Here is a 40,906-nt window from a genome sequence, read left to right as displayed (position 1 = left end):
GGAGATCGCCTTCGACTTCGGGATGTTCTGGTTCAAGGGCCAGACCATGGGCACCGGCCAGTGCAACGTCAAGAACTACAACCGGCAGCTCTGCGCGCTCATCCACGAGGGAAAGGCCCGGCCGTCCTGGGTCGTCTCGCACGAACTGAACCTGGACCAGGCGCCCGACGGCTACGAGCACTTCGACCGGCGGGATCTCGGCTGGACCAAGGTCGTCATGCATCCCAGCGCGCTGAGCTGACTCCCGTCCGCGCAGATGACATGGGCGTCGTCGCCCGTGTCGAGAAACCCCGGCCAGAAATATCGGGAACCGGAAATATCGGGAAAAGGAACGCACATGAAACCACGGGACGTGCTGACCGGCCGTGGCCGGGGCGGCTGAGACCCGGAAATGGGCCTGCCGTGACAGCGCAGGCCGGAGTCGGCACGTCCGGAGGAACCTGTCGCGTGGCCCCGGCGAGAGCCCGCTTCCCGCTGCTGACGGTGGGCGTGGAGGAGGAGTTCCTCCTGCTCGACCCGGCGACGGGAGAGGTGGCGCCCGTCGCGGAGGAAGTCCGCAGGCGGGCAGGCGGGCCCATCGGCGCCCGGATGGTGCCGGAGCTCACCCGATTCCAGGTCGAGACCAACAGCGCCGTGCACACGGATCTGCGGCGGCTGCAGGGTGATCTGCGGGAGACGCGGGCCGTCGCGTCGGAGGCCGCGGCCGCCGTCGGCGTGGGGCTCGCCGCCTGCGGCACCGCGCTGAGCGGCAACCTCGGCATGCCGCCGCTGAGCCGCTCCGCGCGTTATGACCGCATGGCCGGCGAGTTTCGCGCGATCATGCGCGGGCAGGGGGTGTGCGGATGCCACGTCCACATCGGCATGGCCGACCGCGAGGAGGCGGTGCGGGTCAGCAACCACGTGCGCCCCTGGCTGCCGGTCCTGCAGGCGCTCGCGGGCAACTCGCCGATCGCCGACTCCATGGACACCGGATACGCGAGCTGGCGGTCGATCGTGATCGCGCGATGGCCCAGCGTGGAGCCTCCGCCGTACTTCGAGTCGGCCCGGCACTACGACAGCCTGATCGAGGGCCTGTACGCCACCGGGGCGATCATGGATTTCGGGATGGTGTACTGGCTCGTCCGGCTGTCGCACCACCTGCCGACGCTGGAGTTCCGCACGGCCGACGCCTGCGCGACGGCGGAGGAGGCCACGATGCTGGCCGCTCTGGTGCGGGCGCTGGCCGCCACCGCGCTGAGCGACGTGCGCGCCGGCGTTCCCGCCCCGGCCGTCGAGCAGACGGTGCTGCGGGCGGCCTCCTGGCGGGCGGCCCGCGACGGCCTGGAGGGCGAAGGGCTCGATCTCCTCACCGGGAACCGCGAGCCCGCCTGGGAGCTGGCCTGCCGACTGCTAGACCACGTGCGGCCGAGCCTCATGGATACCGGTGACCTGCCGTTCGTGACCTCCACCCTCAATCTCGTACGGCGCCGCGGCTCCGGGGCGGCGCGCCAGCGTGCCGCCTACGAGCGCCGCCGCCGCGTCACCGACGTCGCCAGGCTCCTGGTCGAGCAGACGGTCACCGGTCTCCCGTCTTAGACGGACGGCGGCTCCCCCGCTCGTGATCAAGGTTGCCTGACTGCTGAGGGCCCGTCAGGTGGCGGCCTGCGGCGAGCGCTGTTCGAAGTGCTCCAGTGGGGTCCTGGGGCTCCGCCCGGCGGGGCCCCGCCACTCGGCGATCAGCACGGTCGCGTCGTCCCGGAGATCGCCCTGGTGATAGTCGAGCACGGCATGCATGAGACGGCGCAGCGTCTCCGGGACGGGCAGCCCGTCGGCGTGGTGGCGAATCACGAAGTCGACGAAACGCTCCAGGCCGAACTCCCTCCCGGAGGCGTCGCGGGCCTCGGTGATGCCGTCGGTGTAGAGGATCAGACGGTCTCCGGGTTCGAGTTGCTCGTGGCAGACGATGGTCTCCAGGCCGAGATCGGTGCCGAGCGGATGGCCGGGCGGGCACTCCAGCTCGCAGTTCCAGCGGCCGCCGCGGATGAGGACCGGAGGATGATGCCCCCGGTTGATCAAGCTCAGCTCACCCGTGCGAAGGTCGAACTCCGCGATGATCGCGGTCGTGTAGCGGTTGCCGGCGAACTGCTCGATCAGCGCGCGCTCGATCTCCTCGGCCTTCTGGAGCAGCGTGCCGCCCTGGCGCCGCTGGTTCCGGCAGGTCGCGATCGCCAGGTTCGCGGTCAGACCGGCGGCGGTGTCGTGCCCCATCGCGTCGAAGACCGCCAGGTGCACGGTGTCCCCGTCGATCGCGTAGTCGAAGGCGTCCCCGCCCACCTCGTAGGCCGGCTCCAGCACGGCGCCGATCGCGATCTCCTCGCCGATGAACGTCAGCGGCGGCATCACCTGCCACTGCATCTCCGCCGCCACGGACATCGCCCGCGTGCGCACCAGGCGGGCGAAGGAGTCGCTGTAGTCGCGCTTGCTCGCCACCAGCATCGCGACCAGCGAGGCCAGGCTCCACATGCGGTCCCTGGCTTCGTCGTCGTCGAGCTCGGGGGTGATCCTCAGCACGCCCAGGCGCTCGGTGCCGTCGAGCAGCGGCACCCACCATCGGCCGGCGCCCTCGCCCGTCGACTCCGACACGCCTCGCGATCTCTGGAACGCCCGCCCGGCGAGCGTGCCCTCGATCCGGATCTCGGCCGGCGCGTCCTTGCGCCACGATTCGTCGCTCTCGCCCCGCGCCTCCTCGTCCTCCGGCTTGGCCGGGAGCAGGCGCAGGACGTTCTGCTGGAGATCGGTGAGATAGATGAGCGCCTCGTGCAGCCCCGCCCCCGTGGCGTGCTGTGCGACCAGAGCGGGCAGTTGCTCCATGGAGGCGTAGTGGCTTCCATCCAGGAGTCCGCTCAGCATGCGCTCCGCACCGGAAATGCCCATCGTGGTCCACCGCCCCGATCTGTCCGCCCACGCCCGGCCTGCCGTACGGCTCGGCCGGCTGCCGATGGCGTGGCCGCGGTGGAGCCCACTGGCGACGTGGTCGCGTGCGTTTTCCAATTTACGCCCGGCAGTTCGGCACGGGCAGCGCGACACCCGACGGTCAGGCCACGGCCGCGCCCTGAGCAGCCGGGCGGCGCGAGGACGAGCGGGAGGAACGAGAAAGGGTGCGACCCGACGGCCGCACCTGGGCGGGGTTTCCGTCTGCTTGGCGCGGTGGGAGACCATGCACAGTTGTCGCCTTCGCGACTAGGGACGCCGACCGCGTGATCAGTTACGTTCATGCCGATTTCTCCGTACACGGGAGGTTGCATGCGCCGTCTGGCCGCGCTCTTCTGCTTACTCGTCCCACTTCTCATCCCGATGCTCGTCACCGCACCGGCGAAGGCCGCCGTGACGCCGGTCCAGGTCTACGGGGCCTGGCACTGCGGCGACGACGCCTGCATCTGGGGCGCCGTCCGAGACCTGACCGAATTCGACCAGAAGAACCACTGGCTGATCGACCGCGGTGACGGGCGGCCCTCGGTCAACGTCGTGGTGCTCAGCTTCGTCCACCCGGTGAAACTCCTGCACAAGACGACCGACGCCCAGACCCTCGACGGCGTGCCGCGCGGCATGACCGCAGACATCGTCAACTACTTCAAGAGCCGTGGCATCCGGGTCATGCTGTCCATCGGCGGGATCACCTACACCGACGCGTGGAACTCGGCGCTGGCCGAGAACGCCGCGCAGTTCGGGCGCAACGCCGCCGAGGCGGCCCAGCGGCTCGGCGTCGGCATCGAGATCGACTATGAGGAGAACAGCGGCCCCAACCTGGCCGGTCTGCAGGCATTCATCGACGCCTACCGGGCCGTGCTTCCCTACGACCCGACCGGGGCGAACCAGGCCGCCCGCCTCACCATCGATCTGGCGGCCGGCGACCGGTGGCTGATCGACATCGGCAGGAAGGCCACCGCCGACTGGCTCCGGACGAGCACGCCCGTCCTGGACTACGCCAACGCGATGGTCCCGGCCCGCCAGCCGAGCACCTCGGGGGCGATCGCCAACTGGCAGGAGCACCTGGACGGCAAGCCGACCTACTCCCCGCCGATCCCGCCGCTGGCTCCGGCCAAGTTCACCGGCAGCCTCTACATCGCCGAGGGCAGCAAGGTCCGGCCCGAGTGCACCGACTACGCCACGTCGCTGCAGAAGTCCACGGGAAGCTTCGTCCAGACCGCCGCTCCCAACGGCGCGGGCACCAGCTCGGGACTTCTCGGCTACATGTTCTGGGCGGCCGAGCGCCCCTCGACCCGGGGCGTGACGACCGCCCCTCCGAACGGCTGCGAGGGCGGCGTGGGCGGTGGGGCCACCGCCTACGCCATCCCGATCCCGATGCCCGCGCTACGGCAGAGCTAGCTCCTGGCTAGAGGAGGCCCCTGGAGGTGAACGCGGCCCGCGCGGCGGCCGCGGCGGTGCTCCCGCCGTGCCGCTGCGCGGCCGCCACCGTCGCCTCGGCCGCCGCCCGGAAGGTGGTGTCCTTCGCGAAGTCGAACTGCGCGTCGATGATGGCCGTGCTCGCCAGCTTGTCACCGAGCTTGGCGCGGATCTCGTACAGAGCGGACGACCAGATCTCGCCGTCGGCGTGCACCTCGCCGATCACGTCCTCGGGGTAGTGCTTGGTCCCGTCCAGGCGGCGCAGGCAGTGCGGGACGGCGGAGGTGTAGGAGACCGAGTCCCAGTCGGCCACGCACGCCTCGGGGGTCTTCGTCGGCACGCCGGTCTTCCAGCTGCTCACCGCGACCGCGAGGTAGTCGCCGAAGGCCTCGCCGATCGCGCCGGACTCCAGGGTCGTGCCGAAGCCCGGCACCTGGCCGTCCTGCACCGAGTGGCCGTATTCGTGGACGATCACCTCGGCGTCCTCGGCGTCGTCCACGCCGCCCTTGCCGAGGGTGATGTTGGCCTTGTCGTCCCGGAAGAAGGAGTTGTCCCCGCCGTACTGGTTGATGCGCAGCTCGATCTGGCGCTGGTTGACCGGGCGCAGCCGGGAGCCGAACCCCAGCGACTGGATGTACTGCTGCGCGGTGGTGACCCAGTAGTAGCCCATCACCTGCTCGAACTGGTCGACGTCGCGATGCCAGGCGGGGAAGGCCCCGTTCACGGCCTGGGCGGCGTTTCCGGTCTCGCTCTTGACCCGGACGTATCGCCCGGTCAGAGTGCCGGAGCCGTCCAGGTCGGTCAGCGTGACCGTGTGGTACGCCGCGGCGAAGGCGGCGCCGTCGCGGTCCTTGTTGTCGGTGAGCGACTCGTCGCCCGTGCTCTGGACCGGGTTCGGATAGAAGACGGTGGCGGTGACGCCGGCCGCGCCCTGGGCGACGCCCGGCTGGATGAGCGCCGTGACAGTGCCGAGTGCCAGGAAGGCCGCGGTCATACGGCATCGGGGGGTTCTCACCGTAGATCCTCCTCATTTGGTGCGAATCCACGCGAATCTAGGCGTTTCCGATCGATATGACCAGTCTCCGCGCCGCGCAGGGAGCAGGGCCGTGACCGCGGCCCGGCTCCCTGTACCTTCTATCGGCCCTCTCGACGGCACACGGCCCTGTGGCTCTCCGGGCCACAGGCGACGAAGTAGACCGCGCCCGTCAGCGCGCCACGGTCGCGAGCGTCCAGGTAGGCCGCGGTCTGCTGGAAGAGCATGATGAGCGGTCCCAAGGCGACGGCCACCTTCGTCAGAGCTTCGGCGGCCTGCAGGGCGCGGGTGGCCTGGGCCGCGGCTCGCCGGAGCACGGGAATGGCCTTGATCGCGTCCTGTACGGCGACGACCAGGGCGTCCACCCTGTCCTGCTGAGCGGTGATGAAGGCGGTGATCCGGGCCAGCGCGGCCGAGTCGGCCGTCACCTGGTAGCGCTGGGCGACCGGTACCAGTGCCTGACGCGCCGCGTTGAGCGCGGTGACCAGATTCGCGCATCGGCCTGGACGGGTCTGCCGGCAGGTGGCCAGAGCCTTTTCGGCGTTGACGAAACGGGTGGCGACGGCGCGATCCTGACCTGCGGTCCTCAGGACCTCGCGGGCCTGCTGGAGGTCGGTGCGGGACTTGTCCAGGCTTTCCACACCGGCCTTCTCCGCGGTGTCGGCCGCCTCCGACAGGGCCTTGCTCGCCGCCTCCTGCTGCTTGAACGCCCCAAGGACGGCTTGGCCGTCGCCGATGTCGACGCCCAGGTCCCCGGAGACCACCCGGGCCGCGTACTTGGCGATGTCCGCGGGATTGAGCTGGCTGATCGCATCGTATGCCCTTCGCGTCTCCTCGGTGATGTACAGCCCGTTGGCGACGGTCGCCAGCTGGGACAGCAGGCGATCCCGCTGGGCGGGGTCGCTCACCAGCCGCGCCGCGCTCGGCAGCGCGCATATCACGTTCTCCGCCGTGGTCACCGAGACGGGGTTCCGGGTTAGGCAGTCCCACACTCGGCGCGCGTCGCCGCGGAGGCCCCGCTGGAAGGAGGCCAGGTTGCGGTAGTCGTACTGCAGGCCCGTCGTGGAGATCGTGCCCAGGCTGACGAGCTGGACGAAGTAGTCGAGGTACTGCGCGTTGAGCGCGAGGGGATCGAACACGTCGTAGGTCACGGTGATGACCTGGTCAGGTGCGGTGAAGCAGGCGTTGGGCCAGGTGAGCTTGCCGTAGCCCTGAGGTGCGAGGGCGGCCGTGCCGTTGGGGTCGACGGCCTTGGGCAAGGTCGCCTCGGGCCCCGGGGGCAGCGTGGCGCCGTCGCGCGGGACGGGCTTGAGCGCGTTCCAGACGGCCGAATCGTCCTTGATGCTCTCGACGGTGAGGGAGACCGGGCATGCCCCCGTGGCCGGGACGACGGTCCCCCGGATCATCTGGTGCGCGTCGGAGTGGTCGGCGACGATCCTCAGGCCGGCAACGGTGATGTCCTGGGTCGCCGTATCGGTGTCGGTTCCGTCGCCGACGGTCACCTTGGCGCGGTAGTCCCCGGCGGTCAGCAGGTCCACCGACCGCACCGCCTGGTCGCCGGAGCCGGTCAACGGCAGCGGGCTGCCCGTGGGCGACCCGGCGCTGTCGAGGCGGCGTACCTCGAAGGCGTAGGTCGTGGCGCCCCGGGACTCTCGGGCGTCCAGCCGTACGTTCCTCAGGGGAGCGGTGCCGCCGGCCGGGCTGAGGGTCAGCGCGGCCTTCAGCGTCACGAGGTCGAGTGTGAGGGCCTTCGTGACGGCGCAGTCACCGGATTTCGCCTCGAACTCCAGTGTGTACGTGCCTTGCCTCGAGAAGGCGGCGGTCGTGTTGACGTGGAGGGTGGACCCCACACGGGTCCCCACCTGGTTCGGGGCGAAGGTCACGCTTCCCGGGCCGGTGATCTTCCGCCAGGTGTAGGAGTAGGCGGCGGGGTCGGAGCCGGCGGGAAAGGTCGCCTTCGCCGTCAGTTCCACGTCCGACAGATGGTCGACGACGCCCTCGGGGCCCAGGTCGAGCGCGGGTTTGCCGCAGTCGGACGAGGGAGTCGGAGAGGGCGTGTCTCCGGGGCATCCATGGTTGGCCACGGGCCCCGGTTGGAGAAAGCAGGCGTCGGCGTTGTTCGGCACGCCGTCGCCGTCCAGGTCGCCGTCAGCCGGGTAAACGGCCCATCCGGTCCGCCAGGTGTCATAGGGGCAGGAGACCTCTTCGGTGCGACCGTCGTTCGTCGTCCCGCCAAAGGCGAAACAGGCCGAGGCGCCCTCGTCGCCGTTGAATGTATGGGAGACGCTGAAGGGTTTAACGGTGTAGACCGGTTCGTCCGCCGCGTTCTCGCAGGAGCCGATAGGCAGCGGGGTCGTCGCTCCGTCGCTCCAACGGATCTCCGCCTTGCTCCAGCCGATGAATCGTTCCACATCGAGGGTGACCGTGCCGGTGAACGGGGCCACGTGCGCGCTCCATGCCTCGGGCACCGGCTGGAAACCCCCGACGGGCAGCTCGAAGCAGCTCACCGCAGCGGCCGGGGAGACGAGGGCCTGCACGGTAATCAGCGGAAGGAGTAATGCCAAAACGACTGACCGTGCAATCCATACGCGCAATTTGCCCATTTTGTCCTCGTGCTCTGCGTCCGGGTACATCGAAGACGAAATCATCGAGGCCAGGGTTGCCGAAACCGCCGTAATCGTGATGAAGGCGTAACTATCTATTGCCAGATTTTTGGTCCCTTCAAAAAGCGGCCGGCAACTATGGGAACTCGTCTAGGTGTCGCCGATCGATATGACCAGTCCCTGCGCGCGATGGTCGGACATGCCCTCCGGGTCGAGGAGCCGGTAGCCGTGAACCCTGGCCGAGGAGGTGAAGGTCCAGTCGAGCTGCCACAGGGCCGGGCCGCCGGCGGGCCAAGAGGCGGGGTAGAGAGAGTGAGCCGCCCGGTTGGCGCTCGACAGCCGGTGGAACAGCCATCCCATGTCTCCCATGGCGTACGTGCTGTTGAAGTCGCCGGCCACGAGGAGCGGGTTGCGGTTGGCCCCGACGTCGGCCTCCAGGCCGTCGAACTGCGCCTTGCGGGCGGCGTTCCGGTCCTGCAGGAACGTGTAGAACGCCGGAGTGAGCGGATTCTCGTTCAGCATGTACTGCGTGGGGATGTGCACGTTGTACAGCGACAGGACGGACGTGCCGATCCGCAGGTCCGTCCGCAGCACCTTGCCCAGCGTGAACGCCGACAGCCACGGAGCGCCCGGCCCGAGAGCTCTGGCGGGTCCCACCGGCGGGCTGGCCACGATGGGAAAGCGCGACAGCGTGACCAGCTCTCCCTCGACCGCGATCCGGTAGCCGGGGAACTCCTGGCGCAGCCGGGCCAGGTCGTCGACCTGCCGGGGGGTGTCGTCCGTCCAGGACAGGTATTCCTGCAGGAGGTAGACGTCGGCGTGCTGGGCCTTCAGGAAGCCGTAGAAGTGCCCGGGGTCGTCGTCCTGGTGCCAGTACTCGGTGTTCCAGGACACCACGCGGAGAGCGCCGGGCGGAGCCGGTGACCCGGCACCCGTCACCGCGGCGGGGTTGAGGGCGCTTTGATCGGCGCCGAGGGCGAGGGACACGACCGCCAGGACCGCGCACCACCGCCGGAGCCGGCCCGCGAGGGGAGCGGCGGCCAGCAACAGGAGTGGACCGGCCAGGTAGACGATCGGCGGCACCAGGTCGGGCAGCAGCCACAGCCAGAACCGGCCGGACAGCAGGCGGTGCAGGACGACGAAGAGCAGCCACGCCGCCGTCACCGTGAAGACCAGGCGGCCCCGCCACCGGCGCGCGCGGCCCCTGGGCTCGGCGGCGGGGGCCGCCCTGGTCTCAAGGACGTTCGACAAGTGATCAGCCTCCGGCCGGTAGCGCGGCGGGGGCCGCCGCGTCGTAGATCCCACGGAACCTGCCGGAGAGGAACCACTGCGCCGCTCCCGCGGCCACCCCGGCGATGATGACCAGGTTCACCAGGAAGTGCACGCCGGCGAAGAACACGCCGAAGAGCGGGCACCGCCGGGAGAACACGAACCGGTACATCCCCGCGTCGCACGCTAGCGAGGCGGCCAGCAGCAGCGCCGGTACGGCTGCCGCCACGGGGCCGAAGACCAGCGGCACCGGCAGCGCGGCGACCGCGAGGAGCGCCGCCACGGAGCCCCAGGCCCGTGACGCCGTCTCGTACCCCTGGGCGAACCTCCGCCGTCGCGCGTACAGGGGGACGCGCAGGCGCCCCCGGTGGAAGAGCTTGCGCAGCAGCGTCCCGAGCTCGCGGTCATGGCCCATCCGGCCGTGGATGGCCGAGGTGATCAGCACGGTGTGCCGGCGGCTGAGCCGGTGGCCGTAGTCGACCTCCTCGGTGTGCCGCAGTCGCGGGTTGAACGGCCCGACCTCGGCGAAGACGGCGGCCCGGATCGCGAACATCGCCGACCACAGGAAGGAGACCTCGCCCTCTGACGCGATCGACCAGTAATGGTGCTGGAGGGCGCGGTAGTCCTCGACCCTGGTGGACCGGATCAGCGGCTCGGGATCCTCGATCCCGCACGCGGCCCCGAGGTTCGGGTCCTTCTCGAGGAGCGCCACGCCTACGGCGACCGCGTCGGGCGCGAGCGCGACGTCGGAATCCACGAAGAACAATATGTCGCCACTCGCCCAGGCCGCCCCCGTGTTGCGGGCGACCGCCGCGCCGCCGTTGGCCGGAGTCCGTATCACGTTCACCCCCATGGATTCCGCGATCCGCACCGATTCGTCGGTGCTGTGGTCGTCCACCACGACGATTTCCATGGGGGAGTACGTCTGTTCCTTGATGGCCTGCAGGCACAATGGCAGAAATCGCGCGTGATTGTAGTTGGGAACGATGACGGTGACCAGCGGGCGAAGCGGTTCCATGTGTTACCTCCCCTTTCCATCGGTGCCTACTGGGTGGCGAGCGATACGACCATGTCCTGAAGGTGGTGGCTCGACATGCCTTCCGGCGAGCGCAGGTCATAGCGATGGACGTTCACGTCGTGCGAGGTGAGGGTCCAGTCCATCTTCCATAGGCGCAGGCCGGCGAAGGTCAGCGTGGCCGGATAGGGCGAAGCCCCGGCCCGGCTCGCGTCCTTCAGGTGATCGAGCCGTCGCGCGAGTCCCATGCCGGGCAGGATGTTGAGATTTCCGGACGCCAGCACGGGATGGCGATTGGCGTCGATGTCGGCGACGAGCCGCTGAAGCTGGATCCGCCTTTCGGCGTCCAGCGTTTCGATGGCGCGGTAGAACTCCGGCGTCAGCGGGCTGGAGCTGAGATAGAGCATGTCGTAGAAATGCATGTTGTATATCGAGAGAACGCGCCCGGCCGTCCGCACGTCGGTGCGCATGGCGGCGTGCGTCCAGTTGGCCGCGTACGGGTTCGGATTCGCTCCCACCGGCGTCTGGCTCACGATAGGAAAGCGCGAGATGGTGAGAAGGCCCTCGGCCGTGGCGAAGTGATAACCGGGGAATTCGCGCCGCAGTTCTGCGCCGTCGTCGAGTGGCACCTGCGCCCCCGGCGCGCACTTCGCGTGCTCCTGCAGCAGGTAGACGTCGGCACGCCACCGCCGCAGATAGCGGAAGAAGCGGGCCGGGTCATCGGTGGTGTCCCAGCAGTAGGTGTCCCAGGAGACCACGTGCAGCGCACCGGCGGGAGCGGGCCCGTCCCCGCCCCCGTTCCACGGCGCGTTCAGCCCGGCCTGACCGAGGCCCAGGGCGGGGGTGAGAGTGAGGACGAGGGCCGCCGCGGTCGGCAGGACCGTCCACCACTGGGTCGCCCGGGTGACCTTGACCCGGGACAGCCGCAGCACCAGGAGGGTCATGAGCAGCGCCACCGGCAGCGCCGCGTACAGCAGGGGCGGCACCATCAGATCCGGGACGACCCACAGCCATGTGTGGCCCGAGAGCAGCGCACGCAGGACGGTGAGCGCTGTCAGCGCCACCGACAGGCTGATCAGCACCCGTTCCAGACGGGGCAGCGACGACCGGATGAGCACCAGCATCGGCACCGACCCGAGCACCACCACGGGCCCGGTGAAGAACAGCAGGAGCGGTACGGCTCCGCCCCACCACCAGAACCTGCCGGTCAGCCAGTTGACGAGCGCGAGGAGCACCCAGGCCAGCAGCACGCCGAGTGCGGCTCTCCCGGCCCAGCGCCGGACGCTCGCGCCTCGCCGAGCCGGCCCAGGCCCGCGTTCGTGGATCGCGCCCGCCGCCATCTCGCGCCGCCGGGGGCCGCTGTGCGCTCTCATGACGGCGACGTTCCTTGTGGGCCCGCGAGGGGCGAGGGACGGGGGCGCCGCCGGCCGGACCACGCCACCACTCCCAGGGCGATCCCCGTGCCGGCGATGTCGGCCACGGTGATCAGCACCCGGCTCAGGGCCACCAGCGTGATCAGGCCGGGTCCGGTGAGCAGGGTGGCGACCGTGAGCCCGAGCACGGCCTCGCGCGCCCCGAGGCCGGACGGCATGACGATGGTGAAGATGCCGGCCACGGTCGACAGGGCGAAGCCGCCGATCCCGATGGTCATCGCCCCGGCGGGAGGCGCGCCCAGCGCGACGGCGAGCACCGTGACGTGCAGGCCGCTGATCAGCCAGCCCACCGTCATCAGCCCGGTGACCCCGAGCAGGGTGCGCCGGCCGGGCAGGGCGGGAGCCGTGCCCTCGCCGCGCCGCAGGATCCGCTGTGCGACGCCGAGCAGCGAGGCCAGGAGCCGGGGCGCGGCCAGGGGCACGAGCGCGGCGGCCACGAGCGGCAGCAGCACCCACCAGATCGCGCTCGACGCGACGAGCCGGGGGAGGGCCACGAGCCCGACCACGAGCCCCGCGACCACTCCCAGCCCCTGGCTGGCCACGAAGGCCCCGGCCAGCCGGGCGGGCGGCTCGCCGAGCGGCCGGGCCAGCGCGGCGTGCGCCACCGCCGGCCAGACGCCGCCCGGAAGGTAGCGGGTGACACCCGCGAGGAAGAACACCCGGATCGCCGCCGGCAGCGGCAACCGGGTGCCGAGCCCGGCGAGCAGCATGCGCCAGCCGAAGAAGCCGGGCATCCCGCCGACGGCGGCGAGCGCCACCGCCAGCGACGCGTTGCCCCAGCCCACGAGCCGCAGGCTGTCGCCCAGCCCGTGGCGCACCCGCCAGAGCTGGTAGCCGAGCAGCCCGAGCACGAGCACGTAGGCGGTCAGGCGCAGCGCCGCGAACACCCTCTGACGGGTCGTGCGCCCCTCCGCCCGCTGGGCGTGCTCGACGGCGGTCATGCGGGCGCCTTCTCCCGGCCCGTGCCGTACAGGCGGCGGAAGGACCGCGAGGTGAGCCACTGCAGGATCCCGATGCCCGCGCCCAGCGCGATGGTCACGTTGACCAGGAAGTGCACGCCGATGAAGAACAGCCCGAAGGCGGCCGTACGGCTGGCGAACACGAACCGGTACATCCGCCAGTCGATGCCGAGATAGGCGGCGAACGCCAGCACCGGCAGCGCCGCCGCCCAGGCCGACCCGGTCAGCAACGGCACGGGCAGGGTCGCGACCGTCAGCGCGGCGGCCAGGCTCGCCTGCGACTCCGGCGAGGTGACCACGCCAGGCGCGTACCGGCGCTGGAGGAAGAACGGCACGTGCACCCGGGTGCGGGTGAAGACCTTGCGCAGGGCGACGCGGAGCGTGGCGTCGTCGTCGTGCCGGCCGCGCACGGCCGAGGTGAGCAGCACCTCCCACTTGCTGGCGAGCCGCTCGCCCACGTCGGTGCCCTCCGACTGGGTGAGCTCGGCCGTCCACGGGCCGACCTCGTCCCAGACCGCGCGCGGGAAGGCGATGATGGCGACGGGGAGGAAGCCCTTGATGGGGCCCTCGGCGACCAGGTACCAGTAGTGGCGGTAGAGCGTGCGGTACTCCTTGACGAGGCTGTCGCGCCGCAGCGGGATCGGCTCGTAGTTGCCGGAGACCGCGCCGATCTTCGGGTCCGACTGGAGCAGCCGGACCGCTTCGGCGACCGCGTCCGGGGCGAGCGCGACGTCGGAGTCGAGGAAGAAGAGCACGTCGCCACGCGCGTGCTCCACCCCGAGGTTGCGGGCGACGCACACCCCGCTGTTGCGCCCCGTGCTGAGGACCCGCACGCCCAGCGACCGGGCGACCTCCACGGAGTCGTCGGTGCTGCAGTCGTCCACGTAGATGATCTCGATGTTGGTGTACGTCTGTGCCAGGACGGACTCCAGGCACAGCTTGAGCACGTCCCCGTAGTTGTAGTTGGGGATGATGACCGACACGAGGGGTGCCGAGGTCGACGTCATGATTCACCGGCCTTTCGAGGGCGAGCGTGGAGGGCCGCCCGATGGGACGGCCCGAAGGAGGAGTCGAGGGTGGCGCGCACCCACCCCGTGGCGGCCCCGCAGAGCTGCGCCGCGTGCGAGAGGAAGTGCACGGCGGTGAAGTACGCGAGGAAGGCGGGGCCCTTCTCCCGCAGCACGAACCGCGACAGCGGCGGGTCCGAGACGGCGAACAGGGCGAGGAAGACGGCCGGGAGCGGCAGCGCCGGCGGCCACACGAGGGCGACCGGGACGGACGCCATGGTGAGCGCGGTCGTGAGGATGCCCGACATGCGATTGATCACCAGAGCGTCGCGGCGCAGCCGGTTCCGCGCGGAGAAGAGGAGGAACTGCGAGCGCCGATACTGCTCCCTGAGCAGGGGCAGGAGCCGGTCGGCCTCGTCGTGCCGGCCGGTGACCTCACCCGAGAGAAGGATGTTGTGCCGCACCAGCAGACGCTCGCTGTACTCGTCGTCCTCGGCGCTGCGCAGCCTGGTGTCGAACGGCCCGACCTCCTCGAACACCGCGCGGGGGACGGCGGCCAGGGCGAAGATGGCGGTCTTCGTAGGGCCGGCCCCCCTGACGAGGGCGTGGTGCATGCGCAGCGTCCGATAGATCTCGACGGGCCCGTCGTCGATGAGCGGCTCCTTGGCGTAGACGCCGTAGACGCAGCCCCACGTGCTCTCCGATGACCCGGGGTCGTCCGATCGTGGCGGCGGGCGGAGCAGTCGCACGGCGTTCTCCACCGCGTCCGGGGCCAGGCCGACGTCGGAGTCGAGGAAGAACAGGATCTCGCCGCTGCTCGCCGCCGCCCCGGCGTTGCGGGCCGCCGACACCCCCATGTTGTACGGCTGGGCGACCAGCGCGCACGGCAACTCCCCGGCGATGGCCCGGGAGTCGTCCGTGCTGGCGTCGTCGACGACGACCACCTCGATCCGGGGGTAGGTCTGCCCCAGCGCCGATCGGAGACACGCGCGCAGCGTCTTCTCGGCGTTGTGGACCGGGACGATGACCGACACCAGAGGCACCGAAACTGGAGGGGACGATCCGGACACGGCTGTCACCTTTCGCTCACGTTCATCGTCGTGTCGCTCACGTTCATGGTCGTGTCACTCATGTTCATCGTCGTGGCGCCTCATCGGAGGATCTCGGCGGCCAGCGCCGGGTGCCGGGCGAGCACGGTCGTCACGCCGAGGACGATCGCCAGCGCCACGCCCGTGGCGGCGATGCCACGGTCACGCAGCAGCCCCCGCACGGGATCGCCCCCGCCGCCGTCCACGAGCACCACCTTGAGATAGCGGAACAGGGCGAAGAGGGCCAGAGGAGTGGACAGCAGCATCGCCGCCTGGCCGTACGGGCCGAGGGGCGCCTCGGTGCGCACGTAGATCAGCCCGGCGATCGCGCTGAGCACGCAGGTGAGCTGGAGCAGGTGGTCGGCCAGCTCCACCGAGTAGCCGCGTAGTGCGGGCCGGTGGGCCGGCCCGCTCTCCACCAGCTCCTGGCGGCGCTTGCCGATGACCAGCAGCAGCGACAGCGAGAACACCGCGACGACCAGCCAGCCGGAGATCCGCTCGCCGATCGCGAGGTAGCCCTGGATGACGCGGAGCGCGAAGCCCAGGGCGACCGCGCCGACGTCGATCAGCGGGATGTGCTTGAGGACCCGGCTGTAGGCGACGTTGAGCACGAGGTAGGCCAGCACCGGCCAGTACGGCCTGCCCGGACCGAAGCCGATCACCCCGCAGAGCACGGCGAGCAGGAAGGCGAGGTAGACGAGCGCCACCCGCACCGGCACGTGGCCGGCGGCGATCGGCCGATGGCACTTGACGGGATGAAGACGGTCGCGGTGCCGGTCCACGATGTCGTTGCCGACGTAGACGCAGGCGCCGGCCAGGACGAACGCGGCGATGGCCCAGCCGATCCGGCCGAGCGCCGGGAGCGTCCAGCCGCCGGTGTCCACGAGCGCGATGGGGACGAGGAGCAGGCTCTTGGCCGAGTGGAGCGGCCGGATGAGGGCGACGAGGGCGGCGACCGTGCGCGGCCGGGCACTCGCCGGCTTCTCGACCGCGCTTTCCGCCGTGCTTTCCGGTTCCGCGTTGAAGGGAGGCTCGATGACCCGCATGTGCACCTCCGATCAGAAGAGGACTCTCACGAGCGACAGGGCGCCCTGCCGCCACGCGTCGCGGCTGGTCCGGCCGCCAGATGAGGGCGGCGCGGGGTTCTCCCGCCACCACTGGTAGGTGCGCAGGATCGCGTCCTGGTTCGACAGGCGCGGCTCGAAGCCGAGCCGGTCGCGCGCCTTGTCGATGCTGACGTAGGAGTCCGCGAGCAGCTTGAAGATCAGGCGCTCGTACACCGGTGAGAGACCCGTCTTCCCCAGCAGCCGCAGGACCGCCACGGTGGGCCTGGCCGGCAGCGGCACCACGCGCTTGCCGTGGCCGGCCGCGTCGAGGACCGCCTGGAAGTCGTCCCGCAGCGTGCCGAAGTCCGCCGCCCCGATGTTGTAGGTGTCGCCGGCCACGCTCTCCGGGGCGGTGAGCGCGCGCACGACGGCGTCGACCAGGTCGTCGATGGCGAGCATCTGGATGCGGACGTCGCCGCGCCCCAGCATCGGGAAGTTGCGGCCCTGTTCCGCCCACTCGAAGAGCATCGAGAACAGGCCCATGCGGCCCGGACCGAGGAAGGTCTTCGGCCGCAGGATCGGCACGCACATGCCCTCGGCGCGGTACTTCTCCGCCACCTCCTCGGCCGCCGCCTTGGCCCGGCTGTAGTGGTCGACCGGCTCCCGGGGATGGTCCTCAGGCGTGGGCACCAGCGTCGGCAGGCCGTACACGGCGGTGGAGGAGATGTGCACGGCGCGTGGCACGCCGGCCCGGTGCGCGGCCTGCAGGACGCTGCGCGTGCCGTCGACGATGACGGCGCGGATCTCGTCGGCCGGGTAGCTCGGCAGCGCCGCCGCGCAGTGCACCACGGCGTCGGCGCCGGTCATGAGGTCGGTCATCAGCGGGGTGTCGCGGATGTCGCCGGTGGCGTACCGCGCGTCGGGGCTCTGGCCGGGCCGGGGGCGCAGGTCCACGCCGAGGACGTCGTGCCCGTCCCCGGCGAGCCGCTGGACCAGGGTGGCCCCGAGCATCCCGGAGCTGCCGGTTACTACGATCCGGACGGCCATCGCGGCGCCACCTTCTCCCTGACGAACCTGGTCAGCAGTCGCGGCAGGCCCTGCGACAGGGTCTGGCCCAGGCTGTCGAGGAAGTACTCGACATCCGCCGGCTCGACGACCAGCGGCGGCGCGGCCACCAGCGGGTTGTCGCCGTTGAGCGTGTAGTAGGTGTAGATGCCGTGGTCGCGGTAGAGCGCGTCGATGACCGAGCAGGTGATCAGCTTGATCCGGAAGTGCGGATCGCGGGCCAGGCCCACGGGCGCGATCTTCGCGGCGAGGTCGAGGATCTTCGGCCCGCCGTCCAGGAAGATGCCGTACAGCGCGCCCGCGCCGCGCACGCCGGCCACCGTGTCGGAGTGCTCCTTGCGGATCCGCTCCAGGCCGGGCGCCATGATCCGTTCGATCTCCCGCGCGCGTCTCGGGTAGTCGTCCTCGACGGCGATGTTCACCGCCTCGATCGCGGTGGCGGTCTCCTCGCCGAAGCCGTAGTAGGTCGTGCTCGTGGCCTGCAGCAGGGAGTCGGTGAGGTTGTCGTAGGCCTTGCGGAAGACCGGCTCCCTGGCGATGAACGCCGAGATCGACGACTTGCCGCCGCCGAACGACTTCGACGTGGTGAGGATGTCCGGAACGAGACCGGGATAGCGCATGAAATAGAAGAGGCTCCCGGTCTTTCCCCACCCTGTGTAGATCTCGTCGAAGATCAGCACGATCCCTTCTGTGTCGCAGAGTTCGCGCAGCCCGCGGAGGAACTCCTCGGAGCAGAAGCGCATGGTCGACGCGCTGAACGGCTCGACGAGGATCGCGTACAGGTCACAGCCGCCGTCGCGGGTGCGGGCCCCGGCCACGGCGGCGCGCACGGCGTCGAGGTCGCCGTAGGGGTAGGTGACCACGCCGGGAATCCCCGGAAAGCTGAATCGCTCCTGCGTGCCGGTGAGGCTTCCGGAGCCGAGCAGCTTTCCGTGGAAGGCGATGTCGGAGCGCAGGATCCGCTGCCTGCGGCCGCCGTGGTATTTGTAGGCCATCTTGACGGCGCCCTCGACCGCCTCGGCGCCGGAATTGGGAAAGAACGACATGCTGAGGTCGCCGGGCAGGAGCTGGGCGAGGTTGTGGCCGAGCGTCGCCACGTAGGGCGAGAAATATGTCTTGTGCACCTCCATCCTTTTCTCGTCCTGAAACCTCTTTCGGGCGGCCAGAATTCGCGGATGGTTGTGGCCGTGATTCAGCACGCCGACCCCGCCGGTGAAGTCGAGGATTCGCCGGCCGTCGCGCGTCCACAGCCAGGCTCCCTCCGCGCGCTCCACGAGCTCCCGGCCGAACCCGAAGGACGTCATGAGCGAGACCTGGCTGCGACTGACATACTGGCGGTACAGATCGTGGACGTGTTTCGCGGTGAGCCGCTCGCATTCGTCGAGGCTGATCAGTTCGGACATGCGCACTCTCCCTTCCCTGCCATCGGACGATCGATTGGGTGGTGGGGGCTCTCGCCTCCTCCGTCACGATGCGGCCGGGTCGTCAAGTGCCGGTAAAGGCACGGCTTGACATGAACGCCGGGCCGTACGGACGACCGCGCATCGGGCGAGCTTCCATGGCGGACGGAGGCCGTCTCACCATCCGAGAGAGCGTCAACCGGGGGAAATGGAAGGCACGTTATGGCGGGCCGGCGCATCCTGGGATGCGTCCGCAAACCCTGGTTGCGGACGTTCCCAATCAATTAAGGAGAGGATTTCGGGTCACGTCGCCAATCGTTGGGGAGTCCTAAATGTGCACTACCCCGATATGCGAACAATGTGTGATATTTCCGGGCCATGCGGTTTCGTGTCCTTGGCACCCTTGAAGTCCGCTCCGACAGTCACCGCCTCGTCCGGCTGGGCGCGGCCAAACAGCGCGCTCTCCTGGCGGTGTTGCTCCTCAACGTCAACCGGCCCGTGAGCGCCGACCGCCTGGTCGACGCCCTGTGGCCGCAGCGGCCACCGCGTACGGCAGCGGTCGCGCTGCGGACGTACGTGTCCACGCTCCGGCAGGTCCTCGGACTCGCCGACCGAACCGACCCCCCACTCCTGTCCACCGTGCCCAGCGGCTACCAGCTGCGGGTCTCCCCGGCCGACCTCGATCTGCTGACCTTCGAGGAGCTCGCCGCTCAGGGACAGCAGGCCCTGACCGACGGCCAGCCGCTGCTGGCCGCCGAACGATTACGGCGGGCGCTCGCCCTGTGGCGCGGGCGGCCGTTCGAGGACGTCGCGCTGGACTCCCGGCTGGGCGTCGAGCTCATCCGCCTGGAGGAGCGCAGGCTCGCCGCGCAGGAGACCTGGATCGAGTCCCAGCTGGCGCTCGGCCACCACGGCGACGTGCTGGCCGAGCTGGGCGCGCTGGTGGCCGAGCAGCCGCTGCGGGAGCGGCTGCAGGCCCAGTGGATGCTCGCGCTGTACCGCTCCGGCCGTCAGGCGGAGGCACTGCGGGCGTACCGGGACCTGCGCCGCCACCTGGTGCAGGAGCTCGGCATCGAGCCCAGCCCGCCGTTGCAGCGGCTCCACCGCCAGATCCTCAACGGCCACGCCGACCTGGCCCCGCCCGCGGGCGTCGGTGGCGTCCATCCCGGTCCGCCGGTGGTGCCCAGGCAACTGCCCCGGGACATCGGCAGCTTCACCGGCAGGGTCGTGGAGCTGGCGTACCTACGCGCCCTCGCGGATCAGGCAGTGAAGGCGGAGCCGGCGGACCGGTCCGAGGCGCCGGTGATCAGCGCCATCGACGGCATGGCCGGAATCGGGAAGACCGCCCTCGCCGTGCACGCCGCGCATCGGCTGGCCGACCGGTTCGCCGACGGGCAGCTGTTCGTCGATCTGCACGGGTTCACGGAGGGGGTGTCGCCGGTCGATCCGGTCGACGCCCTCGACCAGTTGCTGCGCGCCCTCGGCGTGCCCGGCGAGCAGATCCCGCACGAGCTCGACGCTCGCGCCGCGCTGTACCGCAGCCGGCTGGCGGGCCGGCGGGTGCTCATCCTGCTCGACAACGCGGCCGAGGAGGCCCAGGTGAGACCCCTGCTGCCCGGCGCGCCCGGCTCACTGGTGCTGATCACCAGCCGGAGACGCCTGACCGGCCTGGAGGACGTCCGGCCGCTCTCGCTGGACGTCCTTCCGCGCGCCGACGCGCTCGACCTCTTCAGCCGCACGGCCGGCGAGCAGCGCCTCGCCGGCCAGCCGCCCGGACTGCTGACCGAGATCGTCGAACTCTGCGGCCGGCTGCCGCTGGCCATCCGCATCGCGGGGGCCCGCCTGAGGGCCCGGCCCGGCTGGACGCTCGCCCACCTCGCCCACCGGTTGCGCGACCACCGGCACCGGCTCGGCGAGCTGGAGGTCGGCCGGCTCAGCGTCACGGCCACCATGGACCTGTCCTACCACCACCTCAGCCCGGAGCGGCAGGACATGTACCGGCTGCTGGGCCTCCACCCGGGATCCGACTTCGAGCGGTACGCGGCCGCCGCGCTCGCCGGCACCACCCTTCAGCACGCCAGCCGCTTGCTCGACGATCTGGTCGACGCCCATCTGCTGCAGGAGCCCGTTCCCGGCCGCTACCGCTTCCATGACCTGCTGCGCACACACGCCACCGCGACCCTCGCCGACGAGGACACCGACGGCGACCGGCGGACGGCGCTGACCCGCCTGTTCGACCACTACATACAGACGGCCTCGGCCGCCATGGAGATCGCCCATCCCTACGAGGCGGCCGGCCATCCTCCCAGGGTCCGGCAGCCGGGCGGCCTCATCCCCCTCCTCGGCGACCAGGTCCGCGCGGTGGAATGGCTCGACGCCGAGCTGACCAACCTGCTTGCCACCGCCGTCCACGCCGCCAGGCACGGCTGGCCCGCGCACGCTCTGCATCTGTCGGCCACCCTGCACCGCCACCTGCACACCGGGGCCCACTACACCTACGTCCGCACCCTGCACAGCAACGCCCTGCACGCCGCCCGCGCCCTCGGCAACCGCGCCCGCGAAGTGGCCGCGCTGTGCGGCCTGGGTGACGTCCACATCACGCTCGGCCAGTTCTCCCCGGCGGCGCAGTATTTCGACCGGGCGCTGGACATCGCCCACGCCACCCTGGACCGCGAGGGCGAGATCACCGCGCTCTGCGGCCTCGGCCACGTCCGCCGGGCACAGGGCCATTTCGGCCGCGCCGCCGAGTATTTCCAGCGGGCGCTGCAGATCGCGCACGCCACCGGCAATCGTGACGGGGAGCTCAACGCGCTGTGCGGCCTGGGGCGCGTCCACCGCCACAAGAGGAGGTACGGCGAGGCGGCCGACCACTTCGAGCGGGCGCTGCGGATCGCCCGCGCCACCGGCAACAGCGTCGGGGAGCTCCGCGCGCTGACGGGCCTCGGCTTCACCCACCTCGTGCGGGGCGAGCACCGGCCGGCGACCGACTACTACCAGCGCACGCTGACGATCGCCCGGCAGATTGGCGACCGTAACTCACAGTTCGAGGGGCTGTACGGCCTGGGCCGAATCCACCAGGCCACCGGCCATCCCGATGAGGCGCTCACCCACCACCAGGCCGCCCTCGACATCGCCCGCGACCTCGGTCACCCCGCAGACCAGGCGCGCGCTCTGCACGGCCTGGCCCGCGCGCACCGCGACCTCGGCCGGCACGAGAAGGCCCGCAAGCAGTGGCAGCGAGCCCTGGACATCCTCACCGGACTCGGTGTCCCCGAAGCGGAGGACACCAGCGCCGAGGAGATCTACGCCCACCTCGACGACACCTACTCCGAGCAGCTCCAGTGACCGATGACGCGCCTCAGCGCTCGATGACGGCGATCGTGTGCAGTTCGCCGAGGGGCAGGGCCCACGCCGGGCGCGGCGGCGGCGCGTCCAGCGTGCCGATGACGTGCGCCGGGAAGCCGGAAACGACGCTGAGGGGCGGGATCTCCTGGCGTTGCACGACACACGTCCCGGCGCGCACGACGGATCCGGCGCCGACCGACGCGTTGTCGCAGACGATCGCGCCCGGCTCGACCACGGTGCCCGCGCCGAGGCGGCACCCGTGGATCATCGCGCCGGGCCCGATCGTGACGTCGTCGCCGACCAGCAGTTCGTTGTCCGGCAGCAGGTGGAGGACCGTGTTCTCCAGGATCTGCACGCGGGCGCCGATGCGGACCGGGCCGTGGGAGTCGCCGATGATCTTCACGCCCGCGCCGATGACGGTCTCCTCGCCGATGGTGACGTCACCGGTGACCTCCGCCGAGTCGAACAGCACGGCGCTGCCCGCGACCTGTGGCCGCTTGTCACGGTAGCTGTAGAGCGTGCCCATGGTGCCTCCTGCGCCGATTCGGCCGTGGACGTGGCTTAACGGGTGGTCGATCAGGTCGATTTCGTGGTCGCGCAGTGCGGCGATCCGGGCGCGGTCGGCGTCGGTCGCCGTGCGCAGCACGTGGGCCGGCCGGCCGACGAGCACGGTGTCGTCGGCCACGACGGTGCCGGGCGGCACCACCGTGCCCTCGGCGGTGATGACGCCGCTGCCCAGCCGGGCGCCCGGCATCAGGATGGTGCCGTTGCCGATCTCGCACAGGTCGCCCACGATCGCGCCGATGATCTGGCATCGGTGCCCGAAGGCGGTGCGCTGGCCGATCCGCACGGGCTGTCCGGGCCGGCCGACCACGGTGCTGTTCTCCAGGACGGCGGAGTGGTGGCCGATCTCGACGTCGCCCGCGCCGTGGGACCGTACGACGGCCCCCTGGGCCAGGATCGTGCCCGCGCCCAATGCCACCGGCCCGAGAATCCGGGCGGACGCCGCGACCTGGGGCGCCTCACCCGACGCCGGCTCGCTCAGGCTCATCACGGCACCTCCATCCCTGGTTGTTGGCGCATCAACAATAACTGGGCGGGAGATGTGCGGCATCCGGGCGAAATTTCTACGAGCCGTGTCGATCGGGCCGCCTATCGTTCGACGCGTTAGCAGAAGCCGGGGCCAGCCCGGCTGGAAGGAAGGATCACCCATGCGGTTTCTCATGATGACCACGGACGACGGCTCGGCGGCGGGCAACCCCCCGGACGAGAAGCTGTTCGCCGAGATGGGACGGTTCATCGAGGAGATGAGCAGGGCCGGGGTGCTGCTGGCCACCGGTGGTCTCGACCCCCGGGCCACCCACATCAGGTCCTCCGGCGGCAAGATCACCGTGACGGACGGTCCGTACACCGAGGCCAAGGAGGCCGTCGTCGGCTTCGCGCTGATCGAGGCGCGCAGCAAGGAGGAGGCGATCGAGCTGTCCAAGCGGTTCTGGCAGATCATCGGTGACGGCCAGGGTGTCATCCAGCAGGTGTTCGGCCCCGGGGAGCCGATGCCCGGCCAGTGACTCCGGCCCGCTCGCGGCCGGTACGGCTTGCGTCTGCGGTGCGGCGAGTGTTCTCATCGTCCGGGTGACGGCTTCACAGACCCACTCCGATACCCATCGGGCGATCGACGCGGTCTGGCGGATCGAGTCGGCCCGGATCATCGCCGGCGTCGCGCGGATGGTGAACGACATCGGCCTCGCCGAGGAGCTCGCGCAGGACGCCCTGGTGGCGGCGCTCGAACAGTGGCCGGAGTCAGGCGTGCCGGACAATCCGGGCGCCTGGCTCATGGCCATCGCCAAGCGCCGGGCCATCGACCGGCTGCGCCGCCGGCAGACGCTGGAGCGGAAGCTCGAAGAGATCGGGCACGGGCTGGAGACCGAGGACCCGGCGCCGGAGTTCGACGCGGCCCTCGAAGAGGAGCCCATCGAGGACGATCTCCTCCGGTTGGTGTTCACCGCCTGCCACCCCGTCCTGTCCACGCCGGCCCGCGTCGCGCTCACGCTGCGACTCCTCGGCGGCCTGACGACCGAGGAGATCGCGCGGGCGTTCCTGGTCGCGGAGCCGACGATCGCGCAGCGGATCGTCCGCGCCAAGCGCACGCTCGCCGAGGCGGGCGTGCCCTTCGAGGTGCCCGAGGGCGCCGAGCGCGCCGGACGGCTGGCCTCCGTCCTGGAGGTCATCTATCTGATCTTCAACGAGGGATATGCCGCGACGACCGGCACGGCCTGGATCCGCATGGACCTCTGCCAGGAGGCACTGCGTCTCGGCCGCATCCTGGCCGAGCTCGCCCCTCGGGAGCCCGAGGTCCACGGGCTCGTCGCGCTGATGGAGATCCAGGCTTCGCGCGCCCGGGCGCGCACCGGCCCGTCCGGCGAGCCCGTCCAGCTTCGCGACCAGAACCGCGCCCACTGGGACCAACTGCTGATCCGGCGCGGCTTCGCGGCGCTGCTGCGCGCGGAGAAGCTCGGCGCGCCGCCCGGCCCTTACGTGCTGCAGGCCGCGATCGCCGCCTGTCACGCACAGGCCCGCACCGCCGAGGAGACCGACTGGGCGCGCATCGCCGCCCTCTACGAGGTGCTCGTACGGCTCAGCCCCTCGCCGGTCGTCGAGCTCAACCGCGCGGTCGCGCTGGGGATGGCGTACGGCCCGCAGCGCGGGCTGGACCTCGTCGACGCGCTCATCGAGGAGCCGTCGTTGAAGGGCTACCACCTTCTGCCCTCGGTGCGCGGCGACCTGCTCGCCAGGCTCGGCCGTCACGAGGAGGCCCGCGCCGAGTTCGAACGTGCGGCGTCCCTCACCCAGAACGCCTCGGAGCGCACCCTGCTGCTGGACCGCGCGGCCGCCTGCGCACGCCCCTGAACTGGGCGGACGTTCGTCCGAGGAGTCCGCGGAAAATTCTTTGAGAAAAGTTCGCCGGCGGTGTCGATCGGCGGTCCGGCCGTACGACGCGTGGTCAGAGAGCAAGACGAGATGGAAGGACCCCGCTCATGACCGCCGCACACGCCCTCCCCGCCACCTCCCCTGCCCCCGCCCCTGCCGCCGCGCGCCGGCGGGTGCTCCGCAGGGTTCTGTGGGGCCTCCAGGCCCTCATCGCGCTGTTCCTGATCGCGGGGTCCGCGCTGCCCAAGTTCGCCGGTCAGAAGGACGCGGTGGAGACCTTCACCCTGATCGGCTGGGGACAGTGGTTCCGCTACGTGACCGGCGTCGTCGAGCTGACCGGCGCGATCGGCCTGCTCATTCCCCGGCTGGCCGGAGCCGCCGCCACGGGTCTCATCGGCCTGATGGCGGGCGCGGCGCTGACCCAGATTCTGGTGCTGGACCCCGCCTGGGCGCTGTTCCCGGCCGGCCTGGCGATCGTGTTCGCGCTCGTCGCGTGGGACCGCAGGGAGCAGACCCGGGACCTGGCCCGCTCCCTGCGGCCCTGACTTCCCGGCCGGTCGCCGAGGGTCAGACCATGGAGAGCGCGGCGAGGGCGGCGTTGACGATGGACCCGGGCAGCAGGTCGTGGAGCTCGTAGAGGTCTCGCACGGTGCCGGACTGGCCGAACGCGTCGACGCCGAGAGGCACGGCGGGCACGCCGAGAGCGGACCCCAGCCACGCCATGGCGTGCGAGGCCGCGTCGTGGACCGTCACCACGGGAGCCCGGCCGCCTCGCTCGCCGAACGCGGCGCGCAGGGCGCCCGGCACGCTGGGGGTCGTGGCGGTGCGCACCCCCTGGCGCAGGGTGCGCTGCCAGGCGGTGTAGAGCCGGTCCAGGGACGTGACGTCGATGACGTGCGCGGCGATGCCCTCGTCGGCCAGCTCGGCCGCGGCCGCGAGGACCTCGGGCAGCACCGCCCCGCTGCCGACGAGCTGCACGGCCGGGGCTCCGGTGGCGGCGAGCTCACCGGCGTCGACGAGGCGGTAGGCCCCGGCCAGGACCTGCCGCCGCAGCACGGCGTCGCCGAGCCGGGCCCGGGCCGCCTCGAACGGGGCCTGGTCCACCGGCCGGGTCGTGAGCCGGAAGTAGTAGGACCCGTCGTCGTACGGCGCCGCGGTGGCCGCCGCGGTGGGGCCGGCGGCGATGCGGCCCAGCGCGTCGCACAGCAGCCAGTCGAGGGCCACGGCGTAGGCCGGCTCGCAGAAGGTGACCCCGGGCAGCTCCACCCCGATCGAGGCGGTGATGGTGGACTGGTGGGCCCCGCCCTCCGGGGCCAGCGTGACCCCGGACGGGGTGCCCGCGACGACGAACCGGGACCCGGAGTAGGTGCCGTAAATGAAGGCGTCCAGCCCCCGGCAGACGAACGGGTCGTAGACCGTCCCGACCGGCAGCAGCGGCTGCTCCGACAGGTCCCAGGCCAGGCCGAGCTGCCCGAGCAGCAGGAACAGGTTCATCTCGCTGATGCCCAGCTCGATGTGGTGCCCGCCGGGGCCCTCGGTCCAGCGCAGCAGCGGGTCCTCGTGCCAGCTCCGGTGCTCGCCCGGCGCGAAGACCCCGGCTCTGTTGATGAACCCGGCGAGGTTCGTCGAGGTGGCCACGTCGGGGGCGGTCGTCACCAGGTGCCGGCCCACCTCCTTGTCGCGGGACAGGTCGACGATCACCCGTCCGAAGATTTCCTGGGTGGAGACCGGCCGGGTCGAGCGGATCCCGGTGGACTCCGGCACGGCGAGCGGAAGCTGGGGGGACCGGGCCGGCCGGGTCAGCGCCTCGCGGCGGGCCGCGGCCCACGCTCCCGCCGGGGTCAGCGGGTCGAGCCGGTCCCACTCGTCGTCCCGGGTCAGCCCCAGCGCGTCCCGCATGGCGTCGACCTGGGCGGTGCTCATCAGCGCCGAGTGGTTGCGCGGGTTGCCCGCGATCGGCAGGCCCCACCCCTTGACCGTGTACGCGAACAGCACGCTGGGGCGGTCGGTCACCGCGTCGCACTCGGCGAGGGCGGCCAGAACGGCGTCGAAGTCGTGGCCGCCGAGGTCGGTGACCAGTGACCCGAGCTCATCGTCGCCGATCTCCTCGCAGAACGCCTTGACCTCCGTCGGCGCCCCCTCCAGGAACCGGTCCCGCAAGGACTCGCCGGCCAGCCCGAACACCGACTGGTACTGCTCGTTGGGCATCGCGTCGATCCATGCCCGCAGCGCCTCCCCGCCCGGCCGGGCGAACGCCACCTGCAGCCGCCGGCCGTACTTGACCTCGGCGACGTGCCAGCCGGCCGCCTCGAACTGCCCGCGCCACTGCGTGATCCGCACACCGGGGACGACCCGGTCGAGCGACTGGCGGTTGAAGTCGACGATCCACAGCACGTTGCCCAGCCCCTTGGTGGCCGGGTCGGCGACCGCCTCCCACACGTTGCCCTCGTCGAGCTCGGCGTCCCCGATTAGCGCCACGAACCGGCTGGCGGGCCGCGCCCCGAAGTGCGCGTCCACGTAGCGGCGGGTCACCGCGGCGAACAGTGGCGCCGCCGCGCCGAGCCCGACCGAGCCGGTGGAGAAGTCGACCTCGTCCGGATCCTTCGTGCGGCTGGGGTAGGACTGCAGGCCGCCGCGTGCCCGCAGCGTGGACAGGTAGGACTTGTCCAGGTTGCCCAGCAGATACTGCACGGCGTGGAACACCGGGGAGGCGTGCGGCTTGACGCTGACCCGGTCCGCCGCCCGCAGGTGGGCGAACCACAGGGCCGTCATCACGGTCACGAGGGAGGCGCTCGACGCCTGGTGCCCGCCGACCTTGACCCCGTCGGCCGTGTCCCGGTCGTGGTTGGCGGCGTCGATGATGCGCGTCGCCAGCCACAGCACCCGCCGCTGGATCTCGTCGAGGATCTCTGGGTCGGGCCGTTGGCCGTGGTCGTGCATGCCTGTCCTCCCTGGCAAGAGGTGTGTGGGGGGATTGTCGGTCAGTCGGCGGCCGGGACCGCGGAGGCGGCGCGCGCGGCGGCGACGAAGCGCTCGACCAGCTCCAGGTCCTTGCTGAAGCCGCCGTCGGCGTTCCGGCGATTGGTGTGGCTGAGGGAGTCTACGCCCCACGGTCTGACGCGCTCGATCGCCTCGGCCACGTTGTCCGGGCTCAGCCCGCCCGCCAGGATCACGGGGAGCTCCACGGCCTCGACGATGGCCCTGCTGACGTTCCAGTCGTGGGTGTGGCCGGTCGCGCCGATGCCGTCGATCTCGGGCGCGTCGGAGTCGAGCAGCAGCAGGTCGCAATGCGGGGCGAAGGCCAGCGCGACCTCCACGGACTCCGGGCCGGTGACCGGGACGGCCTGCATGATCTGTACGCCGGGGAGCCGGTCGCGCAGATGGGCGACCGCGTCGGGGGGCACCCTCTCGATGTCTCCGCACAGGTGCAGCACGTCCGGCTGGACGGTCTCGACCATGTGGACGATGTCGTCCAGATCCTCCTCGACGGACAGGGCGACGCTGGAGGCGTGACCGCGCAGGGCGGCCACGATGGCGGCGGTCGGCGACGAGGCCCTCGCCGCCAAGATCCTCAAGAGGCTGGAGCTGTGCAGCTTCGCCGCGAGCCTCGGTGGGGTCCGCACCGTCACCCAGGCGCCCTCGACGATGGCCTTCCTGGATGTCCCCGCCGAGCAGAAGGAGAGGATGGAGATCCGGGATGGGATGATCCGCGTCTCGGCCGGGATCGAGTCGGCTCGCGACATCATCGCCGACTTCGACCAGGCCCTGGCGCGGAGCTGAGCGATCAGGAGCGGTACGTGCGCGGCAACGGGGATGGTGGGGCGCCGGTTGTGGCCCTGCTGGGAGACATCAACATCGACCTGCTGCTCGACATCCCGGTCTACCCCGGCCCGGGCGGGGACGCGGTGGCCAGCGGCCAGCAGATGCTCCTCGGCGGATCCGTCACCAACACCGCGGTCGTCGCCGCCAGGCTCGGAGACTCGGCGCGGCTCGCCGGCCGGGTCGGGCAGGACTCCCTCGGGCGGCTGGCGCTGGACGCGCTGACCGAGGAGCGGGTGGACCTCTCGTCCGTGTCCGTCGACCCGGCCGAACCCACCCAGCTCAACATCGTCGTGGTCACCCCCGACGGCGAGCGGACCATGTTCGCCTACCGGGGGGCCAACGCCCGGCTGGCTCCGGACCAGGTCTCCGCCGGTTTCCTGGCGGGCGCGGCCGCCCTGCACCTGTCCGGATATGTGCTGCTCGCGTCACCGCAGCGCGAGGCCGCGTGGGCCGCGGTCGAGCGGGCCCGCGCGGCCGGAGTCCCGGTCACGCTCGACGTCCCGGTGGCCGGGGCCGAGGGCGCCCGCGAGGAGACCCGGCGCCTGCTGCCCCTACTGGATCTGCTCGTCGTGGGGGAGGCCGAGGCGAGCGCTCTGACCGGCCTCGACGACATCCACGCGGCCACCGAGGCCCTGGCCGGGCTCGGACCCGGGCGTGTCGTGGTCAAGCGCGGTGCCCTCGGCAGCCGCATGCGCCACGGCGACTCCTATACCGAGATGGCCGCGCTCCCGGTCAAGCCCGTCGACACGACGGGGGCGGGCGACGCGTTCGCGGCCGGGGTCGTCCACGCCCTCGTCCACGGCCTGGATGACCAGGCCGCTCTCGTGCTGGCCAACACCCTCGGCGGCCTCGCGACCACCTGCCGGGGAGCGGGCACCGCCCTGCCCCGGCGCGCCCAGGTCGCGGGCGCCCTCGAGTCCGGCTGGTCCGCCGATCGGGACCTCGCCGCCGCGGCTGCACGCGCCCTCGCGACACTCATGGGTGACCCGGCCGCCGCCTGACCCGGCCGCCGCCTGAGCTGACCGGCGCCGAGGGAGCGGCGTCAGGGAAGCGTGACGAACCGGCCGAGGAAGTCCCGGGCCGAGGCGGTGTCCAGGCGGTAGTCGTAGTTGGTCGACTTGCAGGCGTCGTCGTCTCCGCTGATCGTCGTCGCCACGAGCAGGTGTGACGTGGGGCCGCCCAGGAAGTTGGGGCCGCCCGAGTCGCCGTAGCAGGTCCCGCCGTCGCCCTCGTGCAGGTTCAGCTCCAGCCATTTGCGGGTGAGGGTCTTGAAGGAGATCGATGTCAGGTTGCGGGTGTCGGTGTAGGTGAACTCGTTTCCGCGCCCACCCTTGGTGGGGGCCAGCGAGCCGTACCCGACGGGGGTGAACCGCGTGGTCTCCAGGGTGCCGTTGGCCTCGAGGCCGTCGAGCATGCCCGCGACGGGCAGGGTGGCGGGCTTGATGCCCGAGACCGCGGTGCTGAAGATGACGACGGCCATGTCATGGGCATCGGCCTCGTCCGTGTACAGCGGGTCGGCCACGTAGCGGCCGGTGTAGACGGGGGCTCCGGGCTCGTAGTGGCTGGCGAACGAGACCCGGGCGGTCTTCTGCCGCCGTGCGCCGCAGTGGGCGGCGGTGAGGAACACCGTCGGCGAGATGAGGGTGCCGGTGCAGTACGACCACGTGCCGTCGTCGTTCTGCTTGTCGGCGATGAGGGCTCCCACCTCCGGATGACCGGACTCGTCGGGGGATCCATTGGTGATGGCCCATGAGGGTGAGGCGACACCCACCACGAGGGCAGCCACAATCACGACAAAGGGGACAAAACGCATTTAGGAACTGTAGCCGCCCATGGGGTCCATATGACACAAACAGGCAGAAAGATCTACGGTAGCCCTCGGGGTGCGCACAGCGGCTGTTGTGACCGTTGAGGCTGATGGTGTGACGCATGCGCGGGTGCCGCTGCGCTCTATTGCGCGATGCGAGAGCATGCGAAAGGCCGCGCATTGTGGTTGCCAATGCGCGGCCATTTGTTCCTCGTCCAGTTTTTAATTATGTTGTCGGCCACTTTCACCGGCTATTTTGGCGCATCACCGCCAATGGGCATTCAGTGCATGTGGTGATGGTGGTGCCCGTGGTGGTGGTGGTGCCGGTGGTGGCGCTTGTGGTGGTCGGGCCCCGGAGGCGGCTTGGCGAGGGACGTGCCGTTCGTTCCCGCATCCTGCGAGGCGCTGAGCACCGTCTTCGGGGCGCTCGGCGCGGCTGACGCTTCGGATGCTTGGGCGGGCCCGAAGGTCAGGGCCGCTAGGAGTGCTGCGCCGAGCGGCAGGGTCAGGCGCTTGCCGTACATGGGCGTCTCCTCTCCTCGCATTCGCACCGGGGCGATTGCGATGACAATTCCATGGTCGACGTCCACGTCTGACCGCGTCTAGTCGAATTGACCCACAATCGGCCCGGTGACCTGCATTCCATTCCAGCGCGTGAGAACGCGTTTCCCATAACGCCCGCGGCCCGGACCCTGCGATTGCCAGACCGGTACTCAGGCAATACGTCACCTGTTTCCAGGGGCCAGGGTCTCCAGGCAGTGAGCGTTGTACATGATGGGACGTTGCCCTCCCGGCTTCGTACGGCGAAGGGATCGACGTCCGAGGCGAGTACGGCGGGCAGCATACCGGCGTGACCGGCATCGAAGGAGGGGAGCCGGAGAGGGCGCGGGCTGCGCCGTTCCCAGGACACGGACCGATCCGCTCGTGGTGACACACGCGTACGGGAGCGCGGGGACACTGGCGTGGAAGTGCGCGGGGCTGGAAGCGGTCGGCCCAGCTGCTCGGCGACAGCCGGCGTCACGTCACAACGGGGCAAACCTCGCCTAACGCGGCACTAAACTTGGGTAATTAACTATCTTGTATCGTTCGCGTTTATGGCGGTAGGTTTGCGCCATGATCGCACCCAGGACTCCGACCACCGCCGAGGAGTTGCGCGGTGCCGGCCTGCGGGTGACGGCCGCCCGCGTCGCACTGCTCGAGACCGTCCGGCACGGTGACCACCTCGACGTCGAGGCGATCGCCTCCGGGGTGCGCGATCGCGTGGGCCATGTCTCCCTTCAAGCCGTGTATGAGGCACTCCACGCGCTCACCGCGGCGGGACTCCTGCGCCGCATCGAACCGGCCGGCAGCCCGGCCCGGTTCGAGGGCCGCGTCGGGGACAACCACCACCACGTCGTGTGCCGGTCGTGCGGTGTCGTCGCCGACGTCGACTGCGCGGTCGGCCACGCGCCATGCCTGACCGCTTCCGACGACCATGGCTTCTCGATCGACGAGGCCGATGTCATCTACTGGGGCCTGTGCCCCGGCTGTTCCACCGCGCGCCGTTCCTGAACACCGTGATCCCCTAGTCCAGAAGGATTCCCATGTCTGAGAACCATGATGCGATCGTCACAGATGCGAAGTCGGAGGACGGAGGTGGCTGCCCGGTCGCGCACGGGCGCGCCCCGCACCCGACTCAGGGCGGTGGAAACCGCCAGTGGTGGCCGGAGCGGCTCAACCTGAAGGTCCTCGCCAAGAACCCCGCCGTGGCCAACCCCCTTGGCGAGGAGTTCGACTACGCCGAGGCGTTCAAGACCCTTGACCTTGCGGCCGTGAAGCAGGACATCGCGCAGGTGCTGACGACGTCGCAGGACTGGTGGCCGGCCGACTACGGCCACTACGGCCCGTTCATGATCCGGATGGCGTGGCACAGCGCGGGCACCTACCGCATCAGCGACGGCCGCGGCGGTGCCGGGGCCGGCCAGCAGCGCTTCGCCCCCCTCAACAGCTGGCCGGACAACGGGAACCTCGACAAGGCTCGCCGCCTGCTGTGGCCGGTCAAGAAGAAGTACGGCAAGAAGCTCTCGTGGGCCGACCTCATGATCCTCACCGGCAACGTCGCCCTGGAGTCGATGGGCTTCAAGACCTTCGGTTTCGGCGGCGGTCGTGCGGACGTCTGGGAGCCCGACGAGGACGTCTACTGGGGTCCCGAGTCCACCTGGCTCGGCGACGAGCGCTACACCGGCGACCGGGAGCTCGAGAACCCCCTCGCCGCGGTCCAGATGGGCCTCATCTACGTCAACCCGGAGGGCCCGAACGGCAACCCGGACCCGCTCGCCGCGGCCCGCGACATCCGTGAGACGTTCCGCCGGATGGCGATGAACGACGAGGAGACGGTCGCCCTGATCGCGGGCGGTCACACCTTCGGCAAGACCCACGGTGCGGGCCCGGCGGACCACGTCGGCCCCGACCCCGAGGCTGCCCCGATCGAAGACCAGGGCTTCGGCTGGAAGAACACCTACGGCACCGGCAAGGGCGCCGACACGATCACCAGCGGTCTCGAGGGTGCGTGGACGACCACCCCGGTGACGTGGGACAACAGCTTCTTCGAGATCCTTTTCGGCTACGAGTGGGAGCTGAGCAAGAGCCCCGCCGGCGCGCACCAGTGGAAGCCGAAGGGCGGTGCCGGGGCGGAGACCGTTCCCGACGCCCATGACCCGTCGAAGAGCCACGCCCCGACGATGCTGACGACCGACCTCGCGCTCCGCATCGACCCGGTCTACGAGCAGATCTCGCGGCGCTTCCTGGAGAACCCCGACGAGTTCGCGGACGCGTTCGCCCGGGCGTGGTTCAAGCTGACCCACCGCGACATGGGCCCGGTCGTGCGCTACCTCGGCCCGGAGGTCCCGGCCGAGACGCTGCTGTGGCAGGATCCCCTCCCCGCGGTGACGCACGAGCTCATCGACGCCGCGGACATCGCCTCCCTCAAGGGCCGGATCCTCGCCTCGGGCCTGTCGGTGTCCCAGCTCGTCTCCACCGCGTGGGCGTCGGCCTCGTCCTTCCGCGGCAGCGACAAGCGCGGCGGCGCCAACGGTGCGCGCATCCGCCTCGAGCCGCAGAGCGGGTGGGAGGTCAACGACCCCGACCAGCTGGCGACGGTGCTGCGCACTCTGGAGGGAATCCAGGAGGCATTCAACGCCGCCCAGACCGGCGGCAAGCAGGTCTCGCTCGCCGACCTGATCGTGCTCGCCGGTGGTGCTGCCGTCGAGCAGGCCGCCAAGGACGCCGGATTCGACGTCGAGGTCCCCTTCACGCCGGGCCGCGTGGACGCGTCGCAGGAGCAGACCGACGTGGAGTCGTTCGCCGCGCTCGAGCCGGCCGCCGACGGGTTCCGCAACTACCTCGGAAAGGGCAACCGGCTGCCGGCCGAGTACCTGCTGATCGACCGGGCGAACCTGCTGACCCTGAGTGCCCCCGAGATGACGGTCCTCGTCGGTGGCCTCCGCGTCCTGGGCGCGAACTACCAGCAGTCGCCGCTCGGCGTCTTCACCACGACCCCCGGGTCTCTGACCAACGACTTCTTCGTCAACCTGCTCGACCTGGGCACGACGTGGAAGGCGACGTCCGAGGACGCGAACACGTTCGAGGGTCGCGACGCCGCCACGAGCGAGGTCAAGTGGACCGGCAGCCGTGCCGACCTCGTCTTCGGGTCGAACTCCGAGCTGCGCGCGCTCGCGGAGGTCTACGCGAGCGATGACGCCAAGGAGAAGTTCGTGAACGACTTCGTCGCGGCGTGGGACAAGGTCATGAACCTCGACCGGTTCGACCTCGTCTGATCATGACGTCCAGGTCGGCCCTCGTCGGCCGACCTGGACTTCATTTTGTGCTGAAATTTCACGTACGGCGGGGCTGTGGATAATCGATGCGTGAATCGACCCTCCAGGCGATCATTTCTTCAGCTGGGCCTCGTCGCCGCGGCCGGAGCGCTTGGAGTGCTGGCCCCCGCCGCGTGCCGCTCCAGCGGAGCCCTGATCCCGGCGCGACACATCCCGGACGGCGCCTTCGCCCTGCTGCGCCGCCGCTGGCGGGACGTGACGGCCGGGTCGGGGTTCGACCCGGCGGCCGAGCCGTACCGGACTCGGCTGGTGAAGCTGGGGAGGACGGCGGCCGGATACCGGGAGTCCATGACGCCGGTCGGCGCGTCCCTCTGGCCCGGCCTGGCGTTCCCCTCGCTCGTCGCCACCCCGGCCCGGCTGCAGACCATGGCCCGCGCGTACGCGTTGCCGGGGACGGGCCTGACCGGTGACGCGAGCCTGGGCGCGGCCGTCGCCGCCGGCATCGACCACTACCGGGAAAGGGTGTACGCCGCGGACGCCGACCAGGTCGGCAACTGGTGGAACTGGCAGATCGGCACCCCCAAAAAGCTCCTCGACGCGGCCCTGCTCATCGGCCCGCACCTGACCGAGCGGCAGAGCGGGGCACTGCGCGACGCCGTGGACCACTTCGTCCCGGAAAGCCTTCTGGACGACTACAGCGGCACCAGCACCGCGGCCAACCGCGTGGACCTGTGCATGGTCATGCTGATGCGCGCCATCGTCGGGTCCGACCCCGAGAAGGCCGCGCTGGCCGCCGCGGCCCTCTCCCCGGTCTTCCCCTACGTCGACGAGGGCGACGGCTTCTATCGGGACGGCTCGTTCGTCCAGCACACGACGATCCCCTATCAGGGCACGTACGGAGCGTCGCTGCTGTCGGGGCTCGCGATCCTGTTCGCGGTGTTGCGCGGCTCGCCGTGGGAGATCACAGACCCGAACAGGCGGAACGTCTTCGACATGGTCGAGCGGTCATTCGCGCCGGTCGTCCATGACGGCCTCTGCATGGACCTCTTCAGCGGTCGCGCGGTCGGGCGGGAGCCGTACGGAGATCACAAGCGGGGGCACGCGATCGCCTCCGCGATCCTGCTGCTGGGCGAGGGACTGCTGGGCGAGGGACTGCTGGGGGAGGGGCTGCCGGGGGACGGGGCTCCCGCCGCGGAGCGGGCCCGGTGGCAGGGCATGGTGAAGGGATGGGCGCTGCGGGACGTCTGCACGCCCATGCTGAAGGCGGCCGAGAGCAGTGATCTCGGGTTCCACGCGCGGTTGTCCGCGATCCTCGACGACGACACGGTCCCGGCTCTGGAGGAGCCCGCCGGGCACCGGCTGCTGGCGATGAGCGCTCGCGCCGTCCATCGCAGGCCGGGCTGGTGCGCGGGCCTCAGCATGGCCTCCGACCGGATCGGCCACTACGAGCACGGGAGCGGCGAGAACCTGCGCGGCTGGCACACCGGCTCGGGAATGCTCTACTGGTGGGCCGAGGGCCACGGCGACCAGTACTCCGACTCGTTCTGGCCCACCGTCGACCCCTACCGCCTGCCGGGCACGACCGTCTCCACCCGGCGGCTGCCCGACGGCGTGGGCGAGGCGTGGGGCGACACCTGCCCGCCGGGCCGGTGGGTCGGCGGCGCCACCGACGGCATGTACGCGACGGTCGGCCAGCACCTCAACGGCCTGGAAAGCACGATGGAGGCCTTCAAGTCGTGGCTCTTCCTCGACGACGCCGTGGTCTGCCTCGGCGCCGGGATCACCAGTGAGGACGGCGTGCCGGTCGAGACCATCGTGGACAACCGCAGAACCGGCGCGATCCTCACCGTGGAGGAGAGGGAGGGCTGGGCCCACCTCGAAGGCCACGGCGGCTACGTCTTCCCCGAGGGCGGTGGCCGTCCGCGGACCCTGCGGGAGGACCGCGCCGGCGGCCCGGGCGGGGCGACCCGGAGCTACGTGACGCTCTGGCTCGACCACGGGGTGGACCCTCGTGCGGCCGGTTATGCCTATCTCCTCATGCCGGGCGCCGGCCTGGCGGAGACCCGGGCCCGCGCCGCCGACCCCGGCTGGGCGCGCGTGCTGGTCAACACCGCTCGTCGGCAGGGTGTCCAGGTCGCGTCGCTCGGGATCACCGCGGTCAACTTCTGGAACGACGGAGCCGCCGGCGGCCTGGCCGCCTCCGCCCCATGCGCGGTCCTCGTCCGGGAGAGCGGAGACGGTACGGCCACGCTCACCGTGTCGGATCCGCGCCGGGACCTGGAGGAGCTGACGGTGACCTGGGATCGGCCGGTGGCCGAGGTCCTCCACGGGCATCCGCTCCTGACGAGCGCCTCGACCGGCCCGAAGCTCACGCTCACCTTCGGACGGCTGGCCGACCAGGGCGGCGGCTCGAAGACGGTCACCGTACGGCTCCGAGCGCAAGCGTCAGGGGAGGCTTACCAGGCAAGGAGGAGAATGCGGGGATGACCGATATCAAGGATGATTTCCTCATCGCGGCTCGCTCGGCGGCGAACCTGCTGCGCGAACCGGCGGTCGCCGCCGCCTGGAGCCGGCCGAGCGCGTTGCCCGAGTTCAGCGTGGGCGGCCTCGCCGGTCACCTGGCCTACCAGGTCCTGGCCGTCCAGGAGGCGCTGGCCGAGCCGGTGCCCAAGGAACAGACCATCACCCTCCTCGAGCACTACGGCCAAGTGCGGTGGGTCGGCGCCGCCATCGACGACGAGGCCAATGTCCGCATCCGGGACGGGGGCGAAGAGCTCGCGGCGGAGGGCCCCGCGGCGTTGGCGGCACGGGTCGACTCCACCATCGAGGATCTGACGGACGGCCTGGTCTCGGCGGCGGACCGGCCGGTACGCATCCCGCTGTGGGGGCCGTGGTCGTTGACCCTCGACGACCTGCTGATCACCCGGGTGATGGAGCTGGCGGTCCACTCGGACGACCTCGCGGTCAGCGTGGACATCGCGACCCCGGCCCTTCCGCAGGGCGCCGTCGACACGGTGATCGACCTGCTGTCCCGCCTCGCCGTGCGCCGCCACGGCCCGACCGCCGTCCTGCGGGCCCTCAGCCGCGCCGAACGCGCCCCGGACACCATCGCCGCCTTCTGAGCCGCCGCCGGGCGCCGGCCAGCTCACCCGGGCACTCACGATCTACGGCGTCGATTACCTATCGGGCAAGGTGTGCCGCAGGACGGCGGGCACGACGTGGTTCCAGGTCGGCCGCGGCGGTGGTTGGTGGCCGATGCCATCCAGCAGGAGCAGTTCGGCGCCGGGGATCTCACGCTTGAGGGCGTGCGCGTGTCCGGGCGGGAAGAACGGGTCCTCGGTGCCGTGGATGACCAACGTCGGCGCCGCGATCTCACCGAGCCGGGGCCGGATGTCGGCTCCGCCGTCGATGAGCCAGTGGTTCTTCTGGCTGGACTCCAGACTCACGGTGCGTTCGACGACCCGACGGGCTGTCGCGCGCACGTCCGCTTCGTCGAAGGAGTCCGGTCCGGCGAACGGTCGCTGGCTCTCGACCAGATAATCGACGACTGCGTCAGGGTCTGCCCAGTCCGGGTCGGGCACAGGATCGGCGAACGCGGCCTTGAGCCGGTCCGCCATCGCAGGAAGATCATCGGCAGGGCCGGAACTGGTCGACATCAGCGTCAACGTAGCGACCCGGCCGGGATGATTGATCGCGACGTACTGGCCGATGCCACCTCCCATTGACAGGCCTACCACGTGGGCGCGGCCCGCGGCGAGGAGGTCGATCAGGGCGACGGCGTCACCGGCCAGGTCGAGACCGCTGTAGCCGGGCGCGCCTGGCGGACAGCCGACCGAGCGGCCGGTGTCACGGTGGTCGTACCGGATGACGAACCGGCCACCGGCGGCCAGGCGCCGGCAGAACTCGGCGTCCCACCAGTCCATGGACGCGGCGGCGCCGGAGATGAGCAGGATGGCGGGCGCTCGCGGGCTGCCGAAGGTCTCGACACATAGATTCACGCCGTTGGCGCGTACCAGCTGCTCGGTCATGACGGGTGATCTCTCGGGCTGGACTATGGGAACAGCTATTATAGTTGCAGCTATCATAGGCGGCGCGACTATATTGGCCCGCTCGGGGCCTGGGGGGCTGTCATTTGCTGCGGAAACCGGAGCGTTTGTTCGGCCGAGACACCGAATGGGAAAATCTCGCTGACTTCGTGGCGTCCCCCTCGGGGGGAGCGACTCTCGGATTGGTTTACGGTCGCCGTCGTCAAGGCAAAACCCTCATGCTCGAACTGCTGGCCCAGCAGACCGGCGGGTTCCTTTTCGGCGCGACCCAGCAGACCGAGGCGCAGAATCTCGCCGACCTCGGAGCGGCCTATGCCGCCCATCGCGGCCTGCGCCAGCCCATCGCCTTCCGTACGTGGCGCGAAGCGATCGACGAAATGCTCCGGCTCGGGGAGGACCAGGCCACTCCCCTCATCATTGACGAGTTTCCCTACCTCGTCTCGGCCACGCCCGCGCTGCCCTCCTACCTTCAGCAGGCGCTCAGCCCGCTCGGGTATGCCAAGCAGCACACCCAAACCCGGGTGATCCTCTGCGGCAGCGCCTTGACCACGATGGCGCAGCTACTCGCCGGCGGTGCGCCCCTGCGTGGGCGGGCGGCCATGGAGTTGATCGTGCGCCCGTTCAAGTTCCGTGAGGCCGCTGCCTTCTGGGGCGTGGATCACAACCCGGAGCTGGCGTTTCGGCTGCACGCTCTGCTTGGTGGGACCCCTGCCTATCTGGAGATGAGCGGCGGATCGGGACCCGCCGAAATGGCCGAATTCGACCGCTGGGTTCAGCGGCGTCTGCTGAACCCGGCCTCCGCGATGTTCCGTGAAGGCGCCCTGCTGCTCCGGGAAGAGCCCGCCATCACCGATCCGACCTCATACTCGGCCACGCTGAGCGCGATCAGTGCCGGCAACCACCGGCGTTCGGAGATAGCGGCGATACTCGGGCGTCCCAGCAGCGCACTGGCGCATCTGCTGTCCGGGCTGCAGGACATCGGCCTGATCGAACAGATCGACGACGCCATCCGCGGTAAGCGCAGCGTTTTCCGTATCGCCGAACCCGTCGTACGCCTGCACCAGTTGCTCATTCAACGCCACGAGGCCGAACTGGTCGCGGGCCGTGCCGACCGTGTCTGGGGAGCCAATGCGGACACCGTCGCCTCGCAGATCTACGGCGCGCACTTCGAGGACCTCGCACGGAAGTGGTGTTTCGAGCACGCGGCGCCCGACACGCTGGGCGGCACCGCCACGGCTGTACGCCCGACGGAACTGCCGTGCCGCGAACACCGTCGAGGCCACGAACTCGATGTGGTCGTCACGGAGACGACCTCCTTCGCCGCTGACCGCATCATCGCGATCGGCGAGGCCAAGAGCACCGCTGCTCCCGTCGACACTTCTGAGCTCGAACGACTGGAGCACCTCCGCGGCCTCCTGCCGAGCTCCAAGGTCGGCCCACTCCCCAAGCTTCTCCTGTTCGCCCGCTCCGGCTTCTCGAGCGATCTCACTCGCCTTGCCGGCAACCGCCCCGACGTCGAGCTCGTCGACCTGAACCGGCTGTACACCGGAGCATGAGGGGATGATTTTCACGCCCCGGCGCCGTCAGAGCCGGACACCGTTGATGAGTAGATCCACGAGTCGCAGCGCGAGGTCGCGCTGGCCGGGTCCTTCGGCGATGAGAGTGATCCCGCCAAGGCCCATGAGCAGGTCGTAGGGGTCGAGGCCCGGCCGGATCACGCCGTCGGCGACGCCGGCGTCCAGCAGGGTCGCGAGCGCGTCACGAAGCAGGCCGCGGGTGTGCATGCGCTCGTCCTCGGAGACGAGGACGGCCCGCAGTGCGTCAGCCATGCCGTGCTTGGCGGCCATGAAGTCGATGAACTGTTCCATCCAGGTGCGAAGCGCGTCCACCGGGGGCGACTCCGCCACCAGGGCCGGCGCCGCGGTGCACAACCGCGCGACCTCGTTGCGGTACACCGCTTCCACGAGGGTTTCACGGGTCGGGAACCTGCGGTAGAGCGTGCCGATGCCGACTCCCGCTTCCTGGGCGATGGTCTTGAGCGACGCTCCCGCCCCCTCGCGTGTGAACGCTCGCGCGGCCACCGCCAGCAGCCGCTCGTAGTTCTGCTGAGCGTCGGCGCGCAACGGCCTGACCTGCTGGGATGACACCGTTTCCTCCTCGGGTTCCGTCCCGCGACTTGCCAACCGGAGCCGACTCCGGTTAAGTTGACACTACCGGAGCCGACTCCGGTTAGCAGACTATTACACATCCGGGAGGATGATTATGAGCAACTTGGTCACCACGCCGTTCGGGGCCCAGTCGACCGCCGCGGAGGTGGTCGACGGAGTGAACCTCGACGGCAAACGAGCCGTTGTCACGGGCGGCGCATCCGGAATCGGGGTCGAGACCGCCCGCGCCCTCGCCGGCGCGGGCGCCGAGGTGACATTGGCCGTTCGCGACACCGCGGCCGGCGGCCGCACCGCCGAGGACATCATCGCCGGCACCGGCAACAAGAACGTGCAGGTCGCCCGGCTCGACCTCACCGACCAGGCATCGGTCGCCGCGTTCGTCGCCGCGTGGACCGGACCGCTGCACATCCTGGTGAACAACGCCGGCGTCATGGCCCCGCCCGAGACCCGCACCACCGAGGGCTGGGAACTGCAGTTCGCGACCAACCACCTCGGCCACTTCGCCCTCGCCACCGGCCTGCACGACGCGCTCGCCGCGGCCGGGAACGCCCGCGTCGTGTCGGTCAGCTCGGTCGGGCACGTGAACGGCGACGTCGACTTCGACGACATCCACTTCGAACACCGCCCCTACGACCCGTGGCTCGCCTACGGCCAGTCCAAGACCGCGAACGTCC

33 protein-coding genes and 1 pseudogene (1 of these 34 cut by a window edge) are annotated in these 40,906 nt (G+C 70.7%); 15 read left to right on the top strand and 19 right to left on the bottom strand.

Annotation, left to right across the window (positions count from 1 at the left end):
• Positions 1–241 (top strand): annotated as a pseudogene (locus tag N5079_RS06650) (aldehyde dehydrogenase); the annotation flags it as partial.
• 206 nt (positions 242–447) lie between these two features.
• Complete coding sequence (locus tag N5079_RS06645; RefSeq protein ID WP_261582630.1) at positions 448–1,575, top strand: glutamate--cysteine ligase; 1,128 nt, start codon at positions 448–450, stop codon at positions 1,573–1,575.
• 54 nt (positions 1,576–1,629) lie between these two features.
• Here the strand turns inward: N5079_RS06645 and N5079_RS06640 are convergent, their stop codons facing one another.
• Positions 1,630–3,030: a PP2C family protein-serine/threonine phosphatase gene (locus N5079_RS06640; RefSeq protein ID WP_315967791.1), complete on the bottom strand. Its 1,401-nt coding sequence runs from the start codon at positions 3,028–3,030 to the stop codon at positions 1,630–1,632.
• A gap of 252 nt (positions 3,031–3,282) precedes the next feature.
• On the opposite strand from N5079_RS06640, the gene N5079_RS06635 reads away from it, so the two are divergent.
• Positions 3,283–4,365 carry a glycosyl hydrolase family 18 protein gene (locus N5079_RS06635; protein WP_261582629.1) on the top strand — a complete coding sequence of 361 codons (1,083 nt, stop codon included), beginning with the start codon at positions 3,283–3,285 and terminating at the stop codon, positions 4,363–4,365.
• A gap of 7 nt (positions 4,366–4,372) precedes the next feature.
• On the opposite strand, the gene N5079_RS06630 is transcribed toward N5079_RS06635, so the two are convergent.
• The 11 genes from N5079_RS06630 to N5079_RS06580 form a co-directional block, all read right to left on the bottom strand.
• Entirely contained in the window at positions 4,373–5,398 is a 1,026-nt protein-coding gene (locus tag N5079_RS06630) for a M36 family metallopeptidase (RefSeq protein ID WP_261582627.1), read from the bottom strand.
• Between the two features lie 119 nt (positions 5,399–5,517).
• Complete coding sequence (locus N5079_RS06625) at positions 5,518–7,953, bottom strand: hypothetical protein (protein WP_261582625.1); 2,436 nt, start codon at positions 7,951–7,953, stop codon at positions 5,518–5,520.
• A gap of 216 nt (positions 7,954–8,169) precedes the next feature.
• On the bottom strand, positions 8,170–9,270 hold the full coding sequence (locus tag N5079_RS06620) for an endonuclease/exonuclease/phosphatase family protein (protein WP_261582624.1): 1,101 nt from the start codon (positions 9,268–9,270) through the stop codon (positions 8,170–8,172).
• A gap of 4 nt (positions 9,271–9,274) precedes the next feature.
• The gene (locus tag N5079_RS06615) at positions 9,275–10,306 is read right to left on the bottom strand and encodes a glycosyltransferase family 2 protein (RefSeq protein WP_261582622.1); all 1,032 of its coding nucleotides are present in this window, start codon (positions 10,304–10,306) and stop codon (positions 9,275–9,277) included.
• 26 nt (positions 10,307–10,332) lie between these two features.
• Positions 10,333–11,676: an endonuclease/exonuclease/phosphatase family protein gene (locus tag N5079_RS06610; RefSeq protein WP_261582620.1), complete on the bottom strand. Its 1,344-nt coding sequence runs from the start codon at positions 11,674–11,676 to the stop codon at positions 10,333–10,335.
• A complete protein-coding gene (locus N5079_RS06605) occupies positions 11,673–12,677 on the bottom strand; it encodes a hypothetical protein (protein WP_261582619.1) in 1,005 nt (334 codons plus the stop codon). The genes N5079_RS06610 and N5079_RS06605 overlap by 4 nt, the downstream gene beginning before the upstream one ends.
• Positions 12,674–13,702 carry a glycosyltransferase family 2 protein gene (locus N5079_RS06600; protein WP_261582617.1) on the bottom strand — a complete coding sequence of 343 codons (1,029 nt, stop codon included), beginning with the start codon at positions 13,700–13,702 and terminating at the stop codon, positions 12,674–12,676. Before N5079_RS06600 ends, N5079_RS06605 begins: the two co-directional genes overlap by 4 nt.
• Complete coding sequence (locus N5079_RS06595) at positions 13,699–14,772, bottom strand: glycosyltransferase (protein ID WP_261582616.1); 1,074 nt, start codon at positions 14,770–14,772, stop codon at positions 13,699–13,701. The genes N5079_RS06600 and N5079_RS06595 overlap by 4 nt, the downstream gene beginning before the upstream one ends.
• Positions 14,773–14,852: 80 nt before the next feature.
• On the bottom strand, positions 14,853–15,836 hold the full coding sequence (locus tag N5079_RS06590; protein ID WP_261582614.1) for a UbiA prenyltransferase family protein: 984 nt from the start codon (positions 15,834–15,836) through the stop codon (positions 14,853–14,855).
• A gap of 12 nt (positions 15,837–15,848) precedes the next feature.
• The gene (locus N5079_RS06585) at positions 15,849–16,883 is read right to left on the bottom strand and encodes an NAD-dependent epimerase/dehydratase family protein (protein ID WP_261582612.1); all 1,035 of its coding nucleotides are present in this window, start codon (positions 16,881–16,883) and stop codon (positions 15,849–15,851) included.
• Positions 16,865–18,304, bottom strand: a complete 1,440-nt coding sequence (locus N5079_RS06580; RefSeq protein ID WP_261582610.1) for an aspartate aminotransferase family protein — start codon at positions 18,302–18,304, stop codon at positions 16,865–16,867. The genes N5079_RS06585 and N5079_RS06580 overlap by 19 nt, the downstream gene beginning before the upstream one ends.
• 375 nt (positions 18,305–18,679) lie before the next feature.
• On the opposite strand from N5079_RS06580, the gene N5079_RS06575 reads away from it, so the two are divergent.
• A complete protein-coding gene (locus tag N5079_RS06575) occupies positions 18,680–21,646 on the top strand; it encodes an AfsR/SARP family transcriptional regulator (RefSeq protein ID WP_261582609.1) in 2,967 nt (988 codons plus the stop codon).
• A 13-nt stretch (positions 21,647–21,659) separates the two neighbouring features.
• Here the strand turns inward: N5079_RS06575 and N5079_RS06570 are convergent, their stop codons facing one another.
• A complete protein-coding gene (locus N5079_RS06570; protein ID WP_261582608.1) occupies positions 21,660–22,697 on the bottom strand; it encodes a gamma carbonic anhydrase family protein in 1,038 nt (345 codons plus the stop codon).
• 160 nt (positions 22,698–22,857) lie between these two features.
• On the opposite strand from N5079_RS06570, the gene N5079_RS06565 reads away from it, so the two are divergent.
• From N5079_RS06565 to N5079_RS06555, 3 genes are all read left to right on the top strand, one after another.
• Positions 22,858–23,214 (top strand): YciI family protein, encoded by a 357-nt coding sequence (locus tag N5079_RS06565; RefSeq protein WP_261582607.1) that lies wholly within the window; start codon positions 22,858–22,860, stop codon positions 23,212–23,214.
• A 64-nt stretch (positions 23,215–23,278) separates the two neighbouring features.
• A complete protein-coding gene (locus N5079_RS06560; RefSeq protein ID WP_261582606.1) occupies positions 23,279–24,553 on the top strand; it encodes an RNA polymerase sigma factor in 1,275 nt (424 codons plus the stop codon).
• Positions 24,554–24,681: 128 nt separating this feature from the next.
• Positions 24,682–25,119 carry a DoxX family protein gene (locus N5079_RS06555; RefSeq protein ID WP_261582605.1) on the top strand — a complete coding sequence of 146 codons (438 nt, stop codon included), beginning with the start codon at positions 24,682–24,684 and terminating at the stop codon, positions 25,117–25,119.
• A 22-nt stretch (positions 25,120–25,141) separates the two neighbouring features.
• Here the strand turns inward: N5079_RS06555 and N5079_RS06550 are convergent, their stop codons facing one another.
• Both N5079_RS06550 and N5079_RS06545 read right to left on the bottom strand, forming a co-directional pair.
• Entirely contained in the window at positions 25,142–27,514 is a 2,373-nt protein-coding gene (locus N5079_RS06550) for a transketolase-like TK C-terminal-containing protein (protein WP_261582603.1), read from the bottom strand.
• 41 nt (positions 27,515–27,555) lie between these two features.
• Entirely contained in the window at positions 27,556–28,104 is a 549-nt protein-coding gene (locus tag N5079_RS06545) for a phosphoribosylanthranilate isomerase (protein ID WP_261582601.1), read from the bottom strand.
• A 1-nt stretch (position 28,105) separates the two neighbouring features.
• On the opposite strand from N5079_RS06545, the gene N5079_RS06540 reads away from it, so the two are divergent.
• Both N5079_RS06540 and N5079_RS06535 read left to right on the top strand, forming a co-directional pair.
• A complete protein-coding gene (locus N5079_RS06540; RefSeq protein WP_261582599.1) occupies positions 28,106–28,354 on the top strand; it encodes a PLP-dependent transferase in 249 nt (82 codons plus the stop codon).
• Between the two features lie 17 nt (positions 28,355–28,371).
• Positions 28,372–29,397, top strand: a complete 1,026-nt coding sequence (locus N5079_RS06535) for a carbohydrate kinase family protein (protein WP_261582598.1) — start codon at positions 28,372–28,374, stop codon at positions 29,395–29,397.
• 41 nt (positions 29,398–29,438) lie between these two features.
• Here N5079_RS06535 and N5079_RS06530 read toward each other — a convergent pair whose 3' ends face one another.
• Positions 29,439–30,209: a S1 family peptidase gene (locus N5079_RS06530; protein WP_261582597.1), complete on the bottom strand. Its 771-nt coding sequence runs from the start codon at positions 30,207–30,209 to the stop codon at positions 29,439–29,441.
• Between the two features lie 275 nt (positions 30,210–30,484).
• The gene (locus tag N5079_RS06525) at positions 30,485–30,727 is read right to left on the bottom strand and encodes a hypothetical protein (protein WP_261582595.1); all 243 of its coding nucleotides are present in this window, start codon (positions 30,725–30,727) and stop codon (positions 30,485–30,487) included.
• A gap of 589 nt (positions 30,728–31,316) precedes the next feature.
• Here N5079_RS06525 and N5079_RS06520 point away from each other — a divergent pair.
• From N5079_RS06520 to N5079_RS06505, 4 genes are all read left to right on the top strand, one after another.
• On the top strand, positions 31,317–31,754 hold the full coding sequence (locus tag N5079_RS06520; protein WP_261582593.1) for a Fur family transcriptional regulator: 438 nt from the start codon (positions 31,317–31,319) through the stop codon (positions 31,752–31,754).
• 32 nt (positions 31,755–31,786) lie between these two features.
• Positions 31,787–34,018 carry a catalase/peroxidase HPI gene (katG, locus tag N5079_RS06515; protein ID WP_261582592.1) on the top strand — a complete coding sequence of 744 codons (2,232 nt, stop codon included), beginning with the start codon at positions 31,787–31,789 and terminating at the stop codon, positions 34,016–34,018.
• 90 nt (positions 34,019–34,108) lie between these two features.
• Positions 34,109–36,505: a polysaccharide lyase 8 family protein gene (locus N5079_RS06510; RefSeq protein ID WP_261582591.1), complete on the top strand. Its 2,397-nt coding sequence runs from the start codon at positions 34,109–34,111 to the stop codon at positions 36,503–36,505.
• A complete protein-coding gene (locus tag N5079_RS06505; RefSeq protein WP_261582590.1) occupies positions 36,502–37,140 on the top strand; it encodes a maleylpyruvate isomerase N-terminal domain-containing protein in 639 nt (212 codons plus the stop codon). The genes N5079_RS06510 and N5079_RS06505 overlap by 4 nt, the downstream gene beginning before the upstream one ends.
• A 54-nt stretch (positions 37,141–37,194) precedes the next feature.
• Here N5079_RS06505 and N5079_RS06500 read toward each other — a convergent pair whose 3' ends face one another.
• Entirely contained in the window at positions 37,195–38,046 is an 852-nt protein-coding gene (locus N5079_RS06500) for an alpha/beta fold hydrolase (RefSeq protein WP_261582589.1), read from the bottom strand.
• Positions 38,047–38,282: 236 nt separating this feature from the next.
• Here N5079_RS06500 and N5079_RS06495 point away from each other — a divergent pair, with 236 nt between their 5' ends.
• Positions 38,283–39,620, top strand: a complete 1,338-nt coding sequence (locus tag N5079_RS06495; protein WP_261582588.1) for an AAA family ATPase — start codon at positions 38,283–38,285, stop codon at positions 39,618–39,620.
• A gap of 27 nt (positions 39,621–39,647) precedes the next feature.
• Here N5079_RS06495 and N5079_RS06490 read toward each other — a convergent pair whose 3' ends face one another.
• Complete coding sequence (locus N5079_RS06490) at positions 39,648–40,211, bottom strand: TetR/AcrR family transcriptional regulator (RefSeq protein ID WP_261582587.1); 564 nt, start codon at positions 40,209–40,211, stop codon at positions 39,648–39,650.
• 115 nt (positions 40,212–40,326) lie between these two features.
• Between N5079_RS06490 and N5079_RS06485 the strand changes: the two genes are divergently transcribed.
• A protein-coding gene (locus N5079_RS06485) for an SDR family NAD(P)-dependent oxidoreductase (RefSeq protein WP_261582586.1) crosses the window boundary here: on the top strand, positions 40,327–40,906 show its 5' portion. It continues 377 nt past the right edge of the window; only the first 580 of its 957 coding nucleotides appear in the window; it begins with the start codon at positions 40,327–40,329; the stop codon falls past the right edge of the window.

Origin of the sequence: Planotetraspora sp. A-T 1434, assembly GCF_025420585.1 — a bacterium.
Taxonomy (GTDB): Bacteria; Actinomycetota; Actinomycetes; order Streptosporangiales; family Streptosporangiaceae; genus JAOEGB01.
Note: the sequence above shows the minus strand (reverse complement) of the source record. Positions and strands in the feature narration are given on the sequence as shown.

Bases quoted from the DNA above. Each gene is read 5' to 3' on its own strand.
- N5079_RS06590 (WP_261582614.1), bottom strand. From the start codon at position 15,836: ATGCGGGTCATCGAGCCTCCCTTCAACGCGGAACCGGAAAGCACGGCG.
- N5079_RS06555 (WP_261582605.1), top strand. From the start codon at position 24,682: ATGACCGCCGCACACGCCCTCCCCGCCACCTCCCCTGCCCCCGCCCCT.
- N5079_RS06520 (WP_261582593.1), top strand. From the start codon at position 31,317: ATGATCGCACCCAGGACTCCGACCACCGCCGAGGAGTTGCGCGGTGCC.
- N5079_RS06495 (WP_261582588.1), top strand. From the start codon at position 38,283: ATGCTCGAACTGCTGGCCCAGCAGACCGGCGGGTTCCTTTTCGGCGCG.
- N5079_RS06615 (WP_261582622.1), bottom strand. From the start codon at position 10,306: ATGGAACCGCTTCGCCCGCTGGTCACCGTCATCGTTCCCAACTACAAT.
- N5079_RS06525 (WP_261582595.1), bottom strand. From the start codon at position 30,727: ATGTACGGCAAGCGCCTGACCCTGCCGCTCGGCGCAGCACTCCTAGCG.
- N5079_RS06600 (WP_261582617.1), bottom strand. From the start codon at position 13,702: ATGACGTCGACCTCGGCACCCCTCGTGTCGGTCATCATCCCCAACTAC.
- N5079_RS06635 (WP_261582629.1), top strand. From the start codon at position 3,283: ATGCGCCGTCTGGCCGCGCTCTTCTGCTTACTCGTCCCACTTCTCATC.
- katG (WP_261582592.1), top strand. From the start codon at position 31,787: ATGTCTGAGAACCATGATGCGATCGTCACAGATGCGAAGTCGGAGGAC.
- N5079_RS06550 (WP_261582603.1), bottom strand. From the start codon at position 27,514: ATGCACGACCACGGCCAACGGCCCGACCCAGAGATCCTCGACGAGATC.
- N5079_RS06605 (WP_261582619.1), bottom strand. From the start codon at position 12,677: ATGACCGCCGTCGAGCACGCCCAGCGGGCGGAGGGGCGCACGACCCGT.
- N5079_RS06500 (WP_261582589.1), bottom strand. From the start codon at position 38,046: ATGACCGAGCAGCTGGTACGCGCCAACGGCGTGAATCTATGTGTCGAG.
- N5079_RS06570 (WP_261582608.1), bottom strand. From the start codon at position 22,697: ATGAGCCTGAGCGAGCCGGCGTCGGGTGAGGCGCCCCAGGTCGCGGCG.
- N5079_RS06610 (WP_261582620.1), bottom strand. From the start codon at position 11,676: ATGAGAGCGCACAGCGGCCCCCGGCGGCGCGAGATGGCGGCGGGCGCG.
- N5079_RS06505 (WP_261582590.1), top strand. From the start codon at position 36,502: ATGACCGATATCAAGGATGATTTCCTCATCGCGGCTCGCTCGGCGGCG.
- N5079_RS06530 (WP_261582597.1), bottom strand. From the start codon at position 30,209: ATGCGTTTTGTCCCCTTTGTCGTGATTGTGGCTGCCCTCGTGGTGGGT.
- N5079_RS06575 (WP_261582609.1), top strand. From the start codon at position 18,680: ATGCGGTTTCGTGTCCTTGGCACCCTTGAAGTCCGCTCCGACAGTCAC.
- N5079_RS06580 (WP_261582610.1), bottom strand. From the start codon at position 18,304: ATGTCCGAACTGATCAGCCTCGACGAATGCGAGCGGCTCACCGCGAAA.
- N5079_RS06585 (WP_261582612.1), bottom strand. From the start codon at position 16,883: ATGGCCGTCCGGATCGTAGTAACCGGCAGCTCCGGGATGCTCGGGGCC.
- N5079_RS06565 (WP_261582607.1), top strand. From the start codon at position 22,858: ATGCGGTTTCTCATGATGACCACGGACGACGGCTCGGCGGCGGGCAAC.
- N5079_RS06540 (WP_261582599.1), top strand. From the start codon at position 28,106: ATGGCGGCGGTCGGCGACGAGGCCCTCGCCGCCAAGATCCTCAAGAGG.